This is a genomic window from Geobacter pickeringii, assembly GCF_000817955.1.
Lineage (GTDB): Bacteria > Desulfobacterota > Desulfuromonadia > Geobacterales > Geobacteraceae > Geobacter > Geobacter pickeringii.
The window spans coordinates 2,830,001-2,886,224 of sequence record NZ_CP009788.1 but is presented as its reverse complement, the minus strand read 5'-3'; the positions used below and the strand labels follow the sequence as shown (position 1 = coordinate 2,886,224).

Sequence of the window (56,224 nt, the reverse complement as noted above, 5' to 3'; positions counted from 1 at the left end):
TGGAAGCCGCCGCCGCAGTTGTCGGAAGGCTTGAATGGGCCCCGCTTGATGAAGGTCTGGCCATCCTTGGTCTCCACTCCCGGCGTCAGGATGAAGGAGCCGTTCTCCGGTTCGTGGGAGGGGGTCTGCCAGTGGGTCACACCGCTGATGGAATGGCAGACGTCGCAGGAAACCCCGGCCAGGGCCATTTCGGAGAGCCCCGCGTTTCCCGGTCCCTTGATCTCGCCGGTCATCATCCCCACCGGGGAGTGGCACCCCTCGCACTGGCGGGAGACCTCATGACCCACCGCCTTGACCCCCTTGTTCAGCTCACCCTGGTAGATCGGGTCCTTGAAGGCGAGGCTGTGGACCGAGCCGTTCCACTCCTTGTACTGCCGGGAGTGGCAGCCGCCGCACCGTTTCGGCTCATTGAACGGAACGGTGGACTTGTTCCATTTCATGAGCGAGGGATAGTAAGGGTAGAACTCCCGGTCCACGTCGAAGACGGGAGAGGCGGCGGCCAGGGCCGCCGCGGTGCTGGCGACGATGAAACAGGTGAGCATGATGGCGGCGAGGCGTGACGTTCGTTTCATGAGGGATCCTCCTTGACCTGGCGGGGAATGGAATTCTGCTGCGTTTGATTAGGCGCCGCTAAATGTTTAGCAGCAAAAAAGGAGTGCGTCAAGGAGGATGCTACAAAATACCGTCTCGCCCGCAAAGGGCAGGAGATAGAGCGACAAGCTGCGTCGATAGATGCGATGTTTCGGCCACCACCCTTCGGTCCATCCGCTTGAGCCACCGGCGCGGGATGCTCTCCATGCCGTAGAAGGCGCCGGCCAGCATCCCGCAGATGGCGCCGGTGGTGTCGGCGTCGCCCCCCTGGTTGACGGTCCCCGTGAGGCACTCCTCGAAGCTGCGTCCCCGGAAGAAGTGGTGGAAGACCGTCTGCATGGTGTCGACCACGTAGCCGGTGGCAAGCCCCCGGTAGGGATCGAAGGCAAAGGTGGGGTAAGCGGCGATGAGTTGATCCGCCTCCCGGCGCAGGCGCGGCTTGGAGGCGCCGCGGAGGGAGAGGTGGACGAGCCGCCCCAGCGTGATGCAGGCGGCGTCGGAGAGGGGGTGATTGTGGGTGAGGCGGGCCTGCTCCACGGCGCATCGTTCGAGGAGAGCGTCGTCGCCGAGGGTGAAGAGGGCGGTGGGGAGCATCCGCATGGCGGCGCCGTTGCCGCCGTCCCACTGGTTGAAGGGGGTTTCCAGCATCCCCTTCAGCATGAAGTTGCGGATTCCCCGCCGGCAGGTGTCACCCACGTCGATGGGCTTCGACCGGAGCCAGGCGGCAAACTCCCCGGCGATCCCCGCCAAGGACCAGCCGCCGGCGGAGGCGATGGCACGGGCGGCACAGAGGGACATCTCCGTGTCGTCGGTTACCTGGCCCGGTTTCAGCCGCAGCCAGCCGCCGCCGACGATCTCATTGAGGATGCCGTACTTTGCCGCAATCTCGCCGGTGGTCATGAATTCCACCGGCGCGCCGAGGGAGTCGCCCACCGCCAGGCCGACGAAGGCGGCCGCCGCCCGGGAGCGGATATCGGGGAGATTGATCGATACGGTCACGCCGGATGAGAATGCAATAAGTAATCCGGGGCGAAAGGGCGGGGGCACGGGGCGCTCCCGCGGGGGGGTGGCCATCTTTCGCCGCCCCGTTCTGCGGGTGGCAGCTGCCTTGTTTTTAATCACTTCCCCAAAAAATGGGCATCAAAAATTCATTAAGCCTCGATAAAAGCCTTTTAAATACGGTGTGTTGGACGTGTGGATGGTGACGGGGGAGTTCTGGCACGTTTAATGTTAGAGGGGAAACCATCGGTCATACGACGAGGTATTTCCGAAACAGGCATCGAAGCCCGGCGCGAGCACTCCGCCGGGCTTTTTTCGTTCGGCGCCGGCCGAGCCGGCACACACGCCCACGGGAGGTAGACCATGGCCACGTCATGCGATCAGCTGAAGAAGATCCAGGGGCATCCCTGCTTTGGCGGCAATCACCACAAGAACGGGAGGATGCACCTGGCGGTGGCGCCCCGCTGCAACATCAAGTGCGGGTACTGCAGCCGCAGGCACGACTGCGCCAACGAGTCGCGCCCCGGCGTGACGAGCAGGCTCCTCACCCCCGCCGAGGCGATCGCCAAGGTCCGGGAGGTGATGGCGAGCCCGGTGGTCGGCCCCATCATCAAGGTGATCGGCATCGCCGGCCCCGGCGATCCCCTGGCCAACGAGGAGACGTTCGAGACCTTCCGCCTCGTGGGGGAGGAGTTTCCCCATCTCATCAAGTGCATGAGCACCAACGGCCTCCTGCTCCCCGACGCCATCGACCGCCTCCACGAGCTCGACCTCCACAGCCTCACCGTCACCCTCAATACCCTCGATCCCGCCGTGGGGGCGCGGATCTACGGCCACATCAGCTACCACGGCACAACTTACCGCGGTGCCGAGGCGGCGGAGATACTGATCGCCAACCAGTTGGAGGGGCTCAGGCGGGCGGCCGGGTACGGCATGACCATCAAGGTGAACACCGTCTACATCCCCGGGGTGAACGAGGAGCAGATCCCGCTCATCGGCCGGAAGGTGAAGGAGCTCGGCGCCTTCGTCATGAACATCATGCCGCTGATCCCCCAGGCGGAGTTCGCCCATATCGCCCCCCCTTCCACGGAGACGCTCGACGGGGTCCGGGCGGCGAACGAGGCGATCATCGGCCAGTTCAAGCATTGCCGCCAGTGCCGCGCCGACGCCGTGGGGCTCATCGGTCGGGATGTCTCGGTGGGGCAGTCGGCCTGCGTGGTGCCGGGGTAGGCGATGACGCTCCGCCCCTTCTCCGCGAAGGATCTCCCCGCGTTCCTCGCCCGTTCCGAGGATGAGGGGTGGCTCTGCGACCGCTGGGAGTTCGACTTCCTCCGCGGCGCGTTCCCCGGAGGGTGCTTTACGCTGGAGGAGGAGGGGGCGGCCGTGGCCTTTGTCACGTCGATCCGCTACGGCACCAGCGGGTGGATCGGCAACCTCCTCGTCGACCGTGCGCGCCGGGGGCGGGGGTGCGGAACGCTCCTGATGCACCGCACGGTGGAGGCGCTCGCCGCGGCCGGGGTGAAGACGACCTGGCTCACGGCGTCGTCGTCGGGACGTCCCCTCTATGAGCGGATGGGGTTTCGGGAAGCCGACCGGGTGGTCCGCTGGGTCGGGACGGGACGAGGCGGCACCGGCGGGGGAGGTCCGGTCCGGCCAGCGGCAATGGAAGCCTTTGACCGCGCCGGCTGGGGAGATGACCGCCGGACGCTTCTGGCGGCCGTTGCAGCCCGCGGTACGGTGGTGCTACGCCCGGAAGGCTTTCTCGTCGTGCAACCCTTCGGCGACGGCTTTCAGGTGGGTCCGTGGGGATGTTCGGCAGGGGACGGAGCGGCGGAACTCCTGGACGAGGCCCGGGCCGTTGCGGGCGCAGGGACGCGGCTTTTCCTCGACGTGCCGGCCGGCAACGGGGCGGTGACGGCCCTCCTCGGCGCCGCCGGCTTCGTCGCCAGCGGCGAAACCGCTCTCATGTATGCCGGGGCCGAGCCGGCCTACGTACCGTCGCGGGTCGGCGCCCTTGCCAGCATGGGGAGTATGGGGTAGTGTTCTCCTTGGCAAGGTCCGGGAGAGAAAATGGGTTGCGCCGCACCAGCAAACATTGTATTTTGTTTGTATATCTTCCATTTACGTAAAGGTAAAATAAAACTGCCGGGTAAAAGTGCACGACCCACGGTGGAGAGCGCGAGTTTTCGCGGTTCTCTTTACTATTGGTAAAAAAGCATGCCTATTTTTTAGGCATACTTTGCTTGCCTCGCGCCGGTTCCTTTATTATGATTAACGCGTAATTGTTTTTGCCGCCGCAGCCGGTACCGGCTGCGATAGTTCTTCGTCCGGCCATCATCACCAATTTCAGGAGACCGAAACCATGCTCGCCATCGCCTGCATCAAGCAGGTACCCGACACGACCCAGGTTCAGATCGACCCGGTTACCAACACGCTGGTGCGGGAGGGGATCCCGTTCATCGTCAACCCTTACGACACCCACGCCCTGGAGGAGAGCCTGCGGGTGAAGGACCGCTATGGCTTTCGCTCCGTGGCGCTCTCCATGGGCCCCCCCAACGCCGAGGCGGCGCTGCGCAAGGCCCTCGGCCTCGGCGTCGACGAGGCGATTCTCTGCTCCGACCGCTGTTTCGGGGGTGCCGACACCCTCTCCACGAGCAACGTGCTGGCGGCGGCCATCCGGAAGATCGGCGAGGAGATCGGCGAGGAGGTGGGGATCGTCTTCTGCGGCAAGCAGACCATCGACGGCGACACCGCCCAGGTGGGGCCGGGGATCGCGGTGCGGCTCGGCTTCACCCAGCTGACGCTGGTGGACCGGATTGAGGCGCTGGACGTGGCGGCGCGGCGGATCCGGGTGCGGCGCAAACTGGAAGGGCGGTACGAGATCGTGGAGGCGCCGCTGCCGGTGCTGATCACCGTGGTGCGGGAGTTGAACCGCCCCCGCTACCCGAGCGTCCCCATGCGGCTCGCCTCGGCCACGGCGGCGGTGAAACTCTGGACCAACGACCTGCTCAAGCTCGATCCGAACAGCGTCGGCCTCAAGGGTTCCCCCACCTGGGTGAGCCGGATCTTCTCCCCCGAGCGGGCCAAGGGGGAGATCATCGGCGACGGGGTGAACGATCCCGTCGGGACAGCCCATCTGCTGATCGACAAGCTGCTGGCGAAGGACCTGCTGGCGGTCTGACATACGGTGTGATTGAAGACGTAGGGGATACGACATGACCGAACCGAAGAAGATCAAGAAACCCCGGGGGAGGGCGCGGCTCATCGCCGGGAAGTGCATCGCCTGCGGCGCCCGCTGCCAGAGCGCCTGCCCGGTGGACATCATCGAAATGAACGAGGCGGGAGAGCCGGTCATCCTGAGCGAGAAGTGCATAGGCTGCCTCAAGTGCGTGAAGGTCTGCCCGGCGGAGGCGCTGGAGATGTTTTTCACCCCCGAAGAGCAGCAGCTTCTCGACGAACTGGCACGGCAGCAGGGGGCCGACGCCGCCGCTGCCGAAGAGGTGGACGAGGAGGCGGCCGCCCTGGCGCAGATGCTCGCCGCCTACCGCGGGGTCTGGGTCTTCGTGGAGCAGACCGAGGGGGAGCCGGCGCGGGTCTCCTGGGAGCTGATGGGGGTCGGGGCCCAGCTGGCGCAGAGCCTGCAGACGGAACTCTGCGCCGTGGTCATCGGCGAAAACGTCGAACACCTCTGCCACGAGGCCTTCGCCCACGGCGCCTCGAAGGCCTACCTGCTGGACCAGCCGGTCTTCCGGCACTACCGGACCGAGGCGTACCTGGAGGCGTGCTGCACCCTGATCGGCACGTACCAGCCGGAGATCGTCCTCATGGGTGCCACCGGCATGGGGCGCGACCTGGCCGGCGCCGTGGCCACGCGGGTCAAGACCGGCCTCACCGCCGACTGCACCGGGCTCGACGTGGACGACAGGCGCAACCTGCGCCAGACCCGCCCCGCCTTTGGGGGGAACATCATGGCCACCATCATGTGCGACCGGTTCCGTCCCCAGATGGCCACGGTTCGTCCCCACGTGATGCCGCTCCCCGAGCGGCAGGCAGGGGCCACGGGGGAGATCGTGCGGGAGGAGGTTGCCCTCGCCGAGGCCGACATCCTGACCAAGGTGCTGGAGATCATCCGGGACAAAAAAGCGGGGGAGGTGGACATCGCCGGGGCGGAGTTCATCGTCTCCGGGGGGCGGGGGATGATGGCGAAGGAGAACTTCGGGATGCTGCAGGAGCTGGCCGACGAACTGGGTGGCGTGGTGGGGGCGTCGCGCAGCGCCGTTGACGCGGGGTGGATGCCCCACGAGCGGCAGGTGGGGCAGACGGGGAAGACGGTGCGTCCGAAGATCTACATCGCCTGCGGGATTTCGGGGGCGATCCAGCACCTGGTGGGGATGCAGGACTCGGACCTGGTCATCGCCATCAACCGTGACCGTGAGGCGCCGATCTTCGATGTCGCCACCTACGGCATCGTGGGGGACCTCTTCCAGATCGTCCCGGCCATCACCCAGCGGCTCCGCGACCTGAAGCAGGGGAAGCGCGTAGCCTGAGCGCACAAGATTCCATGGTTCCTGCCCCTCTCTGGCAGGCATGAGGTATAGTGATATGCAACCCAATCCAGCCGTTTTCACCCTTCTCCTCCTGGTGGCGCTCGCGTTCTTCGCCGTGAGCCTCTACCGCAGGCTCGGCCTCGTTGCCCTGGGGCGCCCCGGCTACACCTTCCGGGGGGTCGGCGCGGCGGTGCGGGAGATGCTCCTCTACGCCTTCGTGCAGAAGCGGGTTGTGCGCAAGCTCTTCGGCCTGAACCACCTGGTGATCTTCTGGGCCTGCATCTCCCTCGTCCTCGTCAACGTCGAGTTCCTGGTGAGCGGCATGGTCCCCTCCCTCCGGCTGTCGCTCCTCCCCGATGCGGTCTATCTGCCGGTCCGTTTCGTCTCCGACGTGATGGCGGCACTGACCCTGGTGGCCATCGCCTTTGCCCTGGTCCGCCGCACCCTCTTCCCCCCCTACCCGGAGGCGCGGACCTTCGAATCCTACGCGATTCTCCTCCTCATCGCCGTCCATATGATCGCCTATATCGGCGTGAGCGGGGCCGAGATTGCCCTGGGGCACGAGCGGGGCGCTGCGGCGATGCCGGTGTCGTCGCGCTTCGCCGCGGTGCTGGCGGGGTATCCGGAGATGCACGTCCGGGCCACCTTCGGCTTCTACTGGTGGCTCCATGCCGCCGCCCTCTTTGCCTTCATCACGGTGCTCATCCCGTTCACCAAGCACCTCCACGTCTTCACCGCCATTGCCAACTGTTTTCTCCGCCGCGACGGCAAGCCGAACACCCAGCCGCCCGAGCGGTTCGAGCCCAACGAGACGTTCGGCGCCGGCCAGGTGGACCGCCTGTCGTGGAAGGATCTCTTCGATGGCTTTGCCTGCACCAAATGCGGCCGCTGTCAGAACGTCTGCCCTGCCGCCGCCACCGGCAAGCCCCTCAACCCGCGCCAGGTGGTGAACGACATCAAGGTGAACCTCCTTGCCAACGGGGCGCTCCTGAAACGGGGAGGCGCGCCGGCGCTGCCGCTCATCGGCGACGGCGGTACGGGAAGCGTGGCGGCCGACGCCATCTGGTCGTGCACCTCCTGCGGCGCCTGCATGGAGGCATGCCCGGTCTTCATCGAGCACCTGCCGAAGCTGGTGGGGATGCGGCGCCATCTGGTGGAGATGGAGGCGAAGTTCCCCGAAGAGCTCCTGAACCTCTTCGAGAATATGGAGCAGCGCTCGAACCCGTGGGGGATCGCCCCCTCTGAGCGGACCAAGTGGTGCTCCCAGCTGGACGTGAAGCCGTTCGAGGCGGGGAAGACGGAATATCTCCTCTACGTGGGGTGTGCCGGCTCCTTCGATTCCCGGAGCAGGCAGGTGACGGTGGCCCTGGCGCAGATCCTCGACCGGGCCGGGGTGTCGTGGGGGATCCTCGGCAAGGACGAGAAGTGCTGCGGCGACAGCCTGCGGCGGCTCGGCAACGAGTACGTCTTCGACCGGATGGCCCGGGAGAACGTGGCCCTGTTCCGGGAGCGGGGGGTGACCAAGGTGATCACCCCGTGCCCCCACTGCTTCACGACGCTCAAGAACGACTACCGCCAGTACGGCATCGAGCTGGAAGTAGTCCACCACAGCGAGCTGATCCGCACGCTCCAGGCGGAGGGGCGGCTGCGGCTCGACCGGCAGGTGTCGGAGCTGGGGGAGATCATCTTCCACGACTCCTGCTACCTGGGGCGGCACAACGACGTCTACGACGCACCGCGGGAGGTGATTGCGGCGGTCACCGGCGCCGCGCCGGTCGAGTTCGACCGGGCGGGGGGCGAGTCGTTCTGCTGCGGCGCCGGCGGCGGCCGGATGTGGATGGAGGAGCAGCTTGGCAGCCGGATCAACCGGGCGCGGGTCGAGGAGGCGCTGCGGAAGAACCCCGACACCGTCTGCGTGGCCTGTCCCTACTGCATGACCATGTTCGAGGATGGCCTCAAGGACCGGCAGGCGGGGCAGACCCGGGTGCGGGACATCGCCGAGGTGGTGGCCGAAGGGATGCGGCCGCGGCCATAAGTCAACGACCAGCAACGGGCAAAACGGCAAAGGGCGCTCCTGAGGGGGCGCCCTTTGTGCGTTCGGGGTGGACGGGAGACTACTTCACTTCAGACGTGCAGTGGGGGCAGCGCGTTGCCTTGATCGGAATCGCCGAGAAGCAGAAGCCGCACTCTTTGGTGTTGGGGGGGACGGGGACGGGCTCCGCCTTCATCCGGTTGATCTGCTTGATGACGAGGAAGATGGCGAATGCGACGATGATGAAGTCGAGGACCGTGTTGATGAAGACCCCGTAGCTGATGACCGGCGCGCCGGCATCCTTGGCCGCCTTGAGGGAGGGGAACTCCTTTCCCGACAGGTTGATGAAGAGGTTGGTGAAATCCATCTTTCCCAGAAGGAGCCCCAGGGGGGGCATCAGGATGTCGTTGACGAACGACGTGACGATCTTGCCGAAGGCCCCACCGATGATGATGCCGACGGCGAGATCGATCACGTTTCCCTTCATGGCAAATTCCTTGAATTCCTTCAGCATGGCGCTCCTCCTTGGCAGTGGTTATGCGGCAATGAAAATTCAATAATACAGCGATGATTAATTATTACCATGCTTTTGCCGGATGAAAAGCCGGCCTTGCTGATTGTTGGCGGCGTGCGCCGCCGGTTGTCAACGGAGACCGGCGGGCTATACTTGGTAACGAGCCGGGAGAGAGGTGGCGCACTAACAGAGTCGGAGGGAGGAGAGACCATGGCCCTTGTGGAGACATCGCGCGTGAGGGAGGTTCTGGCGGAGCAGATCGGGGTTATCAGGGAATTCGCCGGAAAGCTCGATTCCAGCAGTGACTTTCGGGTGCTGGAGGCTGACATTGCCGAGATCGAGGGGGCCCTTGGCGCGCTGAAGAAGGAGCTGGCGGCAATCCCCCATCGGCACGAGTAGGGAGGCGCCGGCATCTGGCCGGGGGGAGTGTGGCCGTTTCAGTCGATCCGGGCGCCTCAGCCGGCGAATCCGAGACGCCTGAGAAGGTCGGGGGGAGCCTGCTCGAAGCGGGCGAATTCCATGGTGTAGGTGCCGCGCCCCTTGGTGGCGCTGCGCAGTTCCGTCATGTAGCCGAACATCTCGGCCAGGGGGACCAGTGCCCGGATCGTCTCCATCGCCCCCTGGACCGTGATCCCCTCCACCCGTCCCCGCTTCTGCTGCGCCGAGCCGAGGACCTTGCCGGCGCAGTCGGCGGGGGCGACGATCTCCAGGTTCATGAGCGGTTCCAGCAGTGTCACCCCTCCGTCCCGCGCCGCCAGCAGCACCCCCCGGCCGGCGGCGGCCCGCACCCCCGCCTCGGTGGTAACCCCCGCCTCCAGGGGGACGGCGGCGACCCGCACCTCCAGGTCGGTGAGGGGGTAGCCGGTGCGGCAGCCGGCGGAGCATGCCTGGGCGATGCTTGACGCCACTGCCTCCCGCCATTCCCGCGCAATCCCCAGCTCGTCCGCCGGTGGGACGACGAGCCGCACCCCCGCTCCACGGGGGAGGGGAGAGAGCCGCAGCCGTACCTCTCCCCCCTGGATCTTCCCCTCGAACTCGGTCCGGTAGATTTCGTGCCGCTCCACCGGGCGGGTGATGGTCTCCCGGTAGACCACCTGCGGCCTGCCGGTGGCGACGTGGACCCCGAACTCCCGTCCGAGCCGGTCGGTGACCACCTCCAGATGGAGCTCTCCCATGCCGGTGAGGATCGTCTGGCCGGTCTCTTCGTCCTCGTGGACCCGGAAGGTCGGGTCCTCCCACTGGAGCTTCTCCAGCGCCGGGAGGAGTTTCTCCCGGTCGTCCACCCCCCGGGGCTCCACCGCCAGCGACACCACCGGTTCCGGCACCGCAAGCCCCGCCAGGATGAGGCGGTGCGCCGGGTCGCAGAGGGTGTCGCCGGTCAGGACCTCCTTGAGCCCCACGGCGGCCACGATGTCGCCGGCCGTCGCCTCCTCGATCTGCTCCCGCTTGTGGGCGTGCATCCGGAAGAGCCGGCCCGCCTTCTCGAAGCATCCCCGCGTGCTGTTCCAGAGGGCCGCGCCGGCCCTGACCGTCCCCGAATAGACGCGGAGGTAGGTGAGCTTGCGCCCCTCGTCGGACTGGACCTTGAAGGCAAGGGCGCAGAGGGGGCCGTCCGGGTCGCACGGAAGGGTGTCAACGGATTCGCCATCGGGCCGTTGAGCGGTTACAGGGGGAAGGTCGAGGGGGGAGGGGAGCAGCGCGGCGACGGCATCCAGAAGGGGCTGAACCCCCTTGTTGCGCAGGGCCGAGCCGAAGAGCACCGGAAAGATCCGGCAGGCGATGGTCCCCACCCGGAGTGCCCGGCTGATCCGCTCGGGGGCGATCTCCCGCCCTTCGAGGAGATCGGCCAGGACGGCATCGTCGAAATCGGCCGCAGCCTCCAGGAGCTGTTCGCGGGCTTCTTCCGCCTCGTCGGCCAGCTCTGTCGGCACCGGCCGACGGATCACGCTCCGCCCCAGGTCGGCCTCGTCGAAGGTGACCAGTTCCCTGGCGATCAGGTCGATCACCCCGACGAAGTCCGCTTCCGCGCCAACCGGGATCTGGAGCGGGACCGGCCGCGCCCCGAGCCTCTCCGCCATCTGCCGCAGCGTCGCCCGGTGGTCTGCGCCGATCCGGTCCATCTTGTTGATGAAGCAGACGCGGGGGACCCGGTAGCGGTCGGCCTGGCGCCAGACCGACTCGCTCTGGGGCTGGACCCCCTCCACGGCGCTGAAGATGGCGACGGCGCCGTCCAGAACCCGGAGGCTCCGCTCCACCTCGATGGTGAAATCGATATGCCCGGGGGTGTCGATCAGGTTGATCCGGCAGCCGCCCCAGCGGCAGACGGTGGCGGTGGAGGTGATGGTGATCCCCCGCTCCTGCTCCTGGGGCATCCAGTCCATGACGGTTTCGCCGTCGTGGACCTCTCCCATCCTGTGGGATTCGCCGCTGTAGTAGAGGATCCGTTCGGAGACCGTGGTCTTGCCGGCGTCGATGTGGGAGATGATGCCGATGTTGCGGATGGAGTCGAGGGGGGGGCGGTTCATGGGAGGCCTCCGGGAGGGTGGCGGATAAGGATTCAGTATAGCCGATGGCCGTTGACTGACAAGGCGGCGTTGCAGCCGGGGGCGGCTCCCGGTAGAATTGAAGGACGCATCCTGACGTGAAGAGGAGGACAAAATATGAAATTCATCGGTTTCCTTGTTGCGATCCTGCTGGCGGTTGCCGGCGTCGCCGCCGCCGAAGAGCCCGGCGCGGCGCGGCTCAGTCTGGTGAAGGGGGACGTGCAGATTTACACCGACGATGCCGGGGAATGGGTGCCGGCGGCGGTGAATATGCCGCTCCACGAGGGTGACCGGCTCTGGTCCCCCGAAGGGGGGCAGGCGGAGGTGCAGATCCGGGGCGGCGTCTATCTCCGGCTGGACGCCGCCACCTCCCTCGACATCCTCAACCTGGGGGAAGATTCGTTTCACTTCTACCAGGCCGAGGGGCGCAGTTACATCAACAACCGCCGGGGAGGGATCGACCATATCCAGATCGACACGCCGCTCTCCTCCGTCGGCTGCTACGACAACTCCCTGATCATGGTCGACGTGACCGAGGGGGAGGTGACGAGCGTGTCGGTCCTGAAGGGGTATGCCTCCGCCGAAACCCGCAGCGGCAAGACCCGGGTCTCGGCGGGGCAGTCGCTGCGGATCGGTGCCGACCAGGAGGCGGATCTCTTCCCGCTGAGTTCGCCGGACCGATGGGAGCGGTGGAACCGCGACCGTGACCGGCGGGTGGCCGCGGCGGAGTCCCTCCGCTACATTCCCGACGAGCTCGACGACTACGCCTCGGATCTGGACCAGAACGGCCGCTGGCTCTATGCCCCGGAATACGGCTATGTCTGGTCGCCGCAACTCTCGGTCTCCGTTGGCTGGGCTCCCTACCAGAGCGGCCGGTGGGTCTGGATCCGGGGAGACTACGTCTGGATCTCCTACGAGCCGTGGGGGTGGGCGCCGTACCACTACGGCCGGTGGGCCTACGTGGCCCGCTTCGGCTGGTGCTGGGTCCCCCCCGCCCGCGGCGCCGCCTGGTGGGCCCCCGGTTACGTCGGCTGGGTCTCCACCCCGGGCTACGTGGCGTGGGTCCCCCTGGCGCCGGGTGAGGTCTACTACGGCTACGGGCATTACGGCCCCACCAGCGTCAACATCACCAACGTCACCATCAACCGGACGGTGGTGCGGGAGTATCGCAACGTCTCCGTCACCAACGCCGTGACGGTCGTGAACCGTGACGGATTCCTCCACGGCAGGAGGGAACGGGTGACGGTGCGGGGAAATCCCTTCACCGCCGCCAACGTTGCCATCGGCCCGCCGCGCTTCAGGCCCGCCCGCGAGGCGTTGCGGCCGGTGGACCGGAAGATTCCGCCGCGGATGGCGCCGCCGGAGAAGGTCCAGCGGGTGAGGGTCGAGGATATCCGGCGCGAGCGGCGCCTCGTCCCGGAAGAGCGGGGGTCGGTCTTCCGGCCGGCGGTGCCGGCGCAGGAGCTGCGGGTCCGGAAACGGGAGGCGCCGACGCGGGTGATCGAGGAGAAGGCCCCCCCCGCCCCGCGGGAGAAAGCGGTGCCGGCGCGCAGGGGACCCCAGGGGCGCAGCCGGGAGGATCGCCGGAGTGTGCCCCGGCAGTCCGGAGCCGCCAGAGAGCAGGCGCCGCGTCAGGAGCAGGCGGAAAAGCCGGCACGGCAGGAGATCCGGGAAAGCCCGCCGCCCCGCGAGCGCGGCAGCGAACCGAGGGGGAGGGGGCGCCGGGAGGAGCGCGAGTGACGGAAGGCTCCGGGAGGCCGCATCCTGCCGATTGAATTTTGCCGCAATTGTGCGTAGGATGCGGTGTTCCCTGCCGGAACATTTCCTGAGAGAGAGGCCTCCATGACCTTCGACCCCCAGACGATACGGATAGACGGGATTTACGAACAGCGGCAACCGGGGAATTTCATGCTCCGGGTCAAGGTGCCCGCCGGCACCGTCTCCGCGGAGCAGGCGGCGCGGATCGCCGAGATCGCCGACCGCTTCGCCGGCGGCGCGGTCCACCTCACTACCCGGGGGAGCATCGAGCTTCACTGGCTCAAGGAGGAGGACCTGGCCGAGGTCTGGCGGATGCTGGCGGGTGTCGGGCTCACCACCCGCGGTGCGTGCGGCGGTGCGGTGCGCGGCGTCACCTGCGGCCCCGCCGCGGCCCCGGCGTTTCCCCTCATCAGCTCCTTCGCCCAGCTTCTCCACCATCACTTCACCCGCAACCCCCATTTCGAGGGGCTGCCGAAAAAGTTCAAGATCGGGGTCTTCGCCGACCGCACCGACGGCCGTCACCTGATCCAGGACTTCGGCCTGGTGCTGGCCGACTCGGCCGATGCCGCTCCCTGCTATGACGTCTGGCTTGCCGGGGGGCTCGGGCGCGAGCCTTCCGCCGGCTTCCTCTTCGAGTCGGCGGTGCCGGTGGAGCGGATCATCCCCCTGGCCGAGGCGGTGGTGCGGGTTTACGCCGCCCACACCCCCAAGGGGAAACGCCTCAAGCACCTCCTGCGGGAGACCGGCCGCGACGAACTGGTCCGGCGCGTGACGGAAGCCCGCGGCAGGGACCTTCCCTGTGGCGACACCTTCGGCCCTCTGCAGTTTGCGGCGGCCTCCCCCGCAGGGAAGAGCCACCTGGAAGCGGCGGTCTTTGCCGGCGAGCTGAGCACCGATGAGCTGCGGGACCTGGCCGGCATCGCCCGGGAGTTCGCCGGCGGCTTCATGGCCCTCACCGGCGGGCAGAACGTCATCTTCCGGCTCGCCGACCCGGCGCGGCGCGACGACGCCGAACGGGCCCTGGCAGCCGTCGGCTTCGGCGGCACCATCCGCGAACAGCAGGTGGCGTTCCGCGTCTGCCCCGGAAGCCACGAGTGCCGCATGGGGCTCGCCCCCACCCGCGACGTGGCCCTCGCCCTCGTGGCCGCCATGGGCGACGAGGGACTCCGCCGCGACTGGTCCATCTCCGGCTGCCCCAACTCCTGCTCCCAGCCCCAGTTGGCCGAGGTGGGAATCGTCACCGTCAAGAGCATCAAGGGAGACGACGGCGAGCGCCACCCTCTCTTCGACCTCTACCGCCGCGGCGATGCCGACCGGCTCGGCACCCCCGCGCTTCAGGGGCTCACCCTCGATGATCTGACGGCGGAGATCCGGCGGATCGGCTAGCGGCGCCGGCAGTTAATTCCACTGTGCATTCAAGATGACCCGATTGCTCATGGCTTATTTTTCCCCCTCGCCCTGAGGGAGAGGGGCAGGGGTGAGGGGAGAACGTGTCACCTTGAAGGCGATTGGGAATAAGGAATGGCTTTTGACAGGCGTGATGCCGTCGTGTTTCCGGTTTGAATCTCGTCTGAAATATGGTTTAATAAAGACAGGAAGTGCGGTCAGTCGTCACCTCGAAGGAGGTGTGAACCATGAGACACGAAAGAGTGCACGATAAGCTCTGCACGATCGATGACAGCAGCACGATCAGTTCGCTGTCGGCCAATGCCACCGTTTCCTGCAGCAGATGCGGGGTGAAAGCCCATGACCCTGCCGACGTCTGCGACCCGGTACAACTTCCGGAGAGCGGTTCGTTCGGTGACTAGCCAGCTGTGAGGTTGAACGTGAGAAGTGAAAAAAGCCCGGTTTTCCGGGCTTTTTTTGTGTCATGTGAAGAGCTTACCATCTCTCGGGGAGAAACAGGCGTATCCCCACGGTCGCGACGAAACTTGTCGGGTCGAATTTCCCGACCGTTATGCCGCTCTGCTTTATATCGCTCTTGGCGGCGACGATCCCTCGAAAGTCCATGGTAAGGGCGATACTCTTGTTCAGGAAGTAATCCATCCCCACATTGGCGTGTCCTCCGACGGTCCAGTCGAGGGTCGAGTTCTCGATATCCCCCTTGATCGCATCGACTCCTCCCCCCAGATAGGGAACCAGGGCGCGTTCCGGCATGAAGCGGTACTGGACTCCTACGGAGATATCGGTGAACTGCGCCTCGCCGGCCTTGGTGCCGACGACCTTGGCGTCGAGCGCCGGGGCATGGGTCACGTCCAGTTCCCCCGCCAGATGGTCGCTGAATCCGTAGATGAGCCCGCCGCCGCCGGCAAAGCCGGGGTCGGTTTCGAAGCTGGCGCCTTTGATGTCACTGTCGTTTATCGGCACGGCAACCCCCGCCTTGCCGGTGAGCCCCAGCCTTCCGGTGATGGTTCCGGCCAGGGCGCTGCCGGTGGCAAGGCAAAGGAGAATGACGGAAAAAACGGTGATTCTGCGCATGGTTCCTCCTGGATAATATCAATTGGTATTACAGGCCTTGGCATCGAGCCCCGGCGGTTATCTCAATACGGTTGCCGAAACAGTCTGGCCAGCGGAATCCTTTGCGGAAATGATCACCGAACCGGCCCATTGCGAGGTGTCGACGAGGCGTGCGACTGCAGTCACGCCGTCGGGCTGCAGGGTTACGGTCACGCGGCTCGTCGTGTTGGAGGTGACGCTGTAGGGGGCAACCCCGCCGGAGATGGTAAAGGTAATATCGGTTGCCGTGCCGAACAAAGCAGAGGCGGGGGTGATTACGAGGGTCGGCAGCTTTGCCGTCAGTGAATACATCCCTCCGACATAGGCGACGATCGGATTGGCGTCGTTGGTCACCGCCTTGTAGACGATGGAGTCGATCTTGGTTATGCCGGGGGCGGGCAGCGGCATGGTGACGGAGACGTTGAATACCCCCATGCCGGCGGAATCGGTGGTGACGGTCTGCTGGTTCGGCTCGGTGACCGGGCTTTTCAGATAATCGATGACGACGGCGGAATCGTTGGACTGGCTGTAGAGCGACAGGGTGACCGGTACCCCCACCCGCGGGTTGCCGTTGGAATCGGTCAGCTTGAAGGGGACCAATTGAAGGAAGCGCTCTGCGATGGCGAGGTTCGGATCCTCCTCCTTGCTCATGGGGGGAAGAAGCCCGTTTTCACCGATGGAAATGACGCCGGTGCCGCGCACGATCTGGAAACTCGTGTAGGCGCGGTAGATGTTGCCGCTGACGGTGGCCGTGGCCTCTATGATGACGTTGGTGGTATAGAGGACGTTGCCGGCGGTGAAGATTGCATCGGATGCGCCATTTTTGTCGCTGACCGGCGTGGTGCTGCCGATAATTCCCGGGCCGGCCAGGACCGAAAAGGTGACCGCTGCGTTCGGGATCGGCTGGCCCGTCCCAATGTGAAAGCCGGTCACTTGGTCTATTATGTCTCCGCCGCCCACATTCAGGAGCTTTGCCGAGAGCAGGACCGTGCCGATGTTGGCGTCGATCTGCGGCAGTTTGGTCAGATCGGATGGCTTTGTCAGGTCGGTGGTCAAAACCATGCTGACCTCGGGGTTCTGAGCCGTGATGGGAGTGCTCCCCACGGTCGTAGTGCTACTTCCCCCCGAGACGAACGGGCTGCTTGCTGCCGTGATGCTGCCCGAACCGCCGCAGCCGCCCAGGGAGAGCAGCATCAGAGTCAGAAGGAACATTGAGAGGACGGTGGTGCAGCGCATAACTCCTCCTTTGTGACAAAATTGCAGATAGTTGCACAAAACAAGGTGGTTGCAGGGGACTAATCGAGTGCGGCTGGTAAGCGTGTGCTTGTTGACAATAAAAATAATCACATTAAATATTGTTTATTTTTATAGATTGCTTTGGCTGAGGGGAATGTCAATTCCGGTTATGAAGAATAGCTTCTCTGGGGGAATGGGCCGACATCAAGGAGAATGAGTCTGCCGGGGAGCGTGTGGAGAGTCGTTGCACCAACAAGAGAAGGGGAGATCATCCGATCTCCCCTTCTCCCGTCAGAGCTAAAGCTTTTCCGGCCTATGCCGCGTGCGGTGCTGCCTCCGCCTCGTACCGCTCCAGCACTTCGCGGTACTTCTGCTCGAAATCGGCCGGGGTGCGGGCTTCGGCGGTGCAGTAACCGGCGACGATCCCGCCGCGCATCTCCTGAGGGATGACCCGCTCCGCCAGGGGGTAGAGGATGTTGTCCTCCTTGTCGATATGCTCGCGGAGCATGGTGAGGTAGCCGAGGGCGTTGTCGGTGATGTCGCGGTTGCGGGTGGCGTCGCCTCCGGCTGCTGCCCGCGCTGCTTCTTCCATCGCCTTTACGTAGGCGCGGCCCCGGTCGTGCTCCATCAGCATGGCGGCCACCGGGCTGTTCTCCCGCGGCATGCCGTTACGGACCAGCGCTTCGAAGAGGACGTCCTCCTCCTTGGCGTGGTGGAAGCGGTCGGCGTAGCTGCGGATGAAGTCCACCGCATCTTCGTAGAACCGATAGTAGGTGTACTTCCCCTCGGCGGTGAGGATGGCGTTGCGCTCCAGGACGGCAAGCATCCGGAGGATCAGGGTATGCTCATGGACCAGGGCCTGGGTAATATCCGTTTTCATGGTCGGTACCTCGTTCGATCGCCCCTTTTTCGGGGGTCAGTTCCTTCTCTCGCCGTCGATGCCGATGACGATCGTCTCCAGCGGAATGTCGCGTCCCGACTGGGCCACCGCCTGCTTCACCATGACGTCGAGGCCGCGGCAGCAGGGGACTTCCATGATGGCGACGGTGACGCTCTTTACCTCGCTTTCGCGGAAGATGGTGGCGAGCTTCTCCACGTAGGTGCCGGTCTCGTCCAGCTTGGGGCAGGCGATGGCGAGGGCTTTTCCCTTCAGCAGGTCCCGGTGGAAAGAGCCGAGGGCAAAGGCGACGCAGTCGGCCGAGACGAGGATGTCGGCGTTCCTGAAGTAGGGGGCCGTGGGCGGTACCAGGTGGAGCTGCACCGGCCACTGGCGCAGTTCCGACGGGGTTTGGGCGGTGTCGTTCGTGGTGGTGGTTTCTTCTCTTTCGATGACGCGAGCCATGCTGCCGGGGCAGCCGCAACCGAGATGTGACATGATCTGTTCTCCTTGTAATGGTGTGATGGGTGTGCGCGTTATGTCTTAAGCAGCTTTCCGGGCCAGAAGGTCGTTGATTTCCGCCTCGATCCGCGCCTCGTCCTCTTTGGAGAGGCCGTGGATCGAGACCACGTCCTTCAGGAGGCAGATCCCCACCTTGCAGGTGACGCAGCCGATGTCGTAGCGCTGCAGGATCTCGCCGATTTCGGGGTATGCTGCAATGACGTCCTGGATCGCCGTGGTGCCGAGATCGTTTTTCAGTTCCATTGTCGTCCTCCCTCGTTCGTGATGATTCCACCTTACCCCTGTTGCATCGAAAAAATTATGATGTGGGTCAAAAAAGCGGAGTTCTTCGCGACGTTCTGGAGAGGACAATTGGGGGGCGAAACCGGGGGGGATTGGGGAGGGAAATGGGAGCGCCGGCGGGCCGTGGCAAGGCGGCCCGCCGGTGGTCAGGAGGTGAGACGCACCGTTCTTCGCCTCACTGGTGCGTGGAGGGGGCCGGCATGTAATCGGTATGGCAGACGTAGCAGTTCCAGAGCCAGTAACTGTCTCCCTGATATTTCTGCGGCAGCCCGTTGTCGACATGGTTGGTCGAGGAGAATTCCGCATGGGGGCTGTTGTGGCATGCGGCGCAGTAGAGCTGGCCGTTCATCTTCGGGTCGGGGGAGTTGGTGAAGATGGAGTTGCGGTAGAGGGTGGCGCTGTTTTCCTGGTGGAGGCTGCCGTGGCAGTCGCCGCACCGGGGCTCTTCGAGCCACGGTTTCCGGCCGTTCTGCAGGGCGGTGGTCATGGCCGACAGATTCCCGTGGCAGTCGGTGCAGGTCTGGCCGGCGTGGGACATGATCCCCCGCAGGCAGTTGGTCCGCGGACCGGGATGGCAGTTGTAGCATTCGGGGCTTTGGCTGCTGCCGGTGCTGACCATTTTATCCCGGTGGAAGCCGTGCATGGCGAGGGAGAGGTTCGTGACTCCCGGTTTCCCCGCAAGCCCCAGGGCGTTGTCGGCGTGGCACTCGGCGCAGAGGTGGAGAACCCCCTTCGCCTGGTCGGCGGCAAGGGTCGTCCCGGTGCGGCGGTCGTGGGTCTGAAGGATGTTCAGGTAGGTGTCGGCCATGCCGTGGCAGTTGCTGCAGTTCATTTCGGTGGAGACCGGCACCACCACCGACGCGGTCTGCAGCACCGCGCCGGTGGCGGTGTTGGTGACGGTGATCGTCGCTGTGCCGTAGGGGTCCCAGGTTCCGTCATCGTCGTAGGGGGTGACGGGGATTCCCGTCGCCACGAAGCCGAGGTTGTTGGCATCGACCGCCATGGTGCCGGCGAGGGGGGTGCCGGTGATCCCGATGTTGGGGGGGACGTTCCATCCGTACTTTGCGGCGTACTGCCAGAAGTTGGTGTTGCGGGCCGAGTCGGTCTTCTTCGGGAATGCGTAGCTGACGGTGATGCCGCTCGTCACCACCCCGACCCCCCGCTGGATCACCTGGACGTGGAGCGTGTTGAACGGCGGCAGTACGCAGAAGTATGAGTAGTCGTCCTGGGCGCAGTGCATCCCCAGGTCGTTCCAGGCGACGACGACGTAGTTCATGGTGGCCGCCGGGATCATCCGGCCCGGCTGGGCGGCGGAGTAGTTCCAGTAGACGCCGGGGCTCCGGGAGAGGCTCCAGTTGAAGCTGGCGCTCCCCCCCGCCGGAACGGAGCAGATCCGCGAGGTGGTGCCGTAGCCGGCGGCGGAAACGGTGAGGGTGTAGGTCCCGGCGGGGCGCGGCATGGTATAGACCCCGTTGGCGTCCGTTGTTGCGGTACTGCTGCCGTCGGTGACGGTGACCCCCGCCAGGGGGGTGCCAGTGGCCATGTCCCGGACGACGCCGGTTACCGTCCCCCCGGTCAGTGGCGGCGTTCGATTCCCGTCTCCCCCGCCGCAGGCGGCAAGGACGAGCATGATGATCGCGATTCCGTACCGTAAACAGTTCGTGAGGGCTCTTCTCATCTTTCTGCCTCCGTGGAATGGTTGCGCAGCACGATGGATCTCCCCTTCGGCAATGGCCGTCGCAACGTCCCCCGGCGGGAGGGGGGGCGGAAATGACAAGCCCCGCGGGATTCCGCGGGGCTTGCTGTCTTTCGCCGTCGACACGCGTGACGGAATCGGACGAACCGGCGGGGAGAGATGCCCCGCCTATACGACCACCATGGGCCGCATCATGTCGTGCTCCTCGTGCTCCAGGATGTGGCAGTGCCAGACATATTCCTTCCCGTTGACCCCCAGCATGGGGCTCAGGCTGTCCGGGACGTTGAACGGCACGGTGGGGAGGTCGAAGCGCATCATGATTCTCGTCACGGTCCCCGGGTTCATCCGGAGGGTCTCCTTCCACCCCGTTTCGTTCGGATCGGGGCCGGTGGTCGGTCCGGTGAAAACCGTGCTTCCGGCCATGAATTTCGCCACGTCGAACGGTTGCCGGTTGAGGAGCTGGAAGTTCACCAGGTGGAGATGGATCGGGTGGGTGTCGCCGGTGAGGTTGTAGATCTCCCACACCTCGGTGGTTCCGGCATTCACGACCTCAGTTGCCATCTCCATGTACCCCTGGCCCACTCCCCGGACCGCCAGGGCATCGGTGCCGAGCCGCTGGAAGAGTCTTCCCCAGTTGTCAAAGGTCTCGTTGAGGGTAAGCCGCCGCGGCGTTCCTCCCGGATTCTGCAGGAACGGGTCGATGCCGCCCGAGAGGTCGGTGCTGGTGGTGATGGCGAGCGGAATGTCCTGGGAGGTCGGTGCCACCACTTTGAACCGCATGAGGATGCGGGTGTTGGGGCCGAATCCCGCCTTGGTCTGGCCGTTGACCGGATTCCCCGCCACGTTGAGCCCCGGGAAGTAATCGTTGCGCGGGTCCCCCATGGGGAAGGGAGCCGGGGCATCGCTGTAGAGGACGATGCTCTTGCCGACGTACTTGCTGAAGTCGATGATGATGTCGGCCCGCTCAGCCGGCGCCATGATGAGGGAGCCGCTCAGGGCGAGGGGGTTGAACGGGGTGCTGGTGGAGACGGGCACCGGTTTCGGGAGGAACCCCCCTTCGGTCCCGATCTGGAGAATCTTCGAGTCCTTCTGGGCGCCATCGATGAACGGCGCGTTTTTCGGATTGCCGTTGGCATCCAGGGTGATGCCGTTGGGGCTGCCGTCGTCCACATAGAGCTGCAGGTTCATGAAGCGGGCCTGGCAGGCGTTGAGTATCCGCAGGCGGTAGCGGCGCCCCTCGACGGTGGCCTCGGGGAAGACGGTTCCGTTGACCAGCATGGTGTCGCCGAACATCTCGGGGATGGCCGACGGATTGGGGAGCGGGATGCCGGTGTTGGTCAGACGCCAGCGGTTGCGCTCGTAAATGTGGGGGTACCAGAGGCTTCCCGGGCTCTTCAGGCCGGTCCAGGTCGGATCGATCCAGCCGATGTTCGAGCCGACGAAGATCTTGTCCTGGAAGACGAGAGGAAGTTCCTGGACGGTGGTCCCTCCCAGCACCGAATCCTCGATGAACGGCGGAAGGCCCTGGTTCCGCAGGCCGGCCTCGAAATCGTCCCGGATGATGTAGGCCGTCGCCAGCCCTGCATAGGCGTTGGTGCGCGTGATGTCGTGGGCATGGTCGTGGTACCACATCATCCGCGCGCTCTGCTGGTTCGGATAGTAGATTTCCCCCTGGCCCGGCTTGAGACTGGGGTTCAGGATCTTGAACAGATTCGTGGAGCCGTTGGCGATGCTCGGCCCGTAAACGGGGTTGGAGGCGGGCCCCCAATAGGCCATGGGGCCGCCGTCGCTGATCCACGGCACAAACCCGCCGTGCAGGTGGACTGAAACGCGGTTCACGCTCTGTTGGGCATCGGAGAAGATGGAGCTCGTATCGGCCGGGATGATCGCCTTGGCCGGGAGGTTATTGGTGAAGGTGATCTGGACCGGCTTGTTTTTCCACGCCACGATGATCCCGCCGAGGTGTTTCGGCGGTTGGATTCCCCCCCCGAGGGGGTTGGCGGGGTTGTACCCCCAGAGGGTCGTCGGGCCGAGGGTGGGGCAGACGCCGGCATCCTGGAACTGGCCGGCGGTGACACTGTAATGGTCCGCTCCGGTCACCGGTGATACCCCATCCTTGGCTGCCACGGGAATTCCGCCGGGTCCCACGCCGCGCAGCGGGGTCTTGAAGAGGGGGATAACGTTGGCCGGGCTCTGATAGAACGCAAACGCGTCGCGCTGCCCAAGCCATCTCACCGGCAGCGGGAGCATGGTCGCACCGGCGGCGAGACCGCTGATTTGCAGGAATTTCCTTCTGCTGATCTTTTTCATGGCATCCCGTCCTTTCTTTCCGCAATGGTGAGCAGGGCCGTTTATATCCTTCTTCTGACCAGAACCAGTCCCAGGATGCCGGCGCCGACAAGCATGACGGTTCCCGGTTCGGGCACCGGTGCGGCATCGGAGGTGGACCTGGCTTCGGCAATGAGTTTGATCCGATCTCCGCCAAAGACATTCATCGGGCTGAACAGGTGGGTGTAGAAGTCCGCGCCGTTTGCCGGCTGGCTGAGCGGGTCGAGGGAGTCGAACAGGTAGCTGTCCGAGAAGGTCTGGTTGCGGGTCGTGTCGATGAGCTGGAGGAAAACTTCACCTTTTCCCTTGGCGGCACCAAGGACTGAATTGTCGAAGAGCATCGCGAACACATAATCGGCGGTCACGGTCAGCTTTCCCTTGTCACGCGGTTTCCCGGTGATGGTGAAAAACTGCTCGTAGCGCGCCATGTCCTGAACGATCACGTGGGCCCCATCGGCCGGAGTTGCCGCAACGGTCGACGCGAGGACTACGAAATCGCCGCCGAGACCGTTGTTGTTGATCCCGTTGATGGTGGGATCGCCACCGGGCACGGGAGATCCCGCGACCGACGGGTTGGACACGCCATAGTAGTTGCTGCCGGTTTCATTGAGGCTGACGGCGGCAAAATTCCCCAGAGGGTTGCTGAAGGTGTCCGTTGCGGTATTCGTCCCACTGCCCCGAACCTTTCCGCCGACCGTCACCGTGGATGAGGCGCTGGTGTTGAACGTGCCGAACTGGATGCCGAGTTTGGGGTTGGTCAGACCGAAGGTGAAATTGTCGATCTGGGTTTCGACGGAGATGAAGGTCGCGGACGAAACCGATGCCCAGGCCAGAATTCCCAACAGACAGAGATACCCGACGACTGTTTTCTTTGCGGTTTCTTTCATGGAAGGCCTCCTTTGGGGTAGCGTGAGGGTCTTGCAATGTTTACAAAACCATGGAGTTTCTATGTGTAAAGGGCAATAGTTGTGCCAGTTTGTAACTGGCTTAGATTGTTGCGTTTTTCGGGTGTGGGCTGATTGGTGTAAACCGTGCCGACAGTGCCGTTTTTTCGACAAATCGCTTTTGGCAGTGATTTCCCAGCCTTGCTTTTTTTGAAATCAGTAAGCGGGAAAGAGGGTACTGTTAAGGAAACCGACAATTTACATCCGACTGGGAAATCGGAGAGCAGAAAGCGAAATAAGTTCCGAGAATGGCAGCGGGGCAGGATCATGCACGATCCTGCCCCGCGATTTTTCTGAAGAAAGGGGTATTAACCGATGGAAACCTTTTTCCGATAGGCGAAGAATCCTGCCAGCCCGAGCCCCAGCAGAATGACGGTGCCCGGCTCGGGGACGGGTGCCACGGTCACGCTGGCGCTTGCGGGAGCGAAGGGGGTGGTGGCAAGGTTGCCGAGGAGAAGATATTCGCTCGTGCCGAGGAGATTGACCGGGCTGGTGCCAACTCCCGTGCCGGCAAAGGTCAGGGTGGCGATGGTGAAGGTGCCGTCGGTCAGGAGATCAGCTGCCGACCCCAGGGGACCGACCCCCGCAAGATGGAGGGAGAGGTCGAGGGGGTCCTGGAAGAAATTCGCCACGTAGTTGGCCACCGCGGGGGTGAAGGTTCCCAGGTTGAGAAAGACGTTGTCGTCCGGATTGGGGTTGGTGCTGGTGAGGATTGCCGGATTGAACGCGATGTCCAGGGCAAATCCCTGAAGCGTTTCTGCCGCGCCCAGGGTCAGGTCGACGCCGATGCTGGCCTGTTGCCCCAGTTGGATGCTCTGGTTAAGCGGATTGAAGGAGATTGTTGCCGCCATGGCCTGCCCGCAGGCAAGCAGCAGGCAGAGCATGCCGAGTGCAAGAGTTCGTTTCATCGTGGCCTCCTTGTCATGATGGTTCATGCCCCGTCCCTCCCGCAGGCGGGACGGGGCATGACTTTTCTGTGCCGGTTCTCAGATGATCGGAGGAGCGGGCTGCGCCAGAACCTTCTTGAGCAGCAGTACGGCATCGAGGATGTCGACCTTGCCGTCGCCGTTCAGGTCGTATGCGAATTTTGACGGCGTCTTGCTGCCGAGCTGACGCAGGAGGATCAGGACGTCGGCAATGGTCAGCTTCCCGTCGCCGTTGAGGTCCGGCATGTTCAGATTGAACCGGACGACGTAGGGGCGCATCATCTCGTTGTCCTCATGCTCGAGGATGTGGCAGTGCCAGACATAGAGGCCGGCCCGGTCAAACTTCGCCTTGAGGCGGGTGATCATCCCCGGAAGGGCGATAACGGTATCCTTGTAGCCAAGCTCGGTCGGCTTCGGCGGGATCGCCGGGCCGGTGGTGGCAAAGGTCAGAACATTGAACGGCTGCCGATCGATGACCTCGAAGCGGACCAGGTGCAGGTGGATCGGATGGCCGTCCACCGTGAAGTTGTAGATCTCCCACGTCTCGGTGTCGCCAACGGCCGGCGTTTCCGTGATGGCGTCGGCCCACATCATCGGCATGCTCATGGTCTTGACGCCGGTGACCGGATCGGTCATGAAGACCCCCAGCTTGGCCGCCTTGGGAGCCATCGGCATGCCGCCGGCCGCGGCGCAGGTGGCTGCAAAGGTGGGTCCCGGGGTATTGAAGATCGTGGTGACGCTGCCGGTGATGGCATCGACCTTCACGCAGAGCTGGGTCGATTCCTCTTCGTTCAGGGTGACCTGGCGGACCTTGACCGGGGCGCCGAGGGGGCCTTCCGCCGGAAGAACCAGGTTCTGGGGCGGCGTGGTCAGGGCATCGGACGGCTGGGTCAGGGCCGCTCTCACCACGAATTGCATCACCTGGCCGGAGGTGGCGGGGTCGGCCGGAATGTCCGGGAAGCCGCCGAAGGGGTTGTCGGGGGCGGTGTTGGTCATCCGGATGATGGTGCCGTCGGCCATGCCGGTGAAGTCGACGATGACGTCAGCCCGTTCCGCCGGGCCCATGAGCAGGGCGTACTGGGGGTTGGGGGCTGCAACGGGGACGGGGGTCGTGCCGTTGCCGGGGAGCGGCGTGGCAAAGCCGGTCTGCACCTTGACCACCTGGGGCAGGAATCCCTGGTCCGCTCCGATCTGGTAGAAGGGGACTTCCGGCCCCTGCACCAAGCCGTTCATCTGGAACAGCGCCAGGTTCAGGGTCCGGGAGTTGCTGCCGTCCAGAAGCCGGAACCGATAGCGGGCGGGGGCCACTTCGAAGACCGGCCAGGTGGAGCCGTTGACCACCATGGTGTTAAAGAACGCCTCGGGGTTCCAGATGGGGGAGATGTCCGAAACCGGGATATACGGGATGTTGAGGATGCCGGTGAAGCCGGACTGGGGCGGTTGCCCCGGCAGGCTGAGCCGTTCGAAGAATGCCCGGTTGGCCGGGTAGAAGAGGGAGCCGTCGAGGTTGAAGGAGCGGTCCTGAACGACGATCGGGATCTCGCGGATCGTCGCCCGGAACGTGGGGTCGAAGTTCGGGTCGCCGCCGTTGGCGGTGGGTGCCGGCCCCGGGAGTCTCCCATCGTTCGCTGCCGCCGTCGTGCCGTCGTCCACGAACTCGTCGCCGTTGGCCCCGCCGCGGATCAGCCAGAAGCCGGCCGGACCGGCATAGACGTTGCTCCGGGTGATGCCGAGGGAGTGGTCATGGTACCAGATCGTCGTGGCCGGCTGGTTGTTCTCGTAGGTGAAGAAGGCCGAACCGGGAACGGCGTTGGTTCTGTTGTACTGATCGTAGAGTCTGCCGCGCTTGGCGTAGCCAGCGGGGATGTTCTGCGCCGCCGGCAGCCACCACGCCTCGGGGTAGCCGTCGCTTTCGGCATTGACGTGGGAGCCGTGGACGTGGGTCACCATCGGCACCGGGCCGGTATAGGGGGCCGGGTTCATGGTCCGGCAGTCAGTGTGATTGGTGCCGTCGCTGCACCCTTTTGCCGGCGGGTTGGCCCAGTGGAGGGTCTGGTCGATGGCAAAGAGGTGGGGGAGGTAGTTGCCGTTGGCGTCCACGAGGTCGTTGATCCACCGCACCGAGGTCGGGGCTCCGGAAGTATTCTCCACCGTGAAGGCCGGATAGTTGAAGGAGATGTTGTTCGCCAGGGGGGCCGGAGCCGTGAAGTTCGCCGGCAGGACATCCTGGGCCCGACCGTAGCTCCAGACGGTGCTGGCGCCGTAGCCGGTGGGGAGGATCTGCTGCTTGAACTGCCGGACCGCGATGTTGTAATCGGCTGCCGGGGCGCCGGGCTGAGTGGTGCTCTTCGGCATCACCGGCGGAATGACGAGGGGGGTCACGTACTTCGGAATTGTCGTGGGGTCCAGCGTCCCGCCGGGAACAGGCGCGGCGGAGGAGTTGCCCTGCAGAACGAGCAGGCCAATTCCCAGAGCAAACATGGTCTTCAGTGATGCAGTCTTGATAATCATGTGGTTGGTTCCTCCTTTCGATCGGACTGGGAGTGGCTTGTTCACGTTCTTTGGACGAGTCACCTCCTTGGCGTCATTGATGGTTCCCCAAAGGGGAGAAACGTTTCTTCCCGTTTCGCCGGTCATCCGTCGGGATAAAAAAAGCCGGATCGCCTGGGGATGGAGCATCCTTCGGCAACCCGGCTGTCTTCCTGGCGGAAGATCCGTGGCTTTCCGTCCCCGCTTCGCAACGGGTTTGGCTTTTCTGGATTTGGGTTTCTTTTCAAGGCAATGGGCGGGGAACGTCCATTGCCGGAGTTGTAGTCAATTAAGTGAAAACGGCAAATACGGTGCCACGTTGTAACTCGATGGAATCACTTGATGACGAGCGGCGCGTCATCAGGTTGTGTAAGCTGCTCCGACGAAAACGGAGCCCATCCATCGAAAGACTTGACAACTATCTGTTTTTTCATGAGAACTGCCGTCTCTGAGGTCCGCCGCCGCGGTCATTGCGGGGACGGTGCCGCCGGTTCCTGCGTCGGGGGCTGCACGGAAATCAGTTCGATCTCGTAGATGACAACCCGGTCGGCCAGCGGCCCCCGCTCATCGAAGGCGAGTTGCGGGGGGAGGAAAAGCTGCCACGTGGCCCCTTCACCCATGAGGGGGAGCGCTTCCTGCAGGCCGGGAATGATCTTGTCGAGCGGGAAGCTCCGCGGCTTCCTGTCGCGATAGGTGCTGTCGAATTCGGTGCCGTCAGCCAGCGTGGCGCGGTAGTTGACCGTGACGGAATCCTTCAGGGTCGGCTTGCGGCCGGTCCCTTCCTTCACGACCGTGTACTGCAGGCCGTTCTCCAGGCTCCGCACCCCGTCCTTGCGGGCGTTCTCCGCCAGAAATTTACGGGCATCGTCGCGATACCTCGCTGCAAGCCGTTTCTTCTGCTCTTCCTGCCCGGCCGCCATTTTCTTCTTCAGGTCCACAAGAATGGTGCGCATCTCGTCGAGGGGGATGGCGGACTTCGTCTCCTTGAGCCCGTCGGTGATCCCCTGCAGCACCACCTCGGGGGTGAGGTCGACCCCTTGTTGTCTGAAATCGCTTCCAACCTGATAGCCGATGCTGTAGCTGATCCTGTCCTGTTCGGCGGTCAGCTCTTTCTTCTCTCCGGCCCAGCACGGGCCGAAAGCGAGAACAGCGGCGACTGTGCCGATGGCGAGATGCTTCATCCGGGATTCCTTTCAGTGTGTCGCCTGTCTTTTGCAGGTGAAGATGGCGTCCGTGGTGTAGTGGTAATTGTAGCGTAAAAAAATTTATTGCAAGGAGACGAATTAAAAGTTTTTTAAAGTCTTGCAACAAAAAATAACGATTTGTTGAATAGTTATCCCTGGCTGACTGTAAGGTAATCCGACGGTCGGGGCAAACTTCAGGTCCGAAGGTGACGCCGGCCGGCCAGGGGGAAGTGACCTGAACCCGCGAGTGATCAGATGCTCTCGATGAAGAGAAGCGCCGGGTCCTCCAGGTAGCGGACAACTTTCATGAGAAATGCGGCCGCGTCGGCTCCGTCGGTCACCCGGTGGTCGAAGGTGAGGGAGAGGGGGAGAATCTTGCGGATGGCGATCTGGCCCCGGTGGACCCAGGGGCGGTCGGCGATGCGGCCGAAGCCGAGGATCGCCACGTCGGGCCAGTTGATGATGGGGGTGGCGAAGACGCCGCCGAAATGGCCGTAGTTGGTGAGGGTGAAGGTGCTTCCCCGCATTTCGTCCAGCGCGATGGTCCGCTCCCGGGCTTTCTTGCCCAGTTCCTGAACCTCCGCCGCCAACTCGATGACGCTCTTCTTCTCCACGTCCCGGATCACCGGCACCATGAGGCCGTCGGGGGTCTCCACGGCGATGCCGAAGTGGTAGTGCTTCTTGAGGACGATCTCCCCGGCCCCGTCGTCGATGGCGGCGTTGAGCCAGGGGTGCTCCCGCAGGGCGTGCTGGGCCGCCTTGATGAAGAAGGGGAGGAAGGTGAGGTGGGCGCCCCGCCCCTCCACCGCCTGCTGCTCCCGCTCCCGCAGCTCCCACAGTTCGGTGATGTCGGCCTCTTCCATGCCGGTGACGGAGGCGGTGTTCCGCTGGGAGGCGATGACGTTGCGCGCGATGGCCCGGCGCACCCCCCGCAGGGGAATCCGTTCCGTGGGGCCGAAGGTTTCCGTGGCGGTCCTGGCGAGAGCCGGCACGCGCTCCAGATCCTCCGGCGTGATGCTCCCCCGGGGGCCGTTCCCCCGGACCTCGCGCAGGTCGATTCCCCGCTCCCGGGCGAGCTTCCGAACCAGCGGCGAGGCGAGGATTTCGTGCTCCTCCTCCGCCTCGGGGAGTTCGCCGACGATCCCCACCGACTTCGGCCGTTCCGCCGCGGGAGCCGCTCCCTCCTCGATGATGGTAAGGAGCGTCTCCCCCACCCGCACCGTTTCCCCCTCACGGCGGGCAAGGCGCCCCACCGTCCCGGGCCGGGGAGAGGGGACCTCCACGACCGCCTTGTCGGTCTCTACCTCGGCCACCGGCTGGTGTTCGCGGACGCTCTCTCCCTCTTTCACCAGCCAGCGCCGCAGCTCCGCCTCGGTGATCCCTTCGCCGAGATCGGGGAGTTTGAAGTCAAACGGCATCGAAACCCTCCTCAGTAGCGTAAAACCTCATCCAATGCGGCTTGAATCCGCTCCGGCGACGGCAGGTAGTGGTCCACGAGCTTCGCCAGCGGCACCGGCACGTCGGGACCGGCGACGCGGAGCACCGGCCCCCGGAGGTGGAGGATCGCCTCTTCGGCCACGGTGGCGGCGATCTCGGCGCCGAGTCCGCAGGTCCGGGGGGCCTCGTGGACGATCACGAGCCGGCCGGTCTTTTCCACCGACGTCAGCAGCGTTTCCCCGTCGAAGGGGGAAAGGGTCTGCGGGTCGATAACTTCGGCGTCGTACCCCTCCACCGCTTTCAGGGTCCGCTGGAGCATGCTCCCCCAGGCGACCACGGTCACGGCGCTCCCCGGCCGGGCGATGCGGGCCCGGCCGAGGGGGATGGTGTACTCCCCTTCCGGCACCTCCTCCTTCACCATCCGGTAGAGGCGGGTCGGCTCCAGGAAGAGCACCGGGTCGGGGTCGCGGATGGCGGCCAGCAGCAGCCCTTTGGCACTGTACGGTCCCGAAGGGACCACCACCTTGATCCCCGGCATGTGGCAGAAGAAGGCCTCGGTGCTCTCCTCGTGGAGTTCCGGCGCCTTGATCCCGCCGCCGTAGGGGGTGCGGACCACGAGCGGCGCGGCGAAGCGTCCCCGGGAGCGGGTGCGGATGCGGGCGGCGTGGGCGAAGAGCTGGTCCACGGCCGGGTAGATGAACCCCATGAACTGGATCTCCGCCACCGGCCGCAGCCCGTAGGCCGCCATCCCCACCGCCGCGCCGACGATGGCCGATTCCGAGAGCGGCGTGTCGATCACCCGGTCGGGGCCGAACTGCTCGAAGAGTCCTTCCGTGATCCGGAAGACCCCGCCGTCCTTTCCCACGTCCTCGCCGAGGAGCACCACCCGGTCGTCCCGCGCCATCTCCTCCCGGAGGGCAAGGTTTATTGCCTGGACCATGTTCAGTTGGGTCATGGATTGGATCCGATCAGAATGTGGTGACTTCTTCCCGCTGTCGTCTCTGCCGCGAACTCAACTCCGCGCCGACGAAATCGAACATCCCCCCCGGCTCCGGCGGCGGCACCGCCTCGAAGCGCCGCACCGCCTCGTCGATCTCCCCTTCCGCCTTTCCCTTCAGCTCGGCAGCGTACTCCTCGTTCCAGAGCCCCCGTCTGGCCAGGAACCGTTCGAAGCGGAGCAGCGGATCGCGCTCCCGCCACGCCGCCACCTCCTCGGGGGGACGGTAGCGGCTGGCGTCGTCGGCGGTGGTGTGGTCAGCCATGCGGTAGGTGAGGCACTCGATGAAGGTGGGACCGCCGCCGCTGCGGGCCTTCTCCAGCGCCTCCCGCGTGGCGCGGTAGACGGCGAGAACGTCGTTGCCGTCCACCTGGATGCCGTCGAAACCGTAGGCGAGCGCCTTCTGGGCAAGGGTTGGGGAGGCAGTCTGGGCCGCGAGGGGGATGGAGATGGCCCACTGGTTGTTCTGGCAGATGAAGACCACCGGCAGCCGGAAGACCCCGGCCAGGTTGAACGCCTCGTGGAAGTCCCCCTTGGAGGTGGCGCCGTCGCCGAAGTAGGCGACCACCGCGGTCCGGTCGCCCCGGGTGCGGGCTGCCAGCGCCGCACCGGCTGCGTGGGGGAGGTGGGTGCCGACGGAGACGCAAATCGGGAAGATGTTCATGCCGTCGGGGGTGCGCAGACCCCGCTCATCCCCGCCCCAGTACTGGAAGAGCTGGTGGATGGGGTAGCCGAGGGTGAAGAGCGCTCCCATCTCGCGGAAGGCAGGAAAGACCCACTCCTCCCGGGCGATGGCGAAGGCGCTTCCCACCTGGGCCGCCTCTTGGCCGAGGACCGACGGGTAGGTGCCGATCCGCCCTTCGCGCTGCAGGGCCAGGGCGCGGCCGTCGAAGGTGCGGGTGAGGAGAAGGAGATAGTAGAGCCGCCGGAGCTCATCGCCGGAGAGGGAAGGAAGAAGTGCCTCGTCGGCGTTCCCGTTCTGGTCGATGATCTCCAGGCGTTTGACGGAGAAGGTGGCGAGGGTCGATTCGGGCATGCCTTAATGGTAGCGGGCGCCGGCGTGGAGTCAAGGGGCGGCGGCTCCGTTGCCGTTTTGCGCGAGGGCCGCGTCGGCTTCCGCCACCAGCAGCCGCAGGATCCGGCGGGTGTAGATGACTGAGATCGCCGCCGCGCTCCAGGTGACGAGAAAGACCCCCCACCAGATGCCGGGAAGCCCCCAGCCGAGCCCGAAGGAGAGGAGCCAGAAGACCGGCACCGGCGCGGCGATCTGGCGGAAGAGGCCGATCCAGAGGGCAAAAGCCGGCCGCTGGAGCCCTTGGAGGGCCGAGTTGTTAACGTAGAGGATTACGTAGGCGCCGAGCACCAGCGACTCGACCCGCAGGAGCTGCACCCCCGCCGTCACCACCCCGGCATCCCGGGTGAAGAGCCCCATGAGCGGTCCGGCCAGCAAGAAGACCAGGGCCGTCCCCGCGAGCATCATGAGCTGGCCGACGCGAAACGCCGTCCGCACTGTCTCCTGCACCCGGCCGAGCCTGCCGGCGCCGAAGTTCTGGGCCGTCAGGGAGAGGACTGCGACGTTGAGCCCCATGGCCGGGAGGAGGGCGATCTGCTCGATGCGGGTGCCGATGCCGTAGGCCGCCACCGCCTCCTTGCTGAACCGCCCGGCGAACCAGGTGATGACAAAGATTCCGAGGGCCACGGTCATCATGTTGAGGCTGGCAGGGAACCCCTGGCCCATGAGCCGCCGGAACGGCTCCCGCTGGGGCATGAGGAGCTGCCAGGTGCGGCGGGAGAGGAGCCCTGTCCGCACTACCCGCCGCAGCAGGTAGAGGGTTCCGAGGGCCTGGACCGCCACCGTGGCGAGGGCGATGCCGGCAAGCCCCAGGGCCGGCACGCCGGCACCCCCGTAAAGGAACCACGGATCGAGGCCGAGGTTGAGGAAGAACCCGATCACAAGAAAGTTGCGAAAGCTCTTCGTGTCGCCGCTGGCGTTGAGCATGGCGTTCAGGGCGTAGTTGGCGAGGAAGAAGAGGGTGCCGCCGAACATGACATTCATGTACTCCAGGGCCAGAGAGAGATACTCCCCCGAGGCGCCGAGGAGCCGGAAGAGCGCCGGGGACGCCGCGAACCCCGCCGCCGTGAGGAGCGCCGCGTGGAGCAGGGTGAAGGCGATGGCCTGGGCCGCGTAGAGCTCGGCCTCCTCCTGTTTGTCGGCGCCCAGGGCGTGACCGATCAGCGCCGTAGCCCCCATGGAGGTGCCGGCCCCCACGGCGAGGATGATGAAGAAGAGTGGGAAGGAGAGGGAGAGGGCCGCCAGTGCCTGGGTGGAGATGAGTCCGCCGTAAAAGGTGTCCACCACGTTGAACATGGTGTTGAAGAAAAAGCCGGTCGCCACCGGCACGGTGAGCCGGGTCAGGAGTTTCGGGATCGGGTCGGTGATGAGGTCGAGGGGACGGTGCATTTCAGTATTTGAGGACCTTGGCCAGAAAGTTCCGCAGCGTTTCGCTCCGGGGATGGGCGAAGAGTTCCGCTGCCGGCCCCGCCTCGGCGATGCCGCCGTCGCAGACGAAGATGCACTGGTCGGCCACGCTCCGGGCGAATCCCATGTGGTGGGTCGCCATGATGAGGTCGCGCCCCTCGGTGCGCAGCTCGCCGATCAGGTCGAGGACCTCGGCGGTCATCTCCGGGTCGAGGGCCGAGGTCGGCTCGTCGAGGAGGAGGAAGCGGGGACGGATGGCGATGGCCCGGGCCAGCGCCACCCGCTGCTGCTGTCCCCCCGAGAGCTGGGCCGGCTTCTTCTCGCCGTGGGGGGCGAGGTGGAAGCGGGCCAGGAGCGCCCCGGCCTCGGCCCGGGCCGCCTCCGGGGCGAAGCCGTGGACCTTCACGAGGGGGAGGGTGATGTTGTCGATGGCCGAGAGGTGGGGAAAGAGGTTGTAGGCCTGGAAGACCGTGCCGATCCGCCGCCGGTGGGCCAGGAGGCTCTCTTCGGCGAAGGCGATCCGCTCCCCGTCGATCTCCAGCTCTCCCTCGTCCGGCGTGATGAGCCCACCGATGACCCGCAGGAGCGTCGTCTTCCCCCCGCCGGAGGGTCCGATGACGGCGAGGGCCTTGAAGTCGACGGGCTCCAGCGAGAGGGCGTCCAGCGCCGCGTGCCCCCCGAACCGCTTCGTGATGCCGGAGAGCCTAAGTCGCATAGCGGTACTTCTTTTCCAGCCAGCGGGAGAGGAGCGACACCGGCAGGGTGAGGATGAGGTACCCCACCGCCAGGGGGAGGTAGCTCTCCAGGGTGCTGTAGGTGAAGGCGTTCACCTCCTGGGCGTTGAGGGTGAACTCGCTCACGGCGATGATGGAGAGCAGCGACGAGTCCTTGATGAGGGAGGCGAACTGCCCCGCCAGCGGCGGAAGGGTCTGCCGGAACGCCTGGGGGAAGATCACGTGGCGGTAGATCTGGCTCTTCGTCAGACCGATGGCCCGGGCCGATTCCAGCTGCGATTCCCCCACCCCTTCGATCCCCGCCCGGATGATCTCCGAGATATAGGCCCCGGCGAAGAGCGACAGCGTCATCACCCCCACGAGGTAGCGGTTCTCGATTCCGAAGGCGTCGGCCACCACGTAGAAGAAGACGAGAATCTGGACGAGCAGCGGCGTTCCGCGGATCGCTTCGATGTAGATGGTGCCGAGGTACCGTAGCGGCAGAAAGCGGCTCCGGCGGGCCAGGGCGAAGAAGAGGCCGATGAGGAGCGACAGGGTGAGGGCCGCCGCCGAGATGGCGAGGGTCATGAGCCACCCCTTGACGAATTTCAGCCGGTAGGCGTAGACCGACTCCCACCCCCAGTGGTACTGGAGGGAGTGGAAGGCGTAGGCGAAGACAAGCGTCACGAGGAGAAATGCCGCGAGCGAGCCGGCGATGCGGGCCGGGAGGGGGATGTCGCGTCCCTCCCGGCCGTCATGGGGGGCGAAGAAGAGGCGGGTCAGCACGGGGACGCTAGAGGTAGAACGGATAGCCGAGTTTCCTGAACGCGTCCTTCTGCTCCTTCAGGTACTTGTCGCCGAGTCGCTCGAAGCCCCCTTTCCTGCGGAAATCCTTCAAAAAGGCGTTCACCTTTTTCTTCAGGTCGTCGTTCCCCTTGCGGATGCCGACGGCCCACGACTCTTTCTGGAACGGCTCCAGGATGGCGCGGGTGGTGGCCTGGTTCTTCTGCCAGTTCTGGTAGGTGGACATCTGGTCATAGATGAAGGCATCGGCCTTCCCCTGCACCACCTCCAGCACCGCCGCCGCCTCCTTGTCGAGCACCAGCAGGCTCGCCCGCTTGATCTGCTTGCCGGCGTAGGCGTGGCCGGTGGTCCCCTTCTTCACCGCCACGGTGTGGTCCGGCTGGTCCAGGTCCCGGATGGTCTTGACCGTCGAATCCTTCTTCAGGAGGAGGCAGAGGCCGGTGCTGAGATACGGCTCGGAGAAGTCGATGGATTTGGCCCGCTCCTCGTTGGCGGTCATGGAGGAGATGATCAGATCGATCTTGCCGGTCTTCAGGGCCGGGATCAGGCCGTCGAAGGCGATGTTCTGGATGACGACCTTCTTGCCGAGATACCTGCCGAGCTCGGTGGCGATTTCCACGCTCACCCCGGTGGGCTTCCCGGCGGTGTCGGTCATCTCGAAGGGGGGATAGGCGAGCTCCATCCCGACGACGAGGGTGTCACGGTCAGCGGCGCGGGCGGTGGGGGCGATCATGGCCAGGGCTGCGAGAAGGACGAGAAGCCCTCCGGCGGCGAGGAAACGGCGGATGCGGTTCATGAAAATCCCTCCTTGCGGTGAATGTTCCCGGTGCGAGACGGATAAGGGCAAGAAAATTCTAGCCCTGCCGGCACGGTTGTCAATCGGGCGGCGAGGGCAAAAAAGAGGCCCGTGATTGGCGTCACGGGCCGTGGAATCAACGAAGGCGGCTTCTTCCCGTCAGTCGAGGGGGACGGGGTTGCAGACGTTGTCGGGGGAGTTGGCCAGGGCGCCGCAGTTGCCGCATTTCACGGTCGGCGAGGCGGAGAGGCAGGCAATGTCGTCTTCCGCCCCCTGGGCTTTGAGGGCGCACATGTGCATCAGGTGGGATTCCGGTGAACAGGCCATCGTTGTGTCTCCTTTCCTGGAGGGGTGTGAGTTGAAAGTCTAGCGCGGGAAGGGGGGGTGTCAAGCCGCGGTCTGCTCCGGGGGCGACGGGGCGATGGCTGGCCGTGCCGGACGCCGCGGCTCCCGCCACATCTTGACACCCTCTTCCCGCGGGTGGTATGTACGGTGGCAGTCCGGATGCGCGCTCCCCCCCTGAGGGGGGACGAGTGGCGTCGCCGGGAGTGAGTTCGGAGCGTGGAGGGATGGTGATGGAACGGGTGTTTATCATCGGTTGCGGCGATATCGGCAGGAAGGTGGCGCGGCTCGCCATGGACCAGGGAGGGACGGTGACCGCCCTGGCGCGTTCGGAGGAGAGTGCGGCCCACCTTCGGGGGCTCGGCATCGCCACGGTGGAGGGGACTCTTGACGATCCGGAGACCCTGGTCGACCTTCCGACGGGTGGGGGAGTGCTCTTTTACTTCGCGCCTCCCCCCGGCGGCGGGAACATCGATCCGCGGGTGAGGAATTTCTGTGCGGCGGTGGCGCCGGGGAACGAGCCCCGGAAGGTGGTCTACATCAGCACCAGCGGCGTTTACGGCGATTGCGGCGATGAGCCGGTCACGGAGGAGACGCCGGCCAATCCCCAGACCGCCCGGGGGAAGCGGCGCCTCGATGCCGAAACGGTCCTGCGCACCTGGGGCGAGGAGCGTGGGGTGGCGGTTGTGGTTCTGCGGGTCACCGGGATCTACGGCCCGGGGCGGCTCCCGCTCCAGCACCTGGCGAGCGGCCAGCCGGTCCTGCGGGAGAGCGAGGCCCGGTTCACGAACCGGATCCACTCCGAGGACCTGGCGCGGGTCTGCATTGCCGCCGCCGAACGGGGAGAGGGGGGGGACATCTACAACGTGAGCGACGGCCATCCCGGCACCATGACCGAATACTTCAACGTCTGCGCCGACGCTCTGGGGTTTCCCCGTCCCCGGCAGGTGACCCTGGAGGAGGCGCGCCAAGTGATGACGCCGCTGATGCTGTCGTACGTCACCGAATCGCGACGGATGGACAACCGCAGGATGCGGGAAAAGCTGGGGGTGACGCTGCGGTATCCGACTCTGGAGGAAGGGGTGAGGGCCAGCGTGGCGCCGGCGGGGGAGAAGAGGGGGGAGGCGTAGGATTACTGGAGGTATTCCTTGCCGGACATGACCTGCGAGATGAGGAGCGTCTGCCGCGCCGCCGAGGCGCTTTTCCTGCGGATTACCTCTCGCACCGACATGAGTTCTCCGATCAGCGCCTCACCGCTTCTCGTCAGGCGCCGGGCGCGCTGGTCGCGCCGCGAATAGGGGGCGAGGAGCGCCAGCGCCTCGGCTATCCTGCGGGCAGCCAGCACCTGCTCCTTGAAGTTCGGGAACCCCCCTTCCTCCAGGCGCTTTCTGGCAGAAGAGAGCTCTCCCTCAAAGTAGCTCAGAACTCGATTGTAGAGCGAGTCGATCGACATGTTCACCTATCAGGGACGGTAGTGCGACTATTACTCCTCTTTTCGGCCGGGCCGCCAATTTCTTTAATCGCTTTTCGCGGAGAAAAATCAAATTTGTCAGGTTTCATGATAGGTTGCCGGTATACTGAAGTAATCGGAAGCCGATTTGCAATTGACAGAGAAGCGTGTAAACGTTATTAATATGCGCCAATTCGCTGGATTGCGCCGTTAAATGACCGCGTTGCGCCCGACATGAAATTGAATTCAGGCAGAGGGAATCGACCGATGAATCGATCAGTAAAGAAAAAATCAGGGATCCATCTCGGCATTGTCGCCATCCTGTTGTCGCTGGTGGGCGGGCTCTTCCTCGCCGAAGGGGCACCTTCCGCCGCGGAGCGTTCTCCGGCGAAAAAGGACCGTCCTCCCGTGGCGACGGTCCAGATCGCGAAGCAGCCCGACCTCTATGCCGCGGAGCCTCCTCCCCTGACCGTGACCCAGTGCGGTCAGTGCCATCCCGGCGTCTATCAGGGGATCAAGAACGACGGCGGCCGCCATACCTTCCACTGCCAGAACTGCCACAAGACCTTCCACAGCTACAACCCGAACAAGGGGAACTGGGCCGACATCATGCCCAAGTGCGCCTCGTGCCACACGCTTCCCCACGGGCCGTCGTTCACCGAATGCGCGGCGTGCCACCAGAACCCCCACGCCGCGGCCAAGGTTCCGATGAGCCAGAAGCTCCTCTCGTCATGTGCCGGATGCCACGCCGGACCGCCGGAGGATCTCAAGAAATATCCGAGCAAGCATTCCAGCCTCTCCTGTGCCGACTGCCACACGGCCCACGGCCTGATTCCGTCGTGCAGCATGTGCCACAAGCCCCACTACGAAGGGCAGGATTTCAAGAGCTGCGCGAGCGAATGCCATCCGGTCCACATGCCGAAACAGATCCGCTATACCAAGGATGCCGGCGCCCGCACCTGCGGCTCCTGCCATGACAAGGTCTACGCCACCTGGTCCAAGAGTCCGAGCCGCCACGGCAAGGTAAACTGCGCCGCATGCCATACGAAGCACGGTTTCATTCCGCAATGCACCGACTGCCACGGGCTGCCCCACAGCAAGCAGCTCCATGAGCGGTTCCCCAAGTGTCTGACGTGCCACCAGGATCCCCATAATCCGCCGGTGCGTCAGCGCTGATGCCGACTTCCGCCTTGCCGCGCCCCCCTTTCCCGAACCACGCGGGAGGGGGGGCGCGGGTTTTCGTTGCAGTGACCATGACGAGGGGTAGTGCGTGACGTTTTATCGAGGCCGTGCCATACCGTTCTGGGTTCTCGCCCTTCTCATGGCCTGGCCGTCCCTGGCGCCGGCGATGGAGCTTGGCCTCAGCTCCGATACCATTGTCCGCCATCTGGAGCGCGACGAGCGGGGGGGGCAGACGCGCTCCCTCCTTCCCGCCTATGAGTTCCTGCGGCTCGACTACGGCAACATCCGGACGCCGGGGCTCTCCCTGCATGCCTACGGCTGGGGAAGGGCCAACCTCCGCGACAACTACGCCACCAACACGACCGCCGGCGAGCTCCTCTACGCCTACCTTGAATACCTCGATCCGAACCGCGACTGGCAGGTCCGGCTCGGCAGGCAGTACGTCTTTGAGGGGGTGACACGGGAGAGCCTTGACGGTGCCTACGTCAAGACCGACATCATCCCGACCGTCACCGTTTCCGCTTACGCCGGTTCCCCCCTGAATCTGGAAGATACGGCGGGAAGGCGGGGCGACAGCATCGTCGGCGCCCGGGTGGTCCACGCGCTTCCCGGCCGGTATGACGTGGGAGTTTCCTACAAGCGCACGGCCAACAACGGCACCGCCGACGAGGAGCTCCTCGGCACCGACGTTTCCCTGCTCCTGCCGGCCAATATGACCTTGCTGGGGCACTCCACCTTCAACCTGATCACCCACGGTTTTGGCGAGCACTCCTACGAGGCGAGGATTCCGATCGCCGCCTTCGAGCTGCGCCCCTTTATCCAGAAATACCGTTACGCCGACTACCTGAACGGCCGGGCCGGCGGTGCCAAGCCGTTCCGCTTCGTCTCCCAGTTGGGGGACAAGGTGACGATCGCCGGCTGCGAGGTGTTCTGGTACCCGGCGGAGAACATCGAAGTGGGGGGGCGCTACAAGCACTACGAGTATGACCGGCGCTTCGGCAGCGCCGACATGTATACCGCCCTGGCCACCGTGCGCCGGCGGATCTTTTCCGAGATCGGTGCCGAGGTGGGGCGGGTCGACGGAGACCGGGCCGAGAACCGCTATTACCTGGGCCGGGCATACGCCTATTGGGACATCGCCCCCTTCTTCGTCACCGGCGACGTGATGTATGTCAGCTACGACGAAGAGATCTACGGCAAGGGATCGGCCTTTTTCGCCTCGGCGGGGATGGGGCGGAAGTTTTTCGACCGGGCGCTCAACGTGAAGCTCTCCCTTGATTTCAGCCGCGATCCCTACTTCGACAAAGACTACCGCGGCACCCTTGCCGCTTCTTATCAGTTCGGGAAATGACCCTGCCGGCCCGGTGTGCCGTCCTGGAGTACCTTGCATGGAGTTTGGAACGATTCTGAAATTTGTTTGCGGAGGAGCCGTCTGCGTGCTGCTCGTCTCGTGCGCGGGGGCGGGGCGCTACCGCCTTCCTGTCAAGCACCCCCCCATCTACGACCTGGGAGAGCGGCGGGAGTTCTGCACCAAGTGCCATGGCTACAAGAAGGAGCCGGTGGACTTCGAACGGTACAACCACACGCCGCTCTTCACCGATTTCCACCGCCTCGTCGCCTACCAGGACCAGCGGATCTGCGCCCTCTGCCACGAGCAGAGCTTCTGCAACGACTGTCATGTCACGCGCACCGAGCTTAAACCCTCCATCAAGAACGAGACGGAGAACTACCGCCGGGTGCAGCACCGGGGGGATTACCTCTCCCGCCACCGGATCGACGGCCGTCTCGACCCCACCTCCTGCTTCCGTTGTCACGGCAGCCCCCGTACTGCCGAGACCTGCCGTCCGTGTCACGGGTAAGAGGGACATGACTCAATGGAGATGAGGACCATGCCGATGCGAATCGCGATCCTGCTTCTGTGTGCCGTGACGCTGACCGGATGCGGCGGGGGTCTCAATGCGCCGAACTCAGGTGCGCCGTCGTCGGTCAACGCCCATGAGTGTACCTGGGTCGCGACGCATCCAAAGAAAATCCTCGAGCTTGTCACCTTCCGCACGATTTCGTCGGCCACCCAGGCAACCTTCAGCGCGATGCTCAGCACGGAGGAGTTGATCCAGTGCCGCGTCTGCCACGGGAGCAGCTTCCTCGGTGCCGGCGGAGGAGCCACCGGGCCGGCGTGCCTCGACTGCCACATCGTCGACCCGGTCAAATATCCCGCCGGCTGCTATTCCTGCCACGGTGGCGTTGCCCTCAACCCCCAGAATCTCGCCCAGCTGTCGGTCGGCTTCTATCAGCAATTCTATGCCCAGAACTCGGCCGCGCCGCAGTTTTCCCTGTACTCGGCGGCGCGCGCTGCCTTTATCGTCCGGGTCAAGTCCGGCTCAATCCATAACCGCCACAGCCCAACTCTGCCCCGGAATCACGATGCCCTCGCGTATATCTTCACCGAGGCGAACAAGCCGGCCGATACCTGCAGCTATTGCCATAATCAGGGAGCCACCGCCAACGTCCATCACTCTCAGACGATCACGAGTCGCTACACCTGTTTCAAGATCAGCGGCGGCTGCCATGACGTCACGCTGGATCCCGCCACGGGCATCTTCCAGATTGTGGTCGTGCGTGATTGCGCGGTCTGTCACAAGTAGGCGGGGTGTTGGTTTTCTTCCCGGGCTCGCCGGTGGCCAAGGCATGGAATGTGCTAGTGAGACGGTGTTGATCATCTACCAACGAGGGTAGCGTCATGACGGCAGAGACGGCGCAGCGTGAAAAAATCAATGGTTTCGAAGGTTCCGTCGCCGGCCTCCCCCTGACGGACGTGATCCAGCTCAAGGGGCAGAACCGGTTTTCCGGCTGCATCTGTGTGGAATATCGCGAACGGCAGGGGATGATCTTCTTCCGCGACGGCGAGATCATCCATGCGGAGCAGGAGGGACGGTCGGGAGATCTGGCCCTGTACGAGATCATCCGCTGGCCAGGGGGACGGTTCTCCATCCAGCCGAAGGTAACCACCACGAGCCGGACGATCCAGCAGAGCATCAGCTATCTTCTCCTCGAAGCCCACCGGCTGATGGACGAGGAGCAGGCGGGTCTCCTCTCGCCCACGGGAAGCGACGAGGCCGCCATGACAACGGTCCGGCGGAGGATGAGTCCCATCGCGGAACGGCTGCTGCAAATCGCCGGGGTTTCCTATGCGGTGCTCCTCAAGCGTGACGGCACCACGGTGGAGGACGAGAGCTTCGAGGCGGAGGCGCTGGCCGGCAGGGGGGTCGCTCTGGCGGGAATCGGCAACCGGCTCGGCAGTCTCTTTGGCCTGGGAGAGACCAGGTCTGCGGCGGTTCATGGAAAGGGGAGCCAGCTCCTGCTTTTCGAGGCCAAGAACCACTATATTTCCATCGCAGTGAAGACGGAAAGCCCCCTTGCCCAGGTGGAGGCCGACATCCGCACCGCATTCGCCGCACGGAAGTGACCGCCGGGTTGGCCAGAGAGTCCGGGGAAGGGGAGTTCGACAAGACGATGGATGATGTCCTGCAGCAGATCAACACGGTTCCGGGGGTGATCGGGAGCCTGGTGTGCGGTGCCGCCGGCGAGGTGGTGGCCCATGCCTTTCCTCCCCTGTTCGACCTCTCCATCCTCCAGGGGGTTGCCGCCACGGTGGCCGACCCGGGCACCGGCGTCAGGAGCAGTGCCGGGGCATTCGATCTCGTCGATTTACGCTACCAGGACGGCCGGATCGTCGTCAAACCGCTCCGGGAGGCGTTTCTTCTTCTCCTCTGCGCCAAGGCGATCAATCTCCAGGTGCTTGCCATCTCCCTCAACGTTGCCAAGGGAAAGCTCGAATCCCTCATCGGGGAGGGGAGGACGGAGGCGCCATTAGCCGCCCCCGCCGCTGCCGCGATTCTCGACGTACTGACCCTCCCCGCCTGCCACATTCAGAACAGTGCCATCGGCGGCTCGTTCGAGCAGTTCGGCATGGCGGCCATCACCCCGGCGACGTCCCGGCAGATCAGCGCCTTTTACCGGACGGGGACCACCAAGAAACTCAGGCTCACCAATCCGGACAGCGGCCTGTCGGGGATCTTCGCGGTCATGGTCGTCAACGAGAATGATGCCTCCTCCGACGGAAAGATCATCCTCTGCAAGTCGATCGAAAAGAAGCTCCGGATTTCCGACGGCGCTTCCCTGACGGTGGAGCTCCCCTGACCCGCGGTTCCCTTCCAGCACTCATTCCTTCCCCGTGACTCCGTTTGCCAATCCGGGAAAATCGGGTAGAGTGTAACGGATATTTCCCCATCATCCGCACTGAAGAGGTCTGCCATGTTCGTTCTCGACACGTCGCTCGGCAGCATTGAGGCCGACGAGGCCGATGTCATCGAGATTCACCGCTCCGACGCACCTCTCCCCGCCGCCCCGGGCAAGCTTGCTCCCCGCCCCTGCAATGCCTATGTCTGTGTTGTCCGCCAGAACGATGTCGTCCGGGTCTACGCCGTCCTTGAACAGGTTGACCGGAAAAAATCCTTTATCTACCGCCCCGAGCCCCCGCCGCCGGCCCGCTCCCCCGTCGACCGCCTCGTCAAGGAGGCCAGCGCCTTCCTTGCCGAGCTCGGCTTCACGCTGCGGGAGGTGAGCCTCAAGTACGGCAAGGCGATGCGCGAGGTGGTCATCCGCGACATCCGCGTGATCCGCAAGCCGTCGTCGGCGCCGGCGATGGATGAGGCGGTGGTCGGCGCGGAAGGGGAGAAGCCGGAAGAGAAACCTCCTCCCTCCGCGAAGGCTTCCGCCGCTCCGGTCGAAGAGCCGGCCGCCCGCGTGGCAGCCCTGTCTGCCGAGGCCGAACGGCTCGGGACCGAGAAGGAGGACGCCGAGAAACGGTGGGCCGAGCGGCAGGCCGGATTGGCTGCGGAGATCGAACGGCTCGGGCGGGAACGGGATGAGGCGCGCCGGGCTGCGGAGGTGGAGGGGGCGGCACTGGCGGCGGAGTCGAAGCGTCTGGAGGCCGAGGTGACCCGCCTGACTGCCGAGAAGCAGAAGGCGGAACAGAAGGCCGCCACGCGCGGCGAGGAGCTCCGGAAGGAGGTGGAGCGCCTGACGGCGGAACGTGCCGCGGCCGAGGGGGCGGAGGCCCCGGACGTGGCACGCCTTCGCCAGGAGGTGGCGCGGCTCAAAGAAGAGCTCCGGTCGGCCGTTGAGGCTGCCGTGCAGAGCCGCGAGCGGCTTGCAGGGGAGGCCGACCGGCTGCGCGGCGAACTGCAGCAGCTCGAAACCGACGTCCGGGCGGACGAGGAAGGCGGCGCGCAGCGGATCGATGCCATCTCCGCCGAGATCGGGCGGTTGACCACCTCCAGGCAGGATAACGCGAAAGCGGCTGCGGCGCGGATCGCCGGGCTGGAGGCGGAGGCGACGCGTCTGGCAGCGGCGACGGCGGCGGACGAGTCGCGCCTTGCGGCAGACGTCGCCGCTCTTCAGGAGATCGTCTCCCAGCGAACCGCAGAGCGGGAAGCGGCCCGCGCCGCCGGCGTCGAGCGCCTGGCGCGGCTCGTTGCCGAGGCGGAGCTTGCCACTGCCGAACGGGCGGCGGTGGAGCGGGTGATCTCGGCCAAGGGGGGGGCATCGGCTGAACTGCTGGCACAGGCGACGGCCGATGTCTCGGCCTTGAAGGAGGAAGTGGAACGGCTGGCGGTGACCAAGGGGCTCGCCGAACAGACCGCTGCGGCCCGCATTGCGGCGCTCCAGGCCGAGGTGGAGCACCTTGCGGCCCAGAAGGAGGGGGGAGCCGCGGCGAAACAGGGCGAACCCCGGAAGCCGGAACAGGCCCCGCCCCCCCTTCCCCCGGCGGAGCGCCGGCGCTCTTCCACTGCGGAGGTGGTGGCCAGCACCCCCGTTCCGTCAGGGACGGGCAAGGGTGCGGAAGCGTTCGAGACCGGCTGGGACGAGGAGGTGGGGACTGCCGTCGATGCCCTCCTGAACGGGGGGGGAGAGGCCGAGGCCGATCCCTTCGCCTTCATGGGAGGGGGAAGTGGGTTCACCTCCTTCGGCGCCCCCGGCCCGGTCGAGGGGGATGAGGCGCCGGCTTCCTTCCACCTCGACAAGAGTCTCGACTGCATCGAATACGGCGTCGCCGACGAGGTCGTCGAGCTCCACCAGACCCTCAACATGGTGACCATTTCCCCCGAGGGGCACAAGCCCCAGAGCTGCGGCGCCTACATCTGCGCCCTGAAGCGTGGCGCCGGCTTCCGGGTCTTCGTGGCCTGGACCCTGGAAACCGATCGCAAGACCCTCGTCTACTCCCCCGATACGCAACCCGCAACTGCCGACGCCTGCGCGAAGGCGGTCCGCGACGCCTTTGCCTTCGTAGAGACCGTCGGCTTCATGATGGATGCGGTCTCGCTCCCCGCCGACCCGGAGAAGCGGGCCCGCGCCCTGGCCAAGGTGCCGGCCCTCTGCCGGCGGGGATAGTGCCGGAAACGGCGGCGTGTTTCCTCCCTCTTTTGTGTTTACATAACGCTGTTTGTTGGTTAGAGTGTCGGCACATTTTTCCATGGTATTTCCGTGCAAGGAGGAAACGGTATGAAAGCGGTACTGCTTAACGGTTTCGGCGGACTCGAAGTCCTTACGGTTGGGGAGGTGGAGCGGCCGAAGCCCGCCGAGGGGCAGGTGCTGGTGAAGGTGGTGGCCACCTCCATCAACCGGCCCGATCTCGTCCAGCGCGAGGGAAAGTATCCCCCCCCTCCGGGCGATTCGGAGGTCCTCGGCCTGGAGGTCGCCGGCACCATCGAGGAGCTGGGGCCGGGAGTGACCGGCTGGCAGGTGGGGGACCGGGTCATGTCGCTGGTGGGTGGCGGTGGCTACGCCGAGTACGCGGTGGCCTACGCCAACCATCTCATGCGGATCCCCGAGAGCATGAGCTTCGAGGAGGCGGCCTGCGTCTGCGAGTCGTACATCACGGCATTCCTGAACGTCTTCATGATCGGCGGCCTCAAGGATAAGAACACCACCATCCTCCACGGCGGCGGCGGCGGGGTGAACACCGCCGGCATCCAGCTCTGCAAGGCGCTGGTCCCGAACACGAAGATCATCGTCACCGCCCACCCGGCCAAGATGGAGCGGGTGAAGGAGCTGGGGGCAGATCTCGTCATCGACTTCACCCAGACCCCCGACTTCTCGGAGGCGGTGAAGGAGTTCACCGCCAAGAAGGGGGCCGACGTCATCCTCGACCACGTGGGTGCCAAGTACCTCGCTCCCAACATGAACTCCCTGGCCTACGCCGGGCGGCTCGTCATCATTGGCATCATCAGCGGCATCAAGGCCGAGCTCAATCTGGCCCTCATGATGGTGAAGCGCCAGCAGATCATCGGAAGCGTGCTCCGCTCCCGCCCGGTGAAGGACAAGGGGGAGATCGTGGCCGAGTTCACGAAGACGGCGCTCCCGAAGTTCGCCGACCGGACCATCGTCCCGATCATCGAGAAGGTCTTCCCCCTCGATCAGGTGGTGGAAGCCCACCGGATGATGGAAGAGGACAAGCATTTCGGGAAAATCGTGCTGAAGATCTCGTAGCCGGCCGACGGCCCGCGCCGGTCGCCCCCTCCCCTGCGGGAGGGGGTTTGTTTTTTCGCGGAGAAGGAAACGGATCAGGGAGGAAAGCGCCATGACGGCACCGCAATCGATCAGGGATCTGGATCTGGAAAGCTTCGTCGACCGCACGTTTCACCCTTCCCCCGCCGCCTGGGAGGACCAGGTACTGTACTTTCTCCTCCTCGATCGCTTCTCCGACGGGCGCGAAACGGGGTGTCGCGACAACCGGGGGCACGTGGTGACAACGGGGACAACCCCCCTCTGCCGCCCCGGCGACGAGGGGAACGCCGTCCGCACCGAGCCGGAGGCCGCGGCCTGGCGTGAGGCGGGGAGCCGTTGGTGCGGCGGCACCCTGAAGGGGCTCACTGAGAAGATGGGGTATCTGCGCCGCCTCGGGGTGACCGCCGTCTGGGTAAGCCCCCTCTTCAAGCAGTGCTCCTTCATCCCCACCTACCACGGTTACGGCATCCAGGATTTCCTCGATGTCGACCCCCACTTCGGAACGCGGGATGACCTGCGGGAGATGGTGAAGGTCGCCCACGACAACGGCATCTACGTCATCCTCGACATCATCCTGAACCACGCGGGGAACGTCTTTGCCTACGACCGGGGCTATACCCCCTATGACGGCGGCACCGTCTACCCGGTGCAGGGGTTCCGGCGGGGTGACGGCACCCCCTCGCTCCCCTTCGGCCCCGTGGATCTTGCGGTCAACCCCGACGCCTGGCCCGACGGCGCGGTCTGGCCCTGGGAGCTCCAGGCCCCGGAGGGATTCACCCGCATGGGGCATATCCAGGACTGGGACCGCTACCATGAGTTTCTGGACGGCGACTTCTTCGACCTCAAAGATATCCACCTGGGCGACGGGGAGGTGGATGCGTTCACGCCGTCACCGGCGCTGCTGGCACTCTGCGAGGTCTACAAGTACTGGCTTGCCTTCGCCGACCTCGACGGCTACCGCATCGACACCGTGAAGCACATGGGGAGCGGGGCGACGCGCTTCTTCGCCTCCACGATCCACGAATTCGCCCAGCGGCTCGGCAAGGAGAACTTCTACCTCATCGGCGAGATCACCGGCGGCCGGGAGTTTGCCTTCGAGACCCTGGAGACCACCGGCCTCAACGCCGCCCTCGGGGTGGACGAAATCCCCCTGAAGCTCGAAGATCTGGTGAAGGGGCGGAGCGACCCGTCCGGCTACTTCGACCTCTTCCGCAACTCGCTCCTGGTGCGCAAGGATTCCCACGTCTGGTTCCGCAACAAGGTGGTGACGGTGATCGACGATCACGACCAGGTCTGCCGCGGCGCCAAGAAGGAGCGCTTCTGCGCCGGCGACCTGAAGTGGCGGCGGCTCGTCCTGAACGCCCTTGCCCTGAACGTCACCACCATCGGCATCCCGTGCGTCTATTACGGGACCGAGCAGGCCTTCGACGGCGAAGGAGGGGATGACCGTTACCTGCGCGAATGCATGTTCGGCGGCCCCTTCGGCGCGTTTCGCACCAGCGGGGTCCACTTCTTCGACGAGGAGAGCCCGGTATACCGCGAATTCGCAAAGATCCTGGCCCTGCGGAAGGAGAAGGTGGTGCTGCGGCGCGGGCGCCAGTATCTGCGGGAGATCTCGGGGGACGGAATCAACTTCGGGCTCCCCTTCGCCATGGGGGGAGAGATCCGTTCCGTTGTCCCCTGGTCCCGCATCTTCGACACCGAAGAGATGCTCCTCGCCATCAATACCGATGCCGACCAGCCCCGCACCGCATGGGTGCTCGTGGATCACAGCCTCCACGCAGACGGGAGCCGGTTCGCCTGCATCTATTCCACTGACTCCACCCAGCTGCGCCGGACGATGACGGTGCGGCGGATCAACGATTTCGTCCACGCCGTGGAGGTGATGGTGCCGGCGGCCGGGTTCGTCATCTTCGAACCGTGCTGACGTTGGCTCCCCTTTTGCTAGTAAAAGGGACGCCAAAAGGTTATCACCCCAAAACGACGCGGTATTCCGCCCGGAGACGACACCATGTGGTCCGACGATTTGACAGTGGGAATCAGTGAAATTGACAGCCAGCACCGGCAGCTGTTCTGCCAGCTCGATCAGCTCCTCGATGCCTGCGTTGCGGGGAGAGAGCTGGCCGAGGTCCTGCGGATGCTCGATTTTCTCGATGATTACGTGAAAACCCATTTCGACACCGAGGAAACGCTCCTGCAGCGCCACGACTTCCCCGGCTATGAAAACCACCGGCTGCAGCATGTTCTCATGCGAGACCGGATCGGCCAATTTCGGCAGGAGCTCCAGACCACGGGACCAACACGCGATTTCGTCCTGCGGGTGAACCAGCTCCTGATCGATTGGCTCAAGGGTCACATCCGGCGGGTGGATCGGGAGGCGAGCGAATTTCTCCTCAAGAAGATGCCTCCCGCTGCCGATATTCATTAGTAAGGGAGTTGGAGCCCCCCACGCCAAAACCATACTCTGAGAGGGAAGCAATGCCTGAGTTCAGCGAAGTACCCCGCGATATGGATGTCTTGGATTCGATTTTGTCCAAAGAGACCAAGAATGGCTTCCTCGTTGACGTGCGTCTCGTGAAGCGGCCGCGCCAGTACGAGGCGGCCCTTTTTCTGAACAGCAAGTACAAGCCGGGGCCGGCGATTCCGCGTCCCCTCGATAACCCGTCGGGGGAGACAACCCACTGGATGGGGGTACGGCCCAGCGTCGGTTTCACCGAGGAAGAGGCCGAAAGGATCATCGACGAGGTCTCGGCCCAGAACACCCTTCGCCGGATCCAGTTCAAGGATTCCTGGGGACGGGATATGTACGAGTAACCCACTCCTCTCTCCGGAATGGAAAAGGCGGAACCGGGCGCGCTGCGTCGCCGGGTTCCGCCTTTTCTTTTTTCGCCTCCCGTCGGATCAGCTCCCCGCGCTGAACCGTTCGGCAACCGCCAGATAGTCCTCCCACACATCCATGTCCCGCACCACACCCTCGTCGGCCACCGGTACCAGCCGGACCTTGTCCCGGTGCCGGGCGATGACCTCCCGGAGGGTGGGGAGCGCCGCGATTCCGGCGATGACGGCGCGGGGGAAGAGGGTCGGGTGCCCCTTGACCCCGTCGTGCACCGGGATGATAATGGCGTCGGGCTCCTCCCGGTGCCGCTCCACGAGGGCCCGGATCGTATCGGGCCTGACGAGGGGATGATCGGCAAGCGCCACCATCACCGCCGTTGCTCCGGCGGCGAGCCGGGCGAGGCCGGTGCGGACCGAGTCGGCCATCTCGCACTCCTCGCCGGCGTTGACCGCCACCGTCAGCGGATAGCCCGCCACTGCCGCCGCCACGGCGTCTCCCCGGGAGCCGACCACCACGACGATCTCCCCGATGCCGGCGGCAACGAGGGTGTCGACGCAGTGGACAATGGCCGGCCGGTCAGCGAGCCGCAGCAGCTGCTTGCAGACCCCCATCCGCCGGGAGTTCCCGGCGGCCAGAAGCAGTGCCGCTACCTCCATGGAGCCTCCTCTGTCCGATGAGCTGGGCGACGATGCTGACGGCGATCTCCTCAGGGGTCTCGGCGCCGATGGCAACTCCCACCGGAATGGTGACCCGGTCGATCTCACCCGGTGGATACCCTTCGTCCGTCAGGGTTCGCAGAAGCGCCTCGCGCTTGCGGGCGCTGCCGATGAGGCCGATGAAGGGGGCCGGGGTCCGGAGCGCTCCCCGCACGGCGGCGAAGTCCTTCTCGAAGCCGGTGGTGGCGATGACGATTGCCGTGGCGCCGTCGACGGAGAGCCCCGCGAACACCCCATCATACTCCCCAGTCAGCACTTCGTCGGCGTCGAGGAGCTGCTCCCGGTCGGCGTAGCCCGGGCGGTCGTCGGCCACGGCGACCCGGTAGCCGGCGAAGGAGGCCGCCCGGACGAGGGCCTTCCCGATATGGCCGGCCCCGGCGATGATGAGGCGCGGCCGGCTCGCGGCCGGCTCCACGTAGACCAGGAGCCGGCCGCCGCAGACGTGGCCATGCTCCTCCGTGAGGATGAAGGCCACCGTGCGGGGTTTCCCTTCGCGGATCGCCTCCAGGGCCGCCGTCACCGTCTCCAGCTCCACCCGGCCGCCTCCCACGGTGCCAAGGGTCGTGCCGTCGTGCCGGACGAGCATCTTGGCCCCCGCCTTGCGCGGGCTCGACCCGCTCGTCTCCACCACCGTCGCCAGGGCCGCCGGCATCCCTGCCTCGCTCAGCCGGATCAGTTCCCGATAGAGCACGTGATCGCTCATCCTTTCCCCAGGGCCTCCCGCACCCGCTCCGGCGTCATCGGCAGAGTCCGCAGCCGCGCGCCGGTCAGGGCGAAGAGGGCGTTCGCCACTGCCGGTGCGATGGGGGGAACCCCCGGCTCGCCGATTCCTCCCGGTTTTTCATCGCTTTTTACGATGTGGGTCTCCACCGTCGGCATCTCCCGCATTCGGATGATCGGGTAGTCGTGGAAGTTCGTCTGCCGGACCCGGCCGTCGGCGAAGGTGATGGCGCCGTGCAGCGCCGCGGAGAGGCCGAAGGCGACCCCCGACTCCATCTGGGAGGCGATGATCTCAGGGTTGACGAACCGGCCGCAGTCCACGGCGCAGACCACCCGGTGGACCCTGATCTCACCCTGGCCGTTCACCGAAACCTCCGCCACCTGGGCGATGAAGCTGCCGAACGATTCGTGCACGGCAATCCCCCGTCCCCGCCCCGGCGGCAGCGGTTTTCCCCACCCCGCCTTTTCCGCCGCCAGGTCGAGGACGCCGGCGACCCGCGGGTGCTTTGCCAGGAGGGCGCGGCGGTAGCGGTACGGGTCGTGCCCCGCGGCGTGGGCCAGTTCGTCGATGAAGCTCTCCTTGACGAAGGCGGTGAAGGAGTGGCCTACGGAGCGCCACCAGAGGACGGGCACCCCAGCCGGGGCCATGTGGTGGTCGCAACGGAAGTTGGGGACCTCGTAGGGTGAGTCGGCGGCCCCCTCCACGGAGGTGTCATCGACGCCGTTCTTCACCATTGCCCCTTCGAAAGGGGTCCCCATGGCGATGGACTGGCAGACGATCCGGTGCGTCCAGGCGACCGGCATCCCGGCCCGGTCGAGCCCCGCCGCCAGCACGTTGTAGGAGGAGGGGCGGTACCATCCGCCGTGAAGGTCGTCCTCCCGGGTCCAGACCACCTTCACCGGCTTGCCGATAGCCTTGGAGAGCTGAACCGCCTCCCGCATGAAGTGGGAGTCGGGGACTGCCCGGCGCCCGAAGCCGCCGCCCAGGAGCATGGTCCGGAGATTGATCTTTTCCTTGGGAAGCCCCGTGATCTTCGCCGCCGCATCCCGGTCGCCGGTCTGCATCTGGGTGCCGGTCCAGATGTCGCACCCGTCGGGGCGGACGCTTGCCACGCAGTTTAGCGGCTCCATGGGGGCGTGGGCAAGGTAGGGGAGGGTGTAGACCGCGTTGATCCGCTTCGCCGCCTTTGTCAGGGCGACATCGGCGTCGCCACGGCTGGCCGCCACGGCCCCTGGCTTTTTCGCCATCTCCGCGTATGCTTCCCGCTGGCGGTCGCTGTCGAGGGTGGCAAGGGGCCCCTCGTCCCACTGGATCTCAAGGGCCTTCCGCCCGTTCAGGGCCGCCGGAAGACTCACGGCCACCACCCCCACGCCGGCGTCGATGGGGATGATCCGCTTTACGCCCGGCACCTTCTCCGCCAGGTCCTCCCGGATCCGCGTCGCCCGGGCGCCGAAGACCGGCGGGCGGGCGACCACGGCGGTCAGCATCCCGGGGATGCTGACGTCGAGGCCAAAGAGAGCGGTGCCGTTCACCTTGGCCGGGGTGTCGAGGCGCTTCACTCCCCGGCCGATGACTTTCTGTTCACCGGGCCCCTTGAGGCGGACCCCCTGCGGCGGTTCGAGCCGCGCGGCCGCCTCGGCGAGAGTGCCGTAGGAAAGGCGCCGGCCGGTAGGCTGGTGGACGACCTGTCCGTTCTCGGCCCGGCACTCCGCCGGCTTCGCTTCCCATCTCCCGGCCGCCGCGGCGATCAGCATCTGGCGCGCGGCGGCGCCGGCCTGGGCGAGGCGCTCCCACTCGGTCCGCACGCTCGTGCTCCCGCCGGTCACCTGGATTCCCCAGAGGGCGTGGTTGTATGCCGGTGCCACGGGAGCCGGTTCCACCCGGATCACCGCCGGGTCGACCTCCAGCTCTTCGGCCACGATCATCGGCAGGGCGGTGTATACCCCCTGTCCCATCTCCGACTTGTTGACGATGACGGTGATCGAGTCGTCGGAGCCGATCCGGAGGAAGGCGTTGGGGGCGAAGGTCTTGCCGGGAGGCTCCACCCCCCGGGCGGTGCCGAGGGGGAGGTGGACGCCGAGGATCAGCCCCCCGCCCAGAACGGCGCCGGTCCTGAGGAATGCACGACGGCTCATGGTGACGGTCCCGTTCATGGCGTTCCCCCTTTCCCCTTCATCCCGACGGCCCGGTGGATAGCCTTCCTGATCCGCTGGTAGGTCCCGCAGCGGCAGAGGACCCCCGACATGGCGTCGTCGATGGCTGCGTCGTCGGGCGCGGGGTTTTCCGCCAGCAGGGCGGTGGCGGCCATGATCTGTCCCGGCTGGCACCAGCCGCACTGGGGGACGTCCTCGGCGATCCACGCCTGCTTCACCGGGTGCTCCTCGGGGATCCCCTCTATGGTGGTGACGCTCTTCCCCGCCACGGCCGAAACCGGGGTGACGCAGGAGCGGACCGCCCGGCCGTCCACATGGACGGTGCAGGCTCCGCAGAGGGACATGCCGCAGCCGAACTTGGTTCCGGTGAGGCCGATCTCCTCCCGGATCACCCAGAGGAGCGGCGTGTCGGGGGCGACATTCACCTGCTGGCGCTTGCCGTTTACCATGAATGAAATCATGCGGTGGACCTCCGTGCTGACTCCGGGTGCCGTCTTCGCCGGCGAGGCGTGAGGGCAGTGCGCTCAAGCCGATGCAGGGACGGAGCAGCGCGGCCGCTACCGCCGGGGGGCGGCCGCGGCCGGATGGTGTGCATGGGGACGGGGGAGGGAATACTACCGGACCGTGAAGGTCGTTTCGCGGGTGTCGCGCCCCGACTCGGTCTTCACCGTGGCGATGACCCGGTAGGTTCCCTTTTTGGCGTCGGCCGGGAGAACGATCGGGATGGTGGAGGTGTAGGTGCCGCCGGCGTGGGTGACCATCGTTTCGGGGTTGCCGACGAGGTCTCCCTCGTGGCGCAGTTCCACCGATTCGGTCACGCTGGCCTGGGAATTGGCATTGGGCATGAGAAGGGCGTAGGTGGTCTGGATCTCCACCTTTTCGCCGGGGCGGACGCTTGTAGGGGTGACTCCCACGTTCTCGATCCGGACCATGGTGCCCGAGGAGGGCTGGAAGTTGTAGCGGGTCGCCGTCTGCTCGGCGGTCTGTTTCTTGTCGATGGTGTAGTTGCCGATGATGCCGCCGATGAGGGCGCCGGCGAGGCCGCCGAGGACCGCTCCCTTCGTGCGGGATCCCTCTCCCGCCAACACCGCGCCGGCGATGGCTCCGGCCGCGGCACCATATCCGGCCCCCTTGGCCGCCCCTTTGTGCTCCTCGGAGACAGTGACGCAGCCGGTGAGGGTGGTGAAGGTGAATGCCGCCAGGGTTGCCCGTGCGATGACGTTCCGTTTCATGATCCCCTCCGTGGTTTCATTGTGCGGAGCCGGCACCGCGCGGTGGCTGATGGCTCGGTCGCCGGTCAACGAATCAAGTATATCGGGGAGAAACGGGAATGCAATTCAGACGCTCACCAGGTTGCGTCCCCGCCCTTTGGCGCGGTAGAGGGCCTGATCGGCGGCCTTGATGACGTCGGCGGGTCGGCGCCGGTCGCCGCCGCTCTCGGCCACGCCGATGCTGACGGTGACCGAGACGGTTCCCTGGCTCCGGGAGGTATTGCTGCGCTGGCGCTTTCCCTCCCGGCAGGAAGAGGGGCGGTCGTTTCCCCGCAGCCGCATCTGGTAGTCGGCGATGGTGCCGCGCAGTTCTTCCAGGTGGGCGAGGACCTCCTCCCGCTCCTTGTGGGGGAAGAGGATGGTGAACTCTTCGCCGCCGTAGCGGTAGGCCTTTCCGCCGCCGCTGACGCCGCGCAGCTTCGACGCCACCAGCCGGAGCACCTGGTCTCCCACGTCGTGGCCGTAAGTGTCGTTGAACTTCTTGAAGTGGTCCACGTCGACCATGGCGACGCAGTAGCGCCGGCCGAGCCAGGAGAGTTGCTCGTTGAGCGCCCGGCGCGAGGGGAGGCCGGTAAGTTCGTCCCGGAACGCCATGTTGTAGGAATCCTTCAGGACCCCCAGCGACAGGATCACCGCGGCGGCGGTCATGAAAACCGGGGTGGCGTAGGGGTGGGCGATGCCGTTGCACGCCACGCTGAAGGCGGCAAGGCAGCCGAGGAATGCGCTGTCGATGGGGGACTGCTTCAGGCTTGCCCGCACCGCCACCACGATGCCGGAAAGGGCCATGGCCGGCAGGGCCGGCTGGGGGAGGGGAGAGCCGGCCGGAAAGCTGCCGGCGGTGAACTGCCGCCCCAGAAACTGCTGGATCGCCACGTGCCCCGGCTCCATGGCCCACCAGACGAAGAGGGCCTGGCCCGCCAGGAAGGCAAGGCGGATCCGTCCCGCCACGGTCACGATCCCCCGCTCCCGCATGAGAGAGAAGAGGGCGATGTTGAGCGGTACGAGGAAGGTGACGGCCTGGAAGAGGACCGTCGCCTCGATCCCCCGTGGTGCCCCGGTCAGGTGCCCCCGGAAACTCCAGTAGGAGGCGGCGAGCAGGAGAAAGACGAAGAGGGCGCGTCCGCGGTGGAAGTGGACCGAGAGGATCATGCCGAGGGCCACTGCCAGATAGGGAAGGTGGACGAGGAGTTCGAGCCGCGCCGGGGGGAGCTCCGTCACCCGGGGCATGAGGCAGAAGGTCGCCGTCAGCAGCGCGATGGGGATGACGAAGATCGTAAAATTTTTAGCCGTGAGTGTGTTCACGCCCGGCGGAACTCCTTGGGAAAGTGGTTCATCGGTCGATGTTCTCCTGGAAATAGAGGGCCATGCTGTCGAGCTCCAGGGCCGCGAGGCTCCCTAGCCCCGCTTCGCCGGCATAGACGCAGCCGTTGTCGAGGACAATCCGGTCGGTGGCGAGCCCACGGGCGATTGCCTCCCGGGTCATGGGGGTATGGCCACCGATGAGCCTGCGTCCGCCGATCTTCTCCCGCCGTACCTCCAGGGAACGGCTCCAGAGCATCGCCTCCCGGTCGGCGAATGGGTCGGGAAGGGCGAAGTTGAGACTTCCGTGGACAAGGACGAAATCGGGAAGAATGCGGTAGAGGGGCATCTCCTCCAGGAAGCGCCGGTAGGCGGGCGGAACCTCGCAGGGGTCCTCCACGCCGAAGCTTGCCAGGGTGGCGCCCCCCCCGTTCAGCATCCAGACCCGGAAGAGCTCCCGGTCCCGGCAGCCGTTCAGGAACATCTCCTCATGGTTTCCCCGCACCGGCCAGACCCGGTATCCCTTCAGGACCAGTCCCCGGAGAATGTCGAGGACCTCCCTGCTCCCCGGTCCCCGGTCGATGTAGTCACCGAGGAGATAGAGGTCGTCGCTGCGCGTCAGGCCGATCCCCTCTCCGAGGAGCCGGTCGAGGGTCCTGCTGCAGCCGTGGATGTCCGGGACGACGAAGCGGCGGGAGTAGCGAGGAGTTTTCACGTGCGCACCATGCCGTGATGAGAAAGGATGAATATAAACTTATAGCATGCGGCCGTCTCGCAAGTAAACCGTCAATGTGGTAGAGTTTTCGAGAGGGGTGCGCCCCGACAATCGTGCAGGGGAGAGTCATGTCCATCTTTCTGGCGACGTTTTTCCTGGTCTACTGCGGAACCCACCTCTACTTCTACACCAAGGCCCGAGCCGCCTTCGGTTTCGGTCCCGCCGTGGGGGGGGCGCTGGCCCTCTTTCTCGCCCTTATGGCCGTTGCCCCGATCCTCGTCCGGGTCGCCGAGCGGGAGGGATTTGAGGAGCCCGCCCGACTCCTCGCCTGGAGCGGCTACTGCTGGATGGGATTCCTCTTCCTCTTTTTCAGCTGTTCGCTCCTGGGTGATTGCTGGCATCTGCTGTTGCGGGTCGGCGAGCTGCTCAGCCGCGGGGAATTCACCCACCTCCGTCTTCCCCCGGGGTCGGCCTTCGGCATTGCCGCTGCCTATGCCCTCCTTGCCGCCGCCTACGGCTATCACGATGCCCTTGCGATCCGGACCGAGCGGCTCACAATCCGGACCCCCAAGCTCCCTCTCGGCGTCGAGAAGCTGATCATCGCCCAGATCTCCGATGTCCATGTGGGGCTCATCGTCAGAGAGGAGCGCCTCCGCCGGATGCTGGCCGCCGTTCGGGCGGCCGACCCCGATCTCCTCGTCTGCACTGGCGACCTCGTGGATGGCCAGATGGACAACATT

General features: G+C 65.3%; 53 protein-coding genes and 1 riboswitch (2 of these 54 cut by a window edge). Of the genes, 22 read left to right on the top strand and 31 right to left on the bottom strand.

What is annotated here, in order from left to right; genetic code table 11:
- Positions 1-572: the beginning of a cytochrome c family protein gene (locus tag GPICK_RS12995; RefSeq protein ID WP_039743899.1), read on the bottom strand. Its footprint begins 895 nt before the window's first position; 572 of the gene's 1,467 nt are visible here — the first part of the coding sequence; it begins with the start codon at positions 570-572; its stop codon lies off the left edge, out of view.
- 100 nt (positions 573-672) lie between these two features.
- Positions 673-1,590 carry an ADP-ribosyl-[dinitrogen reductase] hydrolase gene (gene draG / locus GPICK_RS12990; protein ID WP_039743897.1) on the bottom strand — a complete coding sequence of 306 codons (918 nt, stop codon included), beginning with the start codon at positions 1,588-1,590 and terminating at the stop codon, positions 673-675.
- Between the two features lie 363 nt (positions 1,591-1,953).
- Between draG and GPICK_RS12985 the strand changes: the two genes are divergently transcribed.
- The 5 genes from GPICK_RS12985 to GPICK_RS12965 all read left to right on the top strand — a co-directional run bounded on the left by GPICK_RS12985 (position 1,954) and on the right by GPICK_RS12965 (position 8,172).
- Positions 1,954-2,820, top strand: coding sequence for a radical SAM protein (locus GPICK_RS12985; RefSeq protein ID WP_039743895.1), 867 nt, complete (start codon positions 1,954-1,956; stop codon positions 2,818-2,820).
- Positions 2,821-2,823: 3 nt separating this feature from the next.
- Entirely contained in the window at positions 2,824-3,630 is an 807-nt protein-coding gene (locus GPICK_RS12980; RefSeq protein WP_039743893.1) for a GNAT family N-acetyltransferase, read from the top strand.
- 322 nt (positions 3,631-3,952) lie between these two features.
- Positions 3,953-4,771, top strand: a complete 819-nt coding sequence (locus GPICK_RS12975) for an electron transfer flavoprotein subunit beta/FixA family protein (protein WP_039743891.1) — start codon at positions 3,953-3,955, stop codon at positions 4,769-4,771.
- 34 nt (positions 4,772-4,805) lie between these two features.
- The gene (locus tag GPICK_RS12970; RefSeq protein WP_039743889.1) at positions 4,806-6,137 is read left to right on the top strand and encodes an electron transfer flavoprotein subunit alpha; all 1,332 of its coding nucleotides are present in this window, start codon (positions 4,806-4,808) and stop codon (positions 6,135-6,137) included.
- A 55-nt stretch (positions 6,138-6,192) separates the two neighbouring features.
- Positions 6,193-8,172 (top strand): heterodisulfide reductase-related iron-sulfur binding cluster, encoded by a 1,980-nt coding sequence (locus GPICK_RS12965; RefSeq protein WP_039743887.1) that lies wholly within the window; start codon positions 6,193-6,195, stop codon positions 8,170-8,172.
- Between the two features lie 79 nt (positions 8,173-8,251).
- On the opposite strand, the gene mscL is transcribed toward GPICK_RS12965, so the two are convergent.
- Positions 8,252-8,683, bottom strand: a complete 432-nt coding sequence (gene mscL / locus GPICK_RS12960; RefSeq protein ID WP_039743885.1) for a large-conductance mechanosensitive channel protein MscL — start codon at positions 8,681-8,683, stop codon at positions 8,252-8,254.
- Positions 8,684-8,893: 210 nt separating this feature from the next.
- Here mscL and GPICK_RS12955 point away from each other — a divergent pair, with 210 nt between their 5' ends.
- Positions 8,894-9,082, top strand: a complete 189-nt coding sequence (locus tag GPICK_RS12955) for a hypothetical protein (protein WP_039743884.1) — start codon at positions 8,894-8,896, stop codon at positions 9,080-9,082.
- 56 nt (positions 9,083-9,138) lie between these two features.
- On the opposite strand, the gene fusA is transcribed toward GPICK_RS12955, so the two are convergent.
- Entirely contained in the window at positions 9,139-11,208 is a 2,070-nt protein-coding gene (gene fusA, locus GPICK_RS12950; protein ID WP_039743882.1) for an elongation factor G, read from the bottom strand.
- Between the two features lie 135 nt (positions 11,209-11,343).
- Between fusA and GPICK_RS12945 the strand changes: the two genes are divergently transcribed.
- From GPICK_RS12945 to GPICK_RS17590, 3 genes are all read left to right on the top strand, one after another.
- Positions 11,344-12,966 carry a DUF6600 domain-containing protein gene (locus tag GPICK_RS12945; protein ID WP_039743880.1) on the top strand — a complete coding sequence of 541 codons (1,623 nt, stop codon included), beginning with the start codon at positions 11,344-11,346 and terminating at the stop codon, positions 12,964-12,966.
- Between the two features lie 102 nt (positions 12,967-13,068).
- Complete coding sequence (locus GPICK_RS12940; RefSeq protein WP_039743878.1) at positions 13,069-14,370, top strand: nitrite/sulfite reductase; 1,302 nt, start codon at positions 13,069-13,071, stop codon at positions 14,368-14,370.
- A gap of 248 nt (positions 14,371-14,618) precedes the next feature.
- A complete protein-coding gene (locus tag GPICK_RS17590) occupies positions 14,619-14,792 on the top strand; it encodes a hypothetical protein (RefSeq protein WP_169745370.1) in 174 nt (57 codons plus the stop codon).
- Between the two features lie 73 nt (positions 14,793-14,865).
- Here GPICK_RS17590 and GPICK_RS12935 read toward each other — a convergent pair whose 3' ends face one another.
- The 19 genes from GPICK_RS12935 to GPICK_RS17585 all read right to left on the bottom strand — a co-directional run bounded on the left by GPICK_RS12935 (position 14,866) and on the right by GPICK_RS17585 (position 35,557).
- Positions 14,866-15,462 carry a porin family protein gene (locus GPICK_RS12935; protein WP_039743876.1) on the bottom strand — a complete coding sequence of 199 codons (597 nt, stop codon included), beginning with the start codon at positions 15,460-15,462 and terminating at the stop codon, positions 14,866-14,868.
- A gap of 57 nt (positions 15,463-15,519) precedes the next feature.
- Positions 15,520-16,716, bottom strand: coding sequence for a hypothetical protein (locus GPICK_RS12930; RefSeq protein ID WP_039743874.1), 1,197 nt, complete (start codon positions 16,714-16,716; stop codon positions 15,520-15,522).
- A gap of 313 nt (positions 16,717-17,029) precedes the next feature.
- The gene (locus tag GPICK_RS12925) at positions 17,030-17,596 is read right to left on the bottom strand and encodes a hemerythrin domain-containing protein (protein ID WP_039743873.1); all 567 of its coding nucleotides are present in this window, start codon (positions 17,594-17,596) and stop codon (positions 17,030-17,032) included.
- Positions 17,597-17,632: 36 nt separating this feature from the next.
- Positions 17,633-18,091, bottom strand: coding sequence for a hypothetical protein (locus GPICK_RS12920; RefSeq protein ID WP_052263430.1), 459 nt, complete (start codon positions 18,089-18,091; stop codon positions 17,633-17,635).
- Between the two features lie 45 nt (positions 18,092-18,136).
- Positions 18,137-18,358, bottom strand: coding sequence for a hypothetical protein (locus tag GPICK_RS12915; protein ID WP_039743871.1), 222 nt, complete (start codon positions 18,356-18,358; stop codon positions 18,137-18,139).
- Positions 18,359-18,572: 214 nt separating this feature from the next.
- The gene (locus tag GPICK_RS12910) at positions 18,573-20,075 is read right to left on the bottom strand and encodes a carboxypeptidase-like regulatory domain-containing protein (RefSeq protein ID WP_039743869.1); all 1,503 of its coding nucleotides are present in this window, start codon (positions 20,073-20,075) and stop codon (positions 18,573-18,575) included.
- A gap of 186 nt (positions 20,076-20,261) precedes the next feature.
- A complete protein-coding gene (locus GPICK_RS12905; RefSeq protein ID WP_039743867.1) occupies positions 20,262-22,403 on the bottom strand; it encodes a multicopper oxidase family protein in 2,142 nt (713 codons plus the stop codon).
- 41 nt (positions 22,404-22,444) lie between these two features.
- A complete protein-coding gene (locus GPICK_RS12900) occupies positions 22,445-23,308 on the bottom strand; it encodes a PEP-CTERM sorting domain-containing protein (RefSeq protein ID WP_039743865.1) in 864 nt (287 codons plus the stop codon).
- 365 nt (positions 23,309-23,673) lie between these two features.
- Positions 23,674-24,273, bottom strand: coding sequence for a PEP-CTERM sorting domain-containing protein (locus GPICK_RS12895; protein ID WP_039743863.1), 600 nt, complete (start codon positions 24,271-24,273; stop codon positions 23,674-23,676).
- Positions 24,274-24,351: 78 nt separating this feature from the next.
- The gene (locus GPICK_RS12890; protein ID WP_039743861.1) at positions 24,352-26,802 is read right to left on the bottom strand and encodes a multicopper oxidase domain-containing protein; all 2,451 of its coding nucleotides are present in this window, start codon (positions 26,800-26,802) and stop codon (positions 24,352-24,354) included.
- 170 nt (positions 26,803-26,972) lie between these two features.
- Positions 26,973-27,052: riboswitch (cyclic di-GMP riboswitch) on the bottom strand.
- Between the two features lie 235 nt (positions 27,053-27,287).
- Positions 27,288-28,001, bottom strand: coding sequence for an FKBP-type peptidyl-prolyl cis-trans isomerase N-terminal domain-containing protein (locus GPICK_RS12885; protein ID WP_039743859.1), 714 nt, complete (start codon positions 27,999-28,001; stop codon positions 27,288-27,290).
- A gap of 254 nt (positions 28,002-28,255) precedes the next feature.
- Positions 28,256-29,422 (bottom strand): dihydrolipoamide acetyltransferase family protein, encoded by a 1,167-nt coding sequence (locus tag GPICK_RS12880; protein WP_039743858.1) that lies wholly within the window; start codon positions 29,420-29,422, stop codon positions 28,256-28,258.
- A gap of 11 nt (positions 29,423-29,433) precedes the next feature.
- Positions 29,434-30,396 (bottom strand): alpha-ketoacid dehydrogenase subunit beta, encoded by a 963-nt coding sequence (locus GPICK_RS12875; RefSeq protein WP_039743857.1) that lies wholly within the window; start codon positions 30,394-30,396, stop codon positions 29,434-29,436.
- A 13-nt stretch (positions 30,397-30,409) separates the two neighbouring features.
- Complete coding sequence (gene pdhA / locus GPICK_RS12870; RefSeq protein WP_039743856.1) at positions 30,410-31,474, bottom strand: pyruvate dehydrogenase (acetyl-transferring) E1 component subunit alpha; 1,065 nt, start codon at positions 31,472-31,474, stop codon at positions 30,410-30,412.
- Positions 31,475-31,504: 30 nt separating this feature from the next.
- On the bottom strand, positions 31,505-32,899 hold the full coding sequence (locus GPICK_RS12865; protein WP_039743854.1) for an MATE family efflux transporter: 1,395 nt from the start codon (positions 32,897-32,899) through the stop codon (positions 31,505-31,507).
- A 1-nt stretch (position 32,900) separates the two neighbouring features.
- The gene (locus tag GPICK_RS12860; protein ID WP_039743852.1) at positions 32,901-33,632 is read right to left on the bottom strand and encodes an amino acid ABC transporter ATP-binding protein; all 732 of its coding nucleotides are present in this window, start codon (positions 33,630-33,632) and stop codon (positions 32,901-32,903) included.
- Positions 33,622-34,416 carry an amino acid ABC transporter permease gene (locus tag GPICK_RS12855; protein ID WP_236685562.1) on the bottom strand — a complete coding sequence of 265 codons (795 nt, stop codon included), beginning with the start codon at positions 34,414-34,416 and terminating at the stop codon, positions 33,622-33,624. Before GPICK_RS12855 ends, GPICK_RS12860 begins: the two co-directional genes overlap by 11 nt.
- A gap of 7 nt (positions 34,417-34,423) precedes the next feature.
- Positions 34,424-35,230 carry a transporter substrate-binding domain-containing protein gene (locus tag GPICK_RS12850; RefSeq protein ID WP_039743851.1) on the bottom strand — a complete coding sequence of 269 codons (807 nt, stop codon included), beginning with the start codon at positions 35,228-35,230 and terminating at the stop codon, positions 34,424-34,426.
- 159 nt (positions 35,231-35,389) lie between these two features.
- Positions 35,390-35,557 carry a hypothetical protein gene (locus tag GPICK_RS17585; protein ID WP_144400095.1) on the bottom strand — a complete coding sequence of 56 codons (168 nt, stop codon included), beginning with the start codon at positions 35,555-35,557 and terminating at the stop codon, positions 35,390-35,392.
- Positions 35,558-35,805: 248 nt separating this feature from the next.
- Here GPICK_RS17585 and GPICK_RS12845 point away from each other — a divergent pair, with 248 nt between their 5' ends.
- Positions 35,806-36,702, top strand: a complete 897-nt coding sequence (locus GPICK_RS12845) for an SDR family oxidoreductase (RefSeq protein WP_039745757.1) — start codon at positions 35,806-35,808, stop codon at positions 36,700-36,702.
- A gap of 2 nt (positions 36,703-36,704) precedes the next feature.
- On the opposite strand, the gene GPICK_RS12840 is transcribed toward GPICK_RS12845, so the two are convergent.
- A complete protein-coding gene (locus tag GPICK_RS12840; RefSeq protein ID WP_039743849.1) occupies positions 36,705-37,025 on the bottom strand; it encodes a hypothetical protein in 321 nt (106 codons plus the stop codon).
- Positions 37,026-37,289: 264 nt separating this feature from the next.
- On the opposite strand from GPICK_RS12840, the gene GPICK_RS12835 reads away from it, so the two are divergent.
- The 11 genes from GPICK_RS12835 (at position 37,290) to GPICK_RS12785 (ending at position 48,587) form a co-directional block, all read left to right on the top strand.
- Entirely contained in the window at positions 37,290-38,198 is a 909-nt protein-coding gene (locus GPICK_RS12835) for a cytochrome c (RefSeq protein WP_039743847.1), read from the top strand.
- Positions 38,199-38,292: 94 nt separating this feature from the next.
- Positions 38,293-39,555, top strand: a complete 1,263-nt coding sequence (locus GPICK_RS12830) for a hypothetical protein (protein WP_236685561.1) — start codon at positions 38,293-38,295, stop codon at positions 39,553-39,555.
- An 85-nt stretch (positions 39,556-39,640) separates the two neighbouring features.
- Positions 39,641-40,063 (top strand): cytochrome C, encoded by a 423-nt coding sequence (locus GPICK_RS12825; protein ID WP_236685560.1) that lies wholly within the window; start codon positions 39,641-39,643, stop codon positions 40,061-40,063.
- 30 nt (positions 40,064-40,093) lie between these two features.
- On the top strand, positions 40,094-40,849 hold the full coding sequence (locus GPICK_RS12820; RefSeq protein WP_144400094.1) for a hypothetical protein: 756 nt from the start codon (positions 40,094-40,096) through the stop codon (positions 40,847-40,849).
- A gap of 95 nt (positions 40,850-40,944) precedes the next feature.
- Entirely contained in the window at positions 40,945-41,670 is a 726-nt protein-coding gene (locus tag GPICK_RS12815; protein ID WP_039743841.1) for a DUF4388 domain-containing protein, read from the top strand.
- Positions 41,671-41,678: 8 nt separating this feature from the next.
- Entirely contained in the window at positions 41,679-42,404 is a 726-nt protein-coding gene (locus GPICK_RS12810; RefSeq protein ID WP_236685559.1) for a roadblock/LC7 domain-containing protein, read from the top strand.
- Positions 42,405-42,518: 114 nt separating this feature from the next.
- On the top strand, positions 42,519-44,657 hold the full coding sequence (locus GPICK_RS12805; protein WP_039743839.1) for a coiled-coil domain-containing protein: 2,139 nt from the start codon (positions 42,519-42,521) through the stop codon (positions 44,655-44,657).
- Between the two features lie 111 nt (positions 44,658-44,768).
- Positions 44,769-45,755 carry an NAD(P)H-quinone oxidoreductase gene (locus GPICK_RS12800; RefSeq protein WP_039743836.1) on the top strand — a complete coding sequence of 329 codons (987 nt, stop codon included), beginning with the start codon at positions 44,769-44,771 and terminating at the stop codon, positions 45,753-45,755.
- A 91-nt stretch (positions 45,756-45,846) separates the two neighbouring features.
- Positions 45,847-47,700, top strand: a complete 1,854-nt coding sequence (locus tag GPICK_RS12795) for an alpha-amylase family glycosyl hydrolase (protein WP_039743834.1) — start codon at positions 45,847-45,849, stop codon at positions 47,698-47,700.
- Positions 47,701-47,784: 84 nt separating this feature from the next.
- A complete protein-coding gene (locus tag GPICK_RS12790) occupies positions 47,785-48,201 on the top strand; it encodes a bacteriohemerythrin (protein WP_039743833.1) in 417 nt (138 codons plus the stop codon).
- Positions 48,202-48,251: 50 nt separating this feature from the next.
- Complete coding sequence (locus tag GPICK_RS12785) at positions 48,252-48,587, top strand: hypothetical protein (protein ID WP_039743831.1); 336 nt, start codon at positions 48,252-48,254, stop codon at positions 48,585-48,587.
- Between the two features lie 87 nt (positions 48,588-48,674).
- On the opposite strand, the gene GPICK_RS12780 is transcribed toward GPICK_RS12785, so the two are convergent.
- The 7 genes from GPICK_RS12780 to GPICK_RS12750 all read right to left on the bottom strand — a co-directional run bounded on the left by GPICK_RS12780 (position 48,675) and on the right by GPICK_RS12750 (position 55,484).
- The gene (locus tag GPICK_RS12780; protein WP_039743828.1) at positions 48,675-49,265 is read right to left on the bottom strand and encodes a nucleotidyltransferase family protein; all 591 of its coding nucleotides are present in this window, start codon (positions 49,263-49,265) and stop codon (positions 48,675-48,677) included.
- Positions 49,186-50,028, bottom strand: a complete 843-nt coding sequence (locus GPICK_RS12775) for an XdhC family protein (RefSeq protein ID WP_084201437.1) — start codon at positions 50,026-50,028, stop codon at positions 49,186-49,188. The genes GPICK_RS12780 and GPICK_RS12775 overlap by 80 nt, the downstream gene beginning before the upstream one ends.
- Positions 50,025-52,199, bottom strand: coding sequence for a xanthine dehydrogenase family protein molybdopterin-binding subunit (locus tag GPICK_RS12770; protein ID WP_039743826.1), 2,175 nt, complete (start codon positions 52,197-52,199; stop codon positions 50,025-50,027). Before GPICK_RS12770 ends, GPICK_RS12775 begins: the two co-directional genes overlap by 4 nt.
- Entirely contained in the window at positions 52,196-52,660 is a 465-nt protein-coding gene (locus GPICK_RS12765) for a (2Fe-2S)-binding protein (protein ID WP_039743823.1), read from the bottom strand. Before GPICK_RS12765 ends, GPICK_RS12770 begins: the two co-directional genes overlap by 4 nt.
- Positions 52,661-52,813: 153 nt before the next feature.
- Complete coding sequence (locus tag GPICK_RS12760) at positions 52,814-53,431, bottom strand: glycine zipper domain-containing protein (RefSeq protein WP_039743821.1); 618 nt, start codon at positions 53,429-53,431, stop codon at positions 52,814-52,816.
- Positions 53,432-53,536: 105 nt separating this feature from the next.
- Positions 53,537-54,772, bottom strand: a complete 1,236-nt coding sequence (locus GPICK_RS12755; protein WP_039743819.1) for a GGDEF domain-containing protein — start codon at positions 54,770-54,772, stop codon at positions 53,537-53,539.
- Positions 54,773-54,800: 28 nt separating this feature from the next.
- Positions 54,801-55,484: a metallophosphoesterase family protein gene (locus tag GPICK_RS12750; protein WP_039743817.1), complete on the bottom strand. Its 684-nt coding sequence runs from the start codon at positions 55,482-55,484 to the stop codon at positions 54,801-54,803.
- Positions 55,485-55,612: 128 nt separating this feature from the next.
- On the opposite strand from GPICK_RS12750, the gene GPICK_RS12745 reads away from it, so the two are divergent.
- Positions 55,613-56,224: the 5' portion of a metallophosphoesterase gene (locus tag GPICK_RS12745; protein WP_039743814.1), read on the top strand. 531 nt of this gene lie beyond the right edge of the window; only the first 612 of its 1,143 coding nucleotides appear in the window; the start codon lies at positions 55,613-55,615; its stop codon lies off the right edge, out of view.

What these genes read in the sequence shown, in the direction of transcription:
- GPICK_RS12985 (WP_039743895.1), top strand. Translation starts at nt 1,954, where the DNA reads ATGGCCACGTCATGCGATCAGCTGAAGAAGATCCAGGGGCATCCCTGC.
- GPICK_RS12980 (WP_039743893.1), top strand. Translation starts at nt 2,824, where the DNA reads ATGACGCTCCGCCCCTTCTCCGCGAAGGATCTCCCCGCGTTCCTCGCC.
- GPICK_RS12975 (WP_039743891.1), top strand. Translation starts at nt 3,953, where the DNA reads ATGCTCGCCATCGCCTGCATCAAGCAGGTACCCGACACGACCCAGGTT.
- GPICK_RS12970 (WP_039743889.1), top strand. Translation starts at nt 4,806, where the DNA reads ATGACCGAACCGAAGAAGATCAAGAAACCCCGGGGGAGGGCGCGGCTC.
- GPICK_RS12965 (WP_039743887.1), top strand. Translation starts at nt 6,193, where the DNA reads ATGCAACCCAATCCAGCCGTTTTCACCCTTCTCCTCCTGGTGGCGCTC.
- mscL (WP_039743885.1), bottom strand. Translation starts at nt 8,683, where the DNA reads ATGCTGAAGGAATTCAAGGAATTTGCCATGAAGGGAAACGTGATCGAT.
- GPICK_RS12955 (WP_039743884.1), top strand. Translation starts at nt 8,894, where the DNA reads ATGGCCCTTGTGGAGACATCGCGCGTGAGGGAGGTTCTGGCGGAGCAG.
- fusA (WP_039743882.1), bottom strand. Translation starts at nt 11,208, where the DNA reads ATGAACCGCCCCCCCCTCGACTCCATCCGCAACATCGGCATCATCTCC.
- GPICK_RS12945 (WP_039743880.1), top strand. Translation starts at nt 11,344, where the DNA reads ATGAAATTCATCGGTTTCCTTGTTGCGATCCTGCTGGCGGTTGCCGGC.
- GPICK_RS12940 (WP_039743878.1), top strand. Translation starts at nt 13,069, where the DNA reads ATGACCTTCGACCCCCAGACGATACGGATAGACGGGATTTACGAACAG.
- GPICK_RS17590 (WP_169745370.1), top strand. Translation starts at nt 14,619, where the DNA reads ATGAGACACGAAAGAGTGCACGATAAGCTCTGCACGATCGATGACAGC.
- GPICK_RS12935 (WP_039743876.1), bottom strand. Translation starts at nt 15,462, where the DNA reads ATGCGCAGAATCACCGTTTTTTCCGTCATTCTCCTTTGCCTTGCCACC.
- GPICK_RS12930 (WP_039743874.1), bottom strand. Translation starts at nt 16,716, where the DNA reads ATGCGCTGCACCACCGTCCTCTCAATGTTCCTTCTGACTCTGATGCTG.
- GPICK_RS12925 (WP_039743873.1), bottom strand. Translation starts at nt 17,596, where the DNA reads ATGAAAACGGATATTACCCAGGCCCTGGTCCATGAGCATACCCTGATC.
- GPICK_RS12920 (WP_052263430.1), bottom strand. Translation starts at nt 18,091, where the DNA reads ATGTCACATCTCGGTTGCGGCTGCCCCGGCAGCATGGCTCGCGTCATC.
- GPICK_RS12915 (WP_039743871.1), bottom strand. Translation starts at nt 18,358, where the DNA reads ATGGAACTGAAAAACGATCTCGGCACCACGGCGATCCAGGACGTCATT.
- GPICK_RS12910 (WP_039743869.1), bottom strand. Translation starts at nt 20,075, where the DNA reads ATGAGAAGAGCCCTCACGAACTGTTTACGGTACGGAATCGCGATCATC.
- GPICK_RS12905 (WP_039743867.1), bottom strand. Translation starts at nt 22,403, where the DNA reads ATGAAAAAGATCAGCAGAAGGAAATTCCTGCAAATCAGCGGTCTCGCC.
- GPICK_RS12900 (WP_039743865.1), bottom strand. Translation starts at nt 23,308, where the DNA reads ATGAAAGAAACCGCAAAGAAAACAGTCGTCGGGTATCTCTGTCTGTTG.
- GPICK_RS12895 (WP_039743863.1), bottom strand. Translation starts at nt 24,273, where the DNA reads ATGAAACGAACTCTTGCACTCGGCATGCTCTGCCTGCTGCTTGCCTGC.
- GPICK_RS12890 (WP_039743861.1), bottom strand. Translation starts at nt 26,802, where the DNA reads ATGATTATCAAGACTGCATCACTGAAGACCATGTTTGCTCTGGGAATT.
- GPICK_RS12885 (WP_039743859.1), bottom strand. Translation starts at nt 28,001, where the DNA reads ATGAAGCATCTCGCCATCGGCACAGTCGCCGCTGTTCTCGCTTTCGGC.
- GPICK_RS12880 (WP_039743858.1), bottom strand. Translation starts at nt 29,422, where the DNA reads ATGCCGTTTGACTTCAAACTCCCCGATCTCGGCGAAGGGATCACCGAG.
- GPICK_RS12875 (WP_039743857.1), bottom strand. Translation starts at nt 30,396, where the DNA reads ATGACCCAACTGAACATGGTCCAGGCAATAAACCTTGCCCTCCGGGAG.
- pdhA (WP_039743856.1), bottom strand. Translation starts at nt 31,474, where the DNA reads ATGCCCGAATCGACCCTCGCCACCTTCTCCGTCAAACGCCTGGAGATC.
- GPICK_RS12865 (WP_039743854.1), bottom strand. Translation starts at nt 32,899, where the DNA reads ATGCACCGTCCCCTCGACCTCATCACCGACCCGATCCCGAAACTCCTG.
- GPICK_RS12860 (WP_039743852.1), bottom strand. Translation starts at nt 33,632, where the DNA reads ATGCGACTTAGGCTCTCCGGCATCACGAAGCGGTTCGGGGGGCACGCG.
- GPICK_RS12850 (WP_039743851.1), bottom strand. Translation starts at nt 35,230, where the DNA reads ATGAACCGCATCCGCCGTTTCCTCGCCGCCGGAGGGCTTCTCGTCCTT.
- GPICK_RS17585 (WP_144400095.1), bottom strand. Translation starts at nt 35,557, where the DNA reads ATGGCCTGTTCACCGGAATCCCACCTGATGCACATGTGCGCCCTCAAA.
- GPICK_RS12845 (WP_039745757.1), top strand. Translation starts at nt 35,806, where the DNA reads ATGGAACGGGTGTTTATCATCGGTTGCGGCGATATCGGCAGGAAGGTG.
- GPICK_RS12840 (WP_039743849.1), bottom strand. Translation starts at nt 37,025, where the DNA reads ATGTCGATCGACTCGCTCTACAATCGAGTTCTGAGCTACTTTGAGGGA.
- GPICK_RS12835 (WP_039743847.1), top strand. Translation starts at nt 37,290, where the DNA reads ATGAATCGATCAGTAAAGAAAAAATCAGGGATCCATCTCGGCATTGTC.
- GPICK_RS12820 (WP_144400094.1), top strand. Translation starts at nt 40,094, where the DNA reads ATGCCGATGCGAATCGCGATCCTGCTTCTGTGTGCCGTGACGCTGACC.
- GPICK_RS12815 (WP_039743841.1), top strand. Translation starts at nt 40,945, where the DNA reads ATGACGGCAGAGACGGCGCAGCGTGAAAAAATCAATGGTTTCGAAGGT.
- GPICK_RS12805 (WP_039743839.1), top strand. Translation starts at nt 42,519, where the DNA reads ATGTTCGTTCTCGACACGTCGCTCGGCAGCATTGAGGCCGACGAGGCC.
- GPICK_RS12800 (WP_039743836.1), top strand. Translation starts at nt 44,769, where the DNA reads ATGAAAGCGGTACTGCTTAACGGTTTCGGCGGACTCGAAGTCCTTACG.
- GPICK_RS12795 (WP_039743834.1), top strand. Translation starts at nt 45,847, where the DNA reads ATGACGGCACCGCAATCGATCAGGGATCTGGATCTGGAAAGCTTCGTC.
- GPICK_RS12790 (WP_039743833.1), top strand. Translation starts at nt 47,785, where the DNA reads ATGTGGTCCGACGATTTGACAGTGGGAATCAGTGAAATTGACAGCCAG.
- GPICK_RS12785 (WP_039743831.1), top strand. Translation starts at nt 48,252, where the DNA reads ATGCCTGAGTTCAGCGAAGTACCCCGCGATATGGATGTCTTGGATTCG.
- GPICK_RS12780 (WP_039743828.1), bottom strand. Translation starts at nt 49,265, where the DNA reads ATGGAGGTAGCGGCACTGCTTCTGGCCGCCGGGAACTCCCGGCGGATG.
- GPICK_RS12775 (WP_084201437.1), bottom strand. Translation starts at nt 50,028, where the DNA reads ATGAGCGATCACGTGCTCTATCGGGAACTGATCCGGCTGAGCGAGGCA.
- GPICK_RS12770 (WP_039743826.1), bottom strand. Translation starts at nt 52,199, where the DNA reads ATGAACGGGACCGTCACCATGAGCCGTCGTGCATTCCTCAGGACCGGC.
- GPICK_RS12765 (WP_039743823.1), bottom strand. Translation starts at nt 52,660, where the DNA reads ATGATTTCATTCATGGTAAACGGCAAGCGCCAGCAGGTGAATGTCGCC.
- GPICK_RS12760 (WP_039743821.1), bottom strand. Translation starts at nt 53,431, where the DNA reads ATGAAACGGAACGTCATCGCACGGGCAACCCTGGCGGCATTCACCTTC.